Annotated in this window: 57 protein-coding genes (1 of these 57 running past the window's edge); 28 read left to right on the top strand and 29 right to left on the bottom strand. The window is 39.3% G+C overall.

All coding sequences use genetic code 11. The features are described from left to right. The first annotated feature begins 280 nt into the window (after positions 1 to 280). The 3 genes from CH377_RS15385 (at position 281) to CH377_RS15395 (ending at position 2,942) form a co-directional block, all read left to right on the top strand. Positions 281 to 877: an SCO family protein gene (locus CH377_RS15385; RefSeq protein WP_100724650.1), complete on the top strand. Its 597-nt coding sequence runs from the start codon at positions 281 to 283 to the stop codon at positions 875 to 877. 112 nt (positions 878 to 989) lie between these two features. Next, positions 990 to 2,537, top strand: coding sequence for a methyl-accepting chemotaxis protein (locus CH377_RS15390; RefSeq protein WP_100724651.1), 1,548 nt, complete (start codon positions 990 to 992; stop codon positions 2,535 to 2,537). 123 nt (positions 2,538 to 2,660) lie between these two features. Then, positions 2,661 to 2,942, top strand: coding sequence for a hypothetical protein (locus CH377_RS15395; RefSeq protein ID WP_100724652.1), 282 nt, complete (start codon positions 2,661 to 2,663; stop codon positions 2,940 to 2,942). A gap of 89 nt (positions 2,943 to 3,031) precedes the next feature. Here CH377_RS15395 and CH377_RS15400 read toward each other — a convergent pair whose 3' ends face one another. The 3 genes from CH377_RS15400 to CH377_RS15410 form a co-directional block, all read right to left on the bottom strand. Continuing rightward, a complete protein-coding gene (locus CH377_RS15400) occupies positions 3,032 to 3,694 on the bottom strand; it encodes a hypothetical protein (RefSeq protein WP_165780497.1) in 663 nt (220 codons plus the stop codon). A gap of 269 nt (positions 3,695 to 3,963) precedes the next feature. After that, the gene (locus tag CH377_RS15405; protein ID WP_100724749.1) at positions 3,964 to 4,812 is read right to left on the bottom strand and encodes a pectate lyase; all 849 of its coding nucleotides are present in this window, start codon (positions 4,810 to 4,812) and stop codon (positions 3,964 to 3,966) included. 57 nt (positions 4,813 to 4,869) lie between these two features. After that, positions 4,870 to 5,358 carry a DoxX family protein gene (locus CH377_RS15410; RefSeq protein WP_100724654.1) on the bottom strand — a complete coding sequence of 163 codons (489 nt, stop codon included), beginning with the start codon at positions 5,356 to 5,358 and terminating at the stop codon, positions 4,870 to 4,872. A gap of 324 nt (positions 5,359 to 5,682) precedes the next feature. On the opposite strand from CH377_RS15410, the gene CH377_RS15415 reads away from it, so the two are divergent. From CH377_RS15415 to CH377_RS15425, 3 genes are all read left to right on the top strand, one after another. After that, positions 5,683 to 6,843: a glycosyltransferase family 2 protein gene (locus tag CH377_RS15415; RefSeq protein ID WP_100724655.1), complete on the top strand. Its 1,161-nt coding sequence runs from the start codon at positions 5,683 to 5,685 to the stop codon at positions 6,841 to 6,843. Positions 6,844 to 6,982: 139 nt separating this feature from the next. Then, the gene (locus CH377_RS15420; protein WP_100724656.1) at positions 6,983 to 7,525 is read left to right on the top strand and encodes a DJ-1 family glyoxalase III; all 543 of its coding nucleotides are present in this window, start codon (positions 6,983 to 6,985) and stop codon (positions 7,523 to 7,525) included. Between the two features lies 1 nt (position 7,526). Continuing rightward, complete coding sequence (locus tag CH377_RS15425; RefSeq protein WP_100724657.1) at positions 7,527 to 8,255, top strand: SIR2 family NAD-dependent protein deacylase; 729 nt, start codon at positions 7,527 to 7,529, stop codon at positions 8,253 to 8,255. Here CH377_RS15425 and CH377_RS15430 read toward each other — a convergent pair. The 3 genes from CH377_RS15430 to CH377_RS15440 are packed head-to-tail and all read right to left on the bottom strand — an operon-like array spanning position 8,243 to position 11,346. Then, complete coding sequence (locus tag CH377_RS15430; RefSeq protein WP_100724750.1) at positions 8,243 to 9,337, bottom strand: DUF1574 domain-containing protein; 1,095 nt, start codon at positions 9,335 to 9,337, stop codon at positions 8,243 to 8,245. The genes CH377_RS15425 and CH377_RS15430 overlap by 13 nt on opposite strands. Positions 9,338 to 9,350: 13 nt before the next feature. Beyond that, entirely contained in the window at positions 9,351 to 10,850 is a 1,500-nt protein-coding gene (locus tag CH377_RS15435; protein ID WP_100724658.1) for an MBOAT family O-acyltransferase, read from the bottom strand. A gap of 4 nt (positions 10,851 to 10,854) precedes the next feature. Next, positions 10,855 to 11,346 (bottom strand): NYN domain-containing protein, encoded by a 492-nt coding sequence (locus CH377_RS15440; protein WP_207797647.1) that lies wholly within the window; start codon positions 11,344 to 11,346, stop codon positions 10,855 to 10,857. Between the two features lie 74 nt (positions 11,347 to 11,420). On the opposite strand from CH377_RS15440, the gene CH377_RS15445 reads away from it, so the two are divergent. Beyond that, a complete protein-coding gene (locus tag CH377_RS15445; RefSeq protein ID WP_100724660.1) occupies positions 11,421 to 12,269 on the top strand; it encodes a hypothetical protein in 849 nt (282 codons plus the stop codon). A 3-nt stretch (positions 12,270 to 12,272) separates the two neighbouring features. On the opposite strand, the gene CH377_RS15450 is transcribed toward CH377_RS15445, so the two are convergent. After that, a complete protein-coding gene (locus tag CH377_RS15450) occupies positions 12,273 to 12,734 on the bottom strand; it encodes a PaaI family thioesterase (RefSeq protein WP_100707290.1) in 462 nt (153 codons plus the stop codon). Positions 12,735 to 12,831: 97 nt separating this feature from the next. Here CH377_RS15450 and CH377_RS15455 point away from each other — a divergent pair, with 97 nt between their 5' ends. Both CH377_RS15455 and CH377_RS15460 read left to right on the top strand, forming a co-directional pair. Beyond that, complete coding sequence (locus CH377_RS15455; RefSeq protein ID WP_100724661.1) at positions 12,832 to 13,839, top strand: patatin-like phospholipase family protein; 1,008 nt, start codon at positions 12,832 to 12,834, stop codon at positions 13,837 to 13,839. A 104-nt stretch (positions 13,840 to 13,943) separates the two neighbouring features. After that, positions 13,944 to 14,522 (top strand): TetR/AcrR family transcriptional regulator, encoded by a 579-nt coding sequence (locus CH377_RS15460; protein WP_020771550.1) that lies wholly within the window; start codon positions 13,944 to 13,946, stop codon positions 14,520 to 14,522. A gap of 225 nt (positions 14,523 to 14,747) precedes the next feature. Here CH377_RS15460 and CH377_RS15465 read toward each other — a convergent pair whose 3' ends face one another. The 3 genes from CH377_RS15465 to CH377_RS15475 form a co-directional block, all read right to left on the bottom strand. Then, positions 14,748 to 16,661, bottom strand: coding sequence for an AMP-dependent synthetase/ligase (locus tag CH377_RS15465; RefSeq protein WP_100724662.1), 1,914 nt, complete (start codon positions 16,659 to 16,661; stop codon positions 14,748 to 14,750). 80 nt (positions 16,662 to 16,741) lie between these two features. Next, complete coding sequence (locus CH377_RS15470) at positions 16,742 to 17,854, bottom strand: AraC family transcriptional regulator (protein ID WP_100724663.1); 1,113 nt, start codon at positions 17,852 to 17,854, stop codon at positions 16,742 to 16,744. A 41-nt stretch (positions 17,855 to 17,895) separates the two neighbouring features. Continuing rightward, positions 17,896 to 19,530: a glycerol-3-phosphate dehydrogenase/oxidase gene (locus tag CH377_RS15475; protein ID WP_100724664.1), complete on the bottom strand. Its 1,635-nt coding sequence runs from the start codon at positions 19,528 to 19,530 to the stop codon at positions 17,896 to 17,898. A gap of 157 nt (positions 19,531 to 19,687) precedes the next feature. Between CH377_RS15475 and CH377_RS15480 the strand changes: the two genes are divergently transcribed. Both CH377_RS15480 and CH377_RS15485 read left to right on the top strand, forming a co-directional pair. Beyond that, positions 19,688 to 21,697, top strand: coding sequence for a SpoIIE family protein phosphatase (locus CH377_RS15480; protein WP_100724665.1), 2,010 nt, complete (start codon positions 19,688 to 19,690; stop codon positions 21,695 to 21,697). A gap of 133 nt (positions 21,698 to 21,830) precedes the next feature. Continuing rightward, a complete protein-coding gene (locus tag CH377_RS15485; RefSeq protein WP_100724666.1) occupies positions 21,831 to 23,525 on the top strand; it encodes an FAD-binding oxidoreductase in 1,695 nt (564 codons plus the stop codon). Between the two features lie 70 nt (positions 23,526 to 23,595). Here CH377_RS15485 and CH377_RS15490 read toward each other — a convergent pair whose 3' ends face one another. From CH377_RS15490 to CH377_RS15500, 3 genes are read right to left on the bottom strand one after another with little or no spacing between them, the layout of a single operon-like run. Beyond that, positions 23,596 to 24,360: an enoyl-CoA hydratase/isomerase family protein gene (locus tag CH377_RS15490; protein ID WP_100724667.1), complete on the bottom strand. Its 765-nt coding sequence runs from the start codon at positions 24,358 to 24,360 to the stop codon at positions 23,596 to 23,598. Between the two features lie 17 nt (positions 24,361 to 24,377). After that, positions 24,378 to 25,187 carry a hypothetical protein gene (locus CH377_RS15495; protein ID WP_100724668.1) on the bottom strand — a complete coding sequence of 270 codons (810 nt, stop codon included), beginning with the start codon at positions 25,185 to 25,187 and terminating at the stop codon, positions 24,378 to 24,380. Between the two features lie 16 nt (positions 25,188 to 25,203). After that, positions 25,204 to 27,219 carry a tetratricopeptide repeat protein gene (locus tag CH377_RS15500; protein WP_100724669.1) on the bottom strand — a complete coding sequence of 672 codons (2,016 nt, stop codon included), beginning with the start codon at positions 27,217 to 27,219 and terminating at the stop codon, positions 25,204 to 25,206. A 115-nt stretch (positions 27,220 to 27,334) separates the two neighbouring features. Here CH377_RS15500 and CH377_RS15505 point away from each other — a divergent pair, with 115 nt between their 5' ends. Continuing rightward, positions 27,335 to 28,783 (top strand): hypothetical protein, encoded by a 1,449-nt coding sequence (locus CH377_RS15505; RefSeq protein WP_100724670.1) that lies wholly within the window; start codon positions 27,335 to 27,337, stop codon positions 28,781 to 28,783. Continuing rightward, positions 28,770 to 29,882: a cysteine desulfurase family protein gene (locus CH377_RS15510; protein ID WP_100724671.1), complete on the top strand. Its 1,113-nt coding sequence runs from the start codon at positions 28,770 to 28,772 to the stop codon at positions 29,880 to 29,882. The genes CH377_RS15505 and CH377_RS15510 overlap by 14 nt, the downstream gene beginning before the upstream one ends. Here CH377_RS15510 and CH377_RS15515 read toward each other — a convergent pair. Beyond that, positions 29,875 to 31,017, bottom strand: coding sequence for a deoxyguanosinetriphosphate triphosphohydrolase (locus CH377_RS15515; protein WP_100724672.1), 1,143 nt, complete (start codon positions 31,015 to 31,017; stop codon positions 29,875 to 29,877). The two genes, CH377_RS15510 and CH377_RS15515, sit on opposite strands and share 8 nt — an antisense overlap. Before the next feature lie 120 nt (positions 31,018 to 31,137). Here CH377_RS15515 and CH377_RS15520 point away from each other — a divergent pair, with 120 nt between their 5' ends. Genes CH377_RS15520 through CH377_RS15530 form a run of 3 tightly spaced genes read left to right on the top strand, consistent with a single transcriptional unit; the run spans position 31,138 to position 32,882 of the window. Further along, positions 31,138 to 31,767 (top strand): DedA family protein, encoded by a 630-nt coding sequence (locus CH377_RS15520; protein ID WP_100724673.1) that lies wholly within the window; start codon positions 31,138 to 31,140, stop codon positions 31,765 to 31,767. A 47-nt stretch (positions 31,768 to 31,814) separates the two neighbouring features. Then, entirely contained in the window at positions 31,815 to 32,366 is a 552-nt protein-coding gene (locus tag CH377_RS15525; protein WP_100724674.1) for an HNH endonuclease, read from the top strand. Continuing rightward, entirely contained in the window at positions 32,367 to 32,882 is a 516-nt protein-coding gene (locus CH377_RS15530) for an LIC11661 family lipoprotein (RefSeq protein ID WP_100724675.1), read from the top strand. Here the strand turns inward: CH377_RS15530 and CH377_RS15535 are convergent. Genes CH377_RS15535 through fliS form a run of 3 tightly spaced genes read right to left on the bottom strand, consistent with a single transcriptional unit; the run spans position 32,879 to position 34,233 of the window. Next, the gene (locus CH377_RS15535; protein WP_100724676.1) at positions 32,879 to 33,361 is read right to left on the bottom strand and encodes a molecular chaperone DnaJ; all 483 of its coding nucleotides are present in this window, start codon (positions 33,359 to 33,361) and stop codon (positions 32,879 to 32,881) included. The genes CH377_RS15530 and CH377_RS15535 overlap by 4 nt on opposite strands. Beyond that, entirely contained in the window at positions 33,340 to 33,741 is a 402-nt protein-coding gene (locus CH377_RS15540; protein ID WP_207797645.1) for a hypothetical protein, read from the bottom strand. The genes CH377_RS15535 and CH377_RS15540 overlap by 22 nt, the downstream gene beginning before the upstream one ends. Before the next feature lie 39 nt (positions 33,742 to 33,780). Further along, complete coding sequence (fliS, locus tag CH377_RS15545) at positions 33,781 to 34,233, bottom strand: flagellar export chaperone FliS (RefSeq protein ID WP_100724678.1); 453 nt, start codon at positions 34,231 to 34,233, stop codon at positions 33,781 to 33,783. 86 nt (positions 34,234 to 34,319) lie between these two features. Here fliS and purN point away from each other — a divergent pair, with 86 nt between their 5' ends. The 5 genes from purN to fsa all read left to right on the top strand — a co-directional run bounded on the left by purN (position 34,320) and on the right by fsa (position 38,580). Continuing rightward, positions 34,320 to 34,946 (top strand): phosphoribosylglycinamide formyltransferase, encoded by a 627-nt coding sequence (gene purN, locus CH377_RS15550; protein ID WP_100724679.1) that lies wholly within the window; start codon positions 34,320 to 34,322, stop codon positions 34,944 to 34,946. Position 34,947: 1 nt separating this feature from the next. Then, positions 34,948 to 36,489 (top strand): bifunctional phosphoribosylaminoimidazolecarboxamide formyltransferase/IMP cyclohydrolase, encoded by a 1,542-nt coding sequence (gene purH, locus CH377_RS15555; RefSeq protein ID WP_100724680.1) that lies wholly within the window; start codon positions 34,948 to 34,950, stop codon positions 36,487 to 36,489. A gap of 1 nt (position 36,490) precedes the next feature. After that, positions 36,491 to 37,123: a hypothetical protein gene (locus CH377_RS15560; protein WP_100724681.1), complete on the top strand. Its 633-nt coding sequence runs from the start codon at positions 36,491 to 36,493 to the stop codon at positions 37,121 to 37,123. A 32-nt stretch (positions 37,124 to 37,155) separates the two neighbouring features. Beyond that, positions 37,156 to 37,866 carry a hypothetical protein gene (locus CH377_RS15565; protein ID WP_100724682.1) on the top strand — a complete coding sequence of 237 codons (711 nt, stop codon included), beginning with the start codon at positions 37,156 to 37,158 and terminating at the stop codon, positions 37,864 to 37,866. A gap of 69 nt (positions 37,867 to 37,935) precedes the next feature. Continuing rightward, positions 37,936 to 38,580 carry a fructose-6-phosphate aldolase gene (gene fsa, locus CH377_RS15570; RefSeq protein WP_100724683.1) on the top strand — a complete coding sequence of 215 codons (645 nt, stop codon included), beginning with the start codon at positions 37,936 to 37,938 and terminating at the stop codon, positions 38,578 to 38,580. A gap of 163 nt (positions 38,581 to 38,743) precedes the next feature. Here fsa and CH377_RS15575 read toward each other — a convergent pair whose 3' ends face one another. From CH377_RS15575 to CH377_RS15585, 3 genes are read right to left on the bottom strand one after another with little or no spacing between them, the layout of a single operon-like run. Further along, complete coding sequence (locus CH377_RS15575) at positions 38,744 to 39,781, bottom strand: DUF1574 domain-containing protein (protein ID WP_100724751.1); 1,038 nt, start codon at positions 39,779 to 39,781, stop codon at positions 38,744 to 38,746. 7 nt (positions 39,782 to 39,788) lie between these two features. Continuing rightward, on the bottom strand, positions 39,789 to 41,198 hold the full coding sequence (locus tag CH377_RS15580; protein WP_100724684.1) for an MBOAT family O-acyltransferase: 1,410 nt from the start codon (positions 41,196 to 41,198) through the stop codon (positions 39,789 to 39,791). Further along, the gene (locus CH377_RS15585) at positions 41,195 to 41,950 is read right to left on the bottom strand and encodes a pseudouridine synthase (RefSeq protein WP_100724685.1); all 756 of its coding nucleotides are present in this window, start codon (positions 41,948 to 41,950) and stop codon (positions 41,195 to 41,197) included. The genes CH377_RS15580 and CH377_RS15585 overlap by 4 nt, the downstream gene beginning before the upstream one ends. A 103-nt stretch (positions 41,951 to 42,053) precedes the next feature. Between CH377_RS15585 and lipA the strand changes: the two genes are divergently transcribed. Together lipA and CH377_RS15595 are read left to right on the top strand one after the other, a co-directional pair. Further along, on the top strand, positions 42,054 to 42,959 hold the full coding sequence (lipA, locus tag CH377_RS15590) for a lipoyl synthase (RefSeq protein ID WP_100724686.1): 906 nt from the start codon (positions 42,054 to 42,056) through the stop codon (positions 42,957 to 42,959). Between the two features lie 44 nt (positions 42,960 to 43,003). Further along, a complete protein-coding gene (locus CH377_RS15595; RefSeq protein WP_425268730.1) occupies positions 43,004 to 43,282 on the top strand; it encodes a hypothetical protein in 279 nt (92 codons plus the stop codon). A 62-nt stretch (positions 43,283 to 43,344) separates the two neighbouring features. Here the strand turns inward: CH377_RS15595 and CH377_RS15600 are convergent, their stop codons facing one another. Together CH377_RS15600 and CH377_RS15605 are read right to left on the bottom strand one after the other, a co-directional pair. Next, the gene (locus CH377_RS15600; RefSeq protein ID WP_100724688.1) at positions 43,345 to 44,526 is read right to left on the bottom strand and encodes a lipoprotein LipL45; all 1,182 of its coding nucleotides are present in this window, start codon (positions 44,524 to 44,526) and stop codon (positions 43,345 to 43,347) included. A 100-nt stretch (positions 44,527 to 44,626) separates the two neighbouring features. After that, positions 44,627 to 45,826, bottom strand: a complete 1,200-nt coding sequence (locus tag CH377_RS15605; protein ID WP_100724689.1) for a PQQ-dependent sugar dehydrogenase — start codon at positions 45,824 to 45,826, stop codon at positions 44,627 to 44,629. A 98-nt stretch (positions 45,827 to 45,924) separates the two neighbouring features. Between CH377_RS15605 and CH377_RS15610 the strand changes: the two genes are divergently transcribed. Further along, positions 45,925 to 47,256 (top strand): radical SAM protein, encoded by a 1,332-nt coding sequence (locus CH377_RS15610; protein WP_100724690.1) that lies wholly within the window; start codon positions 45,925 to 45,927, stop codon positions 47,254 to 47,256. Here CH377_RS15610 and CH377_RS15615 read toward each other — a convergent pair. Genes CH377_RS15615 through CH377_RS15625 form a run of 3 tightly spaced genes read right to left on the bottom strand, consistent with a single transcriptional unit; the run spans position 47,253 to position 49,304 of the window. Further along, the gene (locus tag CH377_RS15615) at positions 47,253 to 47,936 is read right to left on the bottom strand and encodes a TIGR00266 family protein (protein WP_100724691.1); all 684 of its coding nucleotides are present in this window, start codon (positions 47,934 to 47,936) and stop codon (positions 47,253 to 47,255) included. The genes CH377_RS15610 and CH377_RS15615 overlap by 4 nt on opposite strands. Positions 47,937 to 47,940: 4 nt before the next feature. Further along, entirely contained in the window at positions 47,941 to 48,615 is a 675-nt protein-coding gene (locus CH377_RS15620) for a TIGR00266 family protein (protein WP_100724692.1), read from the bottom strand. A 23-nt stretch (positions 48,616 to 48,638) separates the two neighbouring features. After that, on the bottom strand, positions 48,639 to 49,304 hold the full coding sequence (locus tag CH377_RS15625) for a TIGR00266 family protein (RefSeq protein WP_100724752.1): 666 nt from the start codon (positions 49,302 to 49,304) through the stop codon (positions 48,639 to 48,641). Between the two features lie 101 nt (positions 49,305 to 49,405). Here CH377_RS15625 and CH377_RS15630 point away from each other — a divergent pair, with 101 nt between their 5' ends. From CH377_RS15630 to ptsP, 3 genes are all read left to right on the top strand, one after another. Next, complete coding sequence (locus tag CH377_RS15630) at positions 49,406 to 50,065, top strand: SDR family oxidoreductase (protein ID WP_100724693.1); 660 nt, start codon at positions 49,406 to 49,408, stop codon at positions 50,063 to 50,065. Positions 50,066 to 50,326: 261 nt separating this feature from the next. Next, positions 50,327 to 51,232 (top strand): UDP-3-O-acyl-N-acetylglucosamine deacetylase, encoded by a 906-nt coding sequence (lpxC, locus tag CH377_RS15635; protein WP_100724694.1) that lies wholly within the window; start codon positions 50,327 to 50,329, stop codon positions 51,230 to 51,232. Positions 51,233 to 51,335: 103 nt separating this feature from the next. Then, positions 51,336 to 53,078 carry a phosphoenolpyruvate--protein phosphotransferase gene (gene ptsP, locus CH377_RS15640; RefSeq protein WP_100724695.1) on the top strand — a complete coding sequence of 581 codons (1,743 nt, stop codon included), beginning with the start codon at positions 51,336 to 51,338 and terminating at the stop codon, positions 53,076 to 53,078. On the opposite strand, the gene CH377_RS15645 is transcribed toward ptsP, so the two are convergent. The 3 genes from CH377_RS15645 to CH377_RS15655 form a co-directional block, all read right to left on the bottom strand. Next, positions 53,059 to 53,739, bottom strand: coding sequence for an LIC11631 family protein (locus tag CH377_RS15645; RefSeq protein ID WP_100724696.1), 681 nt, complete (start codon positions 53,737 to 53,739; stop codon positions 53,059 to 53,061). The genes ptsP and CH377_RS15645 overlap by 20 nt on opposite strands. Positions 53,740 to 53,852: 113 nt before the next feature. Further along, complete coding sequence (locus CH377_RS15650; protein WP_100724697.1) at positions 53,853 to 55,895, bottom strand: AMP-dependent synthetase/ligase; 2,043 nt, start codon at positions 55,893 to 55,895, stop codon at positions 53,853 to 53,855. 166 nt (positions 55,896 to 56,061) lie between these two features. Continuing rightward, complete coding sequence (locus CH377_RS15655) at positions 56,062 to 56,568, bottom strand: TlpA family protein disulfide reductase (protein ID WP_100724698.1); 507 nt, start codon at positions 56,566 to 56,568, stop codon at positions 56,062 to 56,064. A 102-nt stretch (positions 56,569 to 56,670) separates the two neighbouring features. Between CH377_RS15655 and CH377_RS15660 the strand changes: the two genes are divergently transcribed. After that, positions 56,671 to 57,090: a hypothetical protein gene (locus CH377_RS15660; protein WP_100724699.1), complete on the top strand. Its 420-nt coding sequence runs from the start codon at positions 56,671 to 56,673 to the stop codon at positions 57,088 to 57,090. On the opposite strand, the gene CH377_RS15665 is transcribed toward CH377_RS15660, so the two are convergent. Then, a protein-coding gene (locus CH377_RS15665) for a glycosyltransferase family 4 protein (protein ID WP_100724700.1) crosses the window boundary here: on the bottom strand, positions 57,067 to 57,671 show its 3' portion. The gene runs 532 nt beyond the window's last position; the window shows 605 of its 1,137 coding nt (coding positions 533–1,137); its start codon lies off the right edge, out of view; its stop codon occupies positions 57,067 to 57,069. The genes CH377_RS15660 and CH377_RS15665 overlap by 24 nt on opposite strands.

The raw sequence follows: 57,671 nt of genomic DNA on the forward strand, positions 1-57,671 counted from the left end.
TCTCTTCTTCAAATTTCCTGACATTCTAATCAAAGCTAATGATCTAAGATACAACTCTTAGTAAGAATTCTGATATTCGGAATTTTGTCGTGCTGTTGGAATTCCAACAAACCGGCCCGAAGTCTAAATAAGTTTTTCCCAAGAAATAACTTAAACTTAACATATTCATAAATAAATTTCCTTTAATTAACAAGGCCATATTTCAGGAAATTTTTTGAATAAAAAGAAAGTCATACGTCTTTGGTTATATTAGAGGATTTTTAAATACCTCTTTGACAAAATGCAAACGGAAATCTGGAAACTTGCACTAGGCGGATTAACGGTAATATTTCCGTTATTCTATTTTTTACCTAGTTCTTCATCTGGAATGATGGAAGCGGATAGAAGTCTTCCTGAGTTTCTGATCAGTGAAGAAGGAAATAAAAAGGAAGATATCCGTAATACTCTAAGCGGGAAAGAGAATCTGGTCTATTTTGGATACCTAAACTGCAAGACAGTATGTCATGGCAGTTTGAAAAAATTGAAAAATCTAATCTCAAAGCAGAAAGATCTAAGATTGGTATTCGTTAGCTTAGATCCGGAAAAAGATACGGAAGAAAGTTTTGAAAAATATTTTTCGGATCTAAAAATTGAAACTAAGTTTATTCGACTGGAGTCGAGAGGAAGGGCGTTCGAACTTGCCAGGCTTTTCGGGATCATGGCGTTTTCCTCCGATAAAAGTGGAGATATAGATCATCCAGATTCGGTTCTTTGGGTCAATTCTGAAGGAAGGATCAAAGGATTAATTTTCGAATTTGATAAACATTGGGATCAAAATCCAAAAGAACTTATAAAATTCATAAGCGATAAAAAAGAACGAAAGCCGCTAAATATTTAAGCGATTCATAATATACGAAAATCAAAAAACAAGATCGCTCGAAAGATCCGATCCAAAAGAAATAGAGTCCGAAAATCGGACCTAAAAATAAAAACCCTTTCGGGGAAAATATATGAATCCGCCTCAGCATAAACAAAGTATCGAAGAAATAGCCAGACTAAAATTTAAAGAAGAAACCAAGAAAGTAGACCTTTTTTTCTACATTCTTCTTATAGCCCACATTCCTTTCTCACTCTTATTATCTTTAGAATACGGGACCTGGAAATTTGTCTTAAATTCTTCCATAACCGTGCTGATACTTGCAAGCATTGGCTTTTTCTTCTTAAGAGGTCAATATATTCTAAGAATTTTAAATGCAGTACTCATCATGGCTTGGTCCGGAATACTGATCCAATCCCAATTCGGAAGAATAGAGATGCATTTTCATGTATTCGTTGCATTGGCATTTCTTCTCTACTACCGGGATTGGAAAACGCTCCTTCCTGGAGCATTATATATCGCGATTCACCACGGATTGTTGTCCTTCTGCCAAAGTATCGGATACAAAATTTCCGAAACACCGATCATCATCTTTAACTATGGAAACGGATGGGACATCGTCCTATTACATGCAATTTTTGTAATTTTCGAAACCGGGATATTAATATACTTCTCCACAACATTTAAAAAAGAATTCTTCAATCAGGCAATCAACCTAGCAGAACTGGAAGAAGTCCGAAAATACAATGTTTCTATCCAAGGAGAAGTCAGGGAAAAATCTGAATCCGTAAATGGTATTCTAGAAGGTTTAGTCGAGAGCTCCACAACCGTAGCAGACAGAACATCCGACCAAGCAAATAGTTTAGAAGAAATTAATGTAAGTATGAATCAAATCGCTAACGCGATCTCAGACGTATCCGATTCCACAAAAAAACAATTAGAAGCAACAGGAACTTTAGAAAATTCTTTTCAAAATTTAGAGGTCAGCTTTCAGGATATGGAAGCAGGACTTGTTTCCACCAAATTATTATTCGAAACTGCATGGAAACATGCGAGAGAATCGGAAGATAGCTTAATCGCAATCGAAAAATCTATCAAAAGAATCGAATCCAGTTCCTCCAGCACTACTGCAAAATTAGGAACGATCACTGATATTGCGGATAAAGTAAACCTTCTAGCATTAAATGCATCCATTGAAGCAGCAAGAGCCGGAGACCACGGAAGAGGATTCGCAGTGGTCGCAGACGAGATCTCAAAATTAGCGGACCAAACTGCGGTCACCATAAAGGAAATTTTCAAACTGATCCGAGACGGAAAAGAAGAAATGACTAAGAATACGGATATCGTTCAATCCGGCACAAAAACTATTTCTTTAATCTTGGGAGATGTGGATTCTATCAAAGAAAGCCTGGATTCATTCTTTTCTCTTTTGGAAAAACAAACTGATATCAGAGTCACTGTGGCAGGAGCACTCTTCAATGCGGGAAAAATTTCTGAAGATGTTCATGAGGCTACGGAAGCAGAAAAGGCAAGCTTAGAAGAGATCCGAAACTTTTTAGATCGGATCCAAAATTCAAACGCAGTAATTGCGGCACAAGCAGTAGAAGCAGCAGAGCAAGCCAGAAAATGTGAAGAATTGAGCGATTCTTTGCAAAAACAGGTCCAAGAATTCAAAGCCTAAATTCTAAAACCAAGGCTTGAAATTTCTTTCCCAAGTTACAAAGAATTTTCTAGTATAGGAAATTTTTCGTTTGAAATATTTTCTTTCCAAAAGAAAAGTTCCTATTTGTTTCCGGACCTTACTATGAAAAAGTTTCTATTTATATCTGCTTCCGCATTTGCCGTTGCGGTCTTTTTAGCAATTCCAGGTACTATCAGTTCCCAAAGCGGGGATATCGAAGCGGCTATCCAAGCTGCTTGCAACCGTTTGGTTGAAGGTGGGCTTTATAAAAGTTGTAAACCGGCCCCAGGATTTTCACTCGGACAAGGTTATTATAGCCAATCTGCTCAAATCAAATGCCAGTGTGAGAACAAATCTGATAACGGAAAAACAATCGTAACCATTTCTCTTTGGCAAGGGTATTAATCCTTTCTCAGATCCTGGCTTTTCTCAACTATATTAGTATAGAACTCGGAAAAGGCAGGATTATGTCCCAAGTATTCAAGAAAGAAACCTTATTTAATACATTTTTTTAGCTCTTTTCTCTTTGCGATAATATTCGAAATTACGTCTTTGATCACATCCTTATAATAATATTGTCCTTCTTTTTGATCTTCTCCGGCCCAAAAGAAGAAAACTAAAGGTAGCCAAAGCCAAGATCTGACCTCGTGCAGATAAGTTTTCCTAAATAACAATTTCTGGTCCTCAAAAGCAGAAACGTCGAAACTTTCAAGCGCGGTTAATCTACTAGGCAAGATCCCCAAGGTCATTGTGGAAAGAAGTCTTCCCGCATAACCCAGAGCTGAATAATTAATCTTATTATTGATTTGAATAAATACTCCTTTTTGGACTTCCGTGCCTTGTTTATCATTAGATGAAAGGATCCCAGACTCGTTAAAAACCTCTTTTGCCATTACATCCAAAACCGGGTGAGATTGGCCGTTATATTTATCTTCTGTAACCTTGATATTCGTTCGTTTGCCATCAGCAGATTGTTCTGTATTAATATCAGGAGGAAGTCCATTGATCAAAGTTTTAAAGGCGACAACGCTCAGACAGGAAGAAGGTTCCACGTTATTCCGAGAAAGAACCGGATCAAGAGTATGATAGTATAGACAATTGAAACTTATACACGTTAGTAATCCAATGATCGAAATAGAATTTGTAAAAGTTTTCATAATCAGCCATTATAGATAGGCCTAAATTGATTCAGTCAAGAAGAGTAAATAAATTATATCTATATTTACTTTCAGAAAGCAGGGATACTGGATTCATCAAAACCTTTGCATTTAGGAATTACTAAGGGCCAAAATCTAATGAGACATAATACCTATTATCGGAAGTTGGGAATATAACTGCCAAAGGGGGAATTCTCCCAAAATAACCTAATCTGTCGAAGTGACTACAAAATCCAGAACCTTCTCGGCTAAAACCTTCTTCTTAGCCTTCAAAAATCGCTTAGATCATCGTGTAAGATCAAATCGTCCATATATACATTCGCGTAATCTGTCCGAATCCCAGAAGTTCCCCAACTAAAAGTTCCATCCGTGATAGATAGTTGCAGAACGTTATCCACATAAAAATCGATATGATTTCCAATCGCAACCAAGGTCAGTTTATACCATTGTTTTGTATTGAAAGGTTTTGGATTTCCTGCCTGATCCTTAAGAGTTCCGGTCGCCAAGGTCGTATAAGTCCCGCAGAGTTTTTTCTTAAAATAAACTGTTCCATCGCTTCTAAGAGACGCCACATACAGGTCATTCTCAGTTCTATATCTTGTAAATAGATGGATTCCCTGCCAACTATCCGAGGAAACCTGCCATGAATCTATATAGAACCGAGCCTCCAATGCCTGATCAGTCCACTTCACTCGTAAGCCATCATTCAAACCTTGGATCAGCATTCTAAAATTATAATCTTCGGTTTTCGCTCTTTTATAGACCCCATTGGAAAGATGTTTAGATGTCAAAGTCCCTGAAGTAACTTCGAGATGGGATTGCAGAGGTTTATTAGAACTAGTCTCTATCACGATTCCGTCCGCATAGGTTTCAAAACCTTCGAAAGAAACTCCTGCAGGTGTTTGCCATGGATAAACTTCACTTGATCCACTGGGATAATAACCTGTTCCAGGAAAAAATTCATAAGTTCCACTAGGATTACAAGAACTTGCCTCTAATTGATTTATAGTTTGGGCAGAAGTATTTAAAACTTGTTCCAAAACACTTCTAACTCCAAAATCAAAAACACCTAAATATAAAAAACTTGCAAAGCCTAACATTCTTAAGGTGGAAGCCATCTTGTCACCCATCTAATTATTTTCGACCCGAGATCAAATCCCTTTGGGTATCAAAAGTCAAGCTGTTAACGTTCTCTTCTTCAAAATCATATCTAAGGAAAAGCGGCCTGGCCCAGATAAATATAGAAATAAACATCCAAGTAACTGTGAATACTCAGATCGAATTTCATGTAATACCGCCCAGATTCCAAAAATCGGCGGAGCCTGAGGTGGTAATAATGGAGAAGATCCGAATAATAGAGGCAATTTCGTTAAATACATTGCAACAAGCATTTGTATAATAAATACGAAACTCAATGGCTTTGTCAAAATTCCGAGTATTAGCATGGTCCCGCCCAGAATTTCTAAACCTCCGATAAAAGATGCAGTCATTTCAGCATGCAAAAATCCTAACTTAGTAAATCTACCAACGCCTTGATTAATATATAGGAATTTAATAATTCCTTCCCAGACAAAAACTCCCCCCACAAGAATCCGAATGATACTATTATATCTACCACCCTCTTCTATTCGAAAGAAATGATTCACTAAATTACTCAAATACATAGTTTTTCCTTTGGTTTTAGCAATGGTCTAAGTCTAACCATAGTTGCTTTATAAACTGTTTTACAGTTAGAAGATCAAAAGATAAGAAAAGTAGAAAGAATACGATAACCTCTGAACGAACGATAAACTTAGAGGGTTAAACTCCTCGATCATTCACTACAAGTCGTAGTGAATTTTCTAGACCGTATTACAAAATACGAATAGACCGCTTTCTATTTTTAAAACCTAACAATACTTCGGTCTGGAAAATTATTTTCACTAGTAAGTAATCAATTAATTACTTAAAATATTGAATTCCAAACTTCCAGATAGAAATTTGGTCCTATGCGACCATCCGTTTCCGTTATACTTCCTACATACAACGAAAGCAAAAACCTACCTATTGCGGCAGATAGGATTACTAGATCATTATCCGATTATCGTCATGAGATCATCGTGGTAGATGATGATAGTCCAGATCATACCTGGGAAATTGCGGAACATCTTCAGGAAAAGATCCCACAACTCAAAGTTATCCGCAGATTAAGCGGCAAGGGTTTATCTTCAGCGGTTTTAACAGGTATGGGTGCTGCAGAAGGAGAAGTTTTCGTGGTGATGGATTCAGACCTACAACACGATGAAAAAATCCTTCCGGAGATGATCCGTTCATTCTATGAAAGAGATGTAGATCTTTGCCTCGGCACCAGATATGCCAAAGGTGGATCTACAGGAAAATGGTCATTAGCAAGAATCGGTATTAGTAGATTTGCTAATTTTTTAGCGAAAGGTCTTTTGGGCCTTCCTGTTTCAGATCCAATGAGCGGATATTTCGGTATAAAACGTTCCGTATATTCAGAAACTAAAAACTCAATCAACCCAAGAGGGTTTAAGATCCTTTTGGAATTTTTGGGAAGAAGTAAAGAAAATCTTAAAATAGAAGAAATCCCTTATACTTTCCAAACTAGAATGTATGGGGAAACAAAACTAAATAATTCTGTGATCAAAAGTTTCTTTTTGGCAATCTTGGATATTCGTTTCGGCAAATGGATCTCTCCTACCTTCCTACTCTATTCATTAGTGGGAGCAAGTGGAGTACTTGTTAATTTAGTCGGATTTTTAATCGCTGAATTAAGTAAATTTCCGGACATTCAAACCGGGATCTCCTTTTTGGATCCTTTTTCGCTTTCGGTATTTTTTGGGATAGAACTTTCAATTCTATCTAACTTCTTCTTAAATAACTACTTTACGTTTTATGAAAGAAGGTATTCCGGAAAAAATTTGACCTTTGGATTTCTATTATTCCATTTAGTGAGTATGGTGGGAATTTTAGTACAAATGTCGGTATTCCATTTTATCTATTATTCTATTTTCAAACAATGGAACGGAGCCTCTGAACTTACCTTAAAATTCAGTGCGGATATTTTTTCCATTTTGACAGCGATGGCTTCGAACTATTTGCTGAATTCGAATCTTACATGGTCAATAAAGCCGGAACTAAAGAGCTAAAAACCGGGCGGATCCATTTTCTTTCCTAAGTTTTAATTGATTTCTTTTCCGAAAATTCCTAAATTCTAAAAGCCTGCTATCATGCAGGCGACAATTAGAAGGTCTAAAGCCTTCCGAACGTTTATTTTCGGAGAAAAATATGCCCAAGGTGCTGGTTCCTTTTGCGGACGGAATGGAAGAAATGGAAGCAGTCATTATAGTGGATGTGCTTCGAAGAGCCGGGATAGAAGTAGTTTCTGCAGGAATTTCTACAAATTCAGTTACAGCTTCCAGAGGCGTCAAATTAGTCTCAGATTCTCTTTTGTCAGAAATCGATCCCTCTTCTTTCGATATGATCGTTTTACCTGGCGGAAACCAGGGTACCAAAAATCTAAATATTAGTCCCTTAGTTTCAAAAATATTAGAAAAATTTAAAAAAGAAGATCGATGGATTGGCGCCATCTGCGCGGCACCGAATGTTCTTCTATCTCATAATATTCTTCAAAATCAAAAATTCACCGCGTTTCCCGGAAGTGTTCCGACCGATGAAAAATACACAGGAAACCGATTGGAACTTTCAGACAAAATTTTAACTAGTATAGGTCCAGGCTCCGCATTCGAATTTTCTTTAAAAATTGTAGAACTTCTTTCCGGAATTGAAAAAAGAAAAGAAGTAGAAAAAAATCTCTTTCTTCCTTCTTAAAATGCAACTATCCACAGTATTAATTGAGAAATTCAAAAATTCCAAAAATATCTTAGCTCTTACCGGTGCTGGAATTTCTGCGGAAAGTGGAGTTCCTACATTCAGAGGAAAGGAAGGCCTTTGGAAAGAATACAGAGCAGAAGAACTTGCAACTCCTCAAGCATTTCAACGAGATCCTAAACTAGTTTGGGAATGGTATCTCTGGAGAATAGAACTGATCTCTAACAAGTCTCCAAATCCTGCACATTTTGCGTTGGCGGAATTAGAAAAGAAAAGAACCGATTTTCATTTAATCACTCAAAATGTGGATGGCCTCCACAAAAAATCAGGTTCTGAAAAGATTATAGAGATACATGGAAATATTTTTAAGAATAGATGCACTCATTGTAGTAGGACTTATGATTCGGATCCTTCTAAACTTAAAAATTCTACTGAATGTCCAAACTGTAAAAGTTTGGTAAGACCAGATGTTTTATGGTTCGGAGAATCTTACAACACTGATCTTTTAAATCAGGCAGTCTCGCTAGCGGAAAAATCTGAGATCGTTTTTGTGATCGGCTCTTCCGGAGCTGTGGGAATTCCAGTGGAACTTGCCAGGATTGCAAAAGAGAACGGAGCATTCGTTATAGAGATCAATATTGACCCAAGCGGTTATAGCAGATACTCAGATCTTTTCTTACAAGGAAAAGCGGGAGAAATTCTCCCGGAACTCATTCCTTATTTTGTCTGAGTTTTAGGATAAGTTTCTTCCAACTTTTTAAAGATATAATCTCCGAACACAGGGAAACAATTCGGGGACATGTGACCTGGGTCAGCAAATTCTTCACAATTACAATTAGGATCTTCGTTCATATTCCAGAAAGCTGTTCCAGTTTCTTGGTTAAACTTTTCCACAATAGGTTTCCAAACTTCCATTGGAGTTTTAAGTCCTTCCGAAGTTTCTACCTTTCTATTCATGTATAGATTAAAATAAGGACGCGCAACTTTCACCCAAATAGTAGCATAAGGAACATTATATTCTTTCAATATACGAATGGAATCTTTTTGCATTTCAAACATATTCGTATGAAATGTATAAGGTTTTAAGTAAGAAGAAAAATCTGTCTCGGAAGCTTGGACAAGTTGTTCATCCGTATGTTTTTGGTTAACTAATTCCCTCGGAGTACTTCCCTTTTCCTCTTTTAAAGCGGTAAGTATTTCTTGGACCGCAGCCTTATATACCTTTGCCAACGCGGAAGAATTCTGCATTCTTTCCGAAATTCTCCATAACTTAGGTCTGTCTCTATACGTATGAAACAAATGTTTAGAGATAAAAACGGACAATTCTTCCCTGGAATATTTAGTCCAATGTCTTAATATGAATTCGGAGGAAAGTCCGTGAATTAAAACCTCGTCCAAAGCAAGAACAGGAGTTTTATTATATATTTCTAATGATTGGTCTAAAAGTACAAAATCCGGCCTTGTGCCGTCCGATTTAAATCTTTCTATCCAATATAAGAAATAATCAGGAGAACCGCCTGGAACTGAAAAATTATAAAGCATCCAGTCCGGATGCCTTTTTTCTAATTCTCTAGTAGGAAGTAAAAGTGCTCTTGAATTCCCGAAAAAAACTAATATTTTTTTTCGAGAGGCTGGGTCCTTCTTCAGATATTCTTTCAAATCCGAGTATAGATCTTCTTTGCTGATAAAATTAAGATGAGATAATGTATTTGAATAATAATATTGAAAAAACTCTAAGGTGAACAGACGATCCAATCCCAAAGAGATCAAAAGAACAAATAAAGGAAGAAGTAAAAATGTATTTTTTTTCATATTCATTTTTGATCTAGAACTGACAATAGATGCAGGCTCCGGAATCCTCCGATAATAAGGCAATTGCGAATACTGTAACTACTCCGCAAGCAACAACCAGCCAATCTTTCCCTCTTCCCCACTGTAATAACAGATCCTTTCTGGATTGTATCCAATGGAATACTATAAATCCTAAGTAAGAATATCCGATTTTTTCAATATTCTTCATGGATTCTAAAATAAAAGGAGAGGGCCCGGTTACTAAAGAGATTGAATTTTCTATCCAGCCAAAACCCAAAGATTGTAACGATGTAGAAAGATAATTTTGTGTATTAGTCGCTATTCCAACAACATGTTGGAGCATTTTCGTTGCCGAGTTTGCTCTAAACAAGATCGCACTGAAGGAGAATAAACAAAATACGAATTGTATCCGTAAAAAGTTCAGAATTTTACTTTTTGAATCTTCATCATTCCAACCGAACTTACCGACTAAAAATCTTTCGAATGCGAGTATAACTCCCCAATAGAATCCCCAGGCGATAAACGTATAATCCGCTCCATGCCAAACACCACCGACAGTCATCGTGATGATTAAATTTAAATAAGTACGCCATTCTCCCTTTTTACTTCCACCCAAAGGGAAATAAATATAATCTCTAAGCCAGAAAGAAAGACTCATATGCCATCTCTGCCATAACTCTCTGCCTGAAGGAGAAAACAAAGGTGCATTGAAGTTTTCAGGAAGTTCAAATCCGAAATATAGCCCAACTGCTCTTGCCATATCGGTAAGCCCTGAAAAATCGCAATATACTTGGATCGCATACCCAAATGCGGCTAATACAAGCGAAAGATTATCATACTGACCTGGACTTCCAAAAACAGGAGCAATCACTCCTGCCACAGGATCCGCGATCAGTATTTTTTTGATCAAACCTGAGATCATTAGATAAGAAGCACGGATAATCTTATCTTTATTCGGACTCAAATGTCCTATATTTACAAAATAATCCTTTGTTCTTAGAATTGGTCCCACGATCAATACGGGGAAGAATATTACAAAACCAAGATATTGTTTCAGGCTTATGAGCTCCCCATCCGGCTTTCTATAAGCATCTACTGCCGCGGCGATCATCTGAAAACTATAAAAACTGACCGCTAAAGGAAGAGAGATCTGTAGTATTCTAGGAACCTCGTCAAAGAAAGGGTATTTAGTAAGATCAAAAAGTATTCTATTTATAAAATAGAAATACTTGAAAAAACCTAAATTGATCGCGTTCAATAGAACGGCAAAGATCATCCAAGCCTTAGGCTTTGCGGAAGTTCTAATCTTAAAATAAGCGAAATAATTGAATAAAACTATGATTAAGAAATGAAAAAAGAAGTAAATCCCGCTTAAAATAGTGGAAGAAGCTACTATATAGAAGATCCCACTTGAAATGTGTAAAAAATCGGATCTTCTTTTTTCGGGAAGAAGCCAATAGATAGAATAAACGATTGAGAAAAAAACGAAAAATAAGATCGAATTGTAGAGCACTCTTTTACTTTCCCTTCTTGAATAGTTCCTTCCAGTAGAGAATCTCTCCCGGAGAGAGTTTTGCGCCCGAGTCCTTTTCTTCCCGAGTTGGTTTTTCCGCTAAGGCGCTTTCTATTTTTTTTACGAACTCTTCGGATAGTATAGGTTTTGTTCCTAGCCTTTTTGCAAAAGCCAAAATTTCCTGATCGGAAGTTACAACAAACAGATCCGCAGGCCTGGGAGCGAATTTGATATATTCCTTGATCAGATCGTCCGCCTTTCTGTCTTGGCTGAAATAAACGCGTATTTTTCCGTACGAATCTTCTTTGGTTTCGTTCCCTTTTTCTTTTTTACCATCGAAGAAAACATGGACCTTAGAACTTTTCAGCTTTGAAGAATAAGATTCCAAAATTCTCAAGAGGCCTACTCTGGCATCCCTCAAACGATTGGAATACATATACTCTTCCAATTCAGGAATTTTGTAAATCAGGTTGAAACCGTCTACGACTAAATGCATCCCTTTAAAACTAGTGACCAGAATGTATGTTTTGGAAAAACTTGTAAACACCGAACCGAATCGGACAATGACACATGGCGGAAGCAAATTCCCAACCGTTAAAATCCTCTAAAATCCGGAACTTCATACGAACTGTAAAATATTGGAGAAGTGTTTTACCAGGTAGTGCAAGAGATTATTTTCTTTTAAGCCTAGCAGCAATCGACGTATTCTTTCTATTATTCGTAAACTCATACAAAGAATTCATTCATAAGGACATTCCAGCCTACGTTCTTGCATTCGATCTATTCGTTATTTTTTTGTGGGGAATCGAAGTTTGGATCAAAGTCCGACAAAAAAAAGACATCAAAAAATATCTTAGGACAAATTGGTACGAACTAATAGGTATAGTTCCTCTTTATTTCCTTAGGCCGTTCTTACTTTTAAGAGGGGTCAAACTTGCAATTGCATTTTATAGATTCGGAACTTCCGGCCAGAATGTAAGCGAGGTTTTAACTCGTGAGATCACATTCAGATTCAGGGATGTGATCGTAGATACAATTGCGGATGCAGTATTTCTACATTCTTTGGAAAGAGTAGAAGAAGTAATGCTCCGACTAGATTATAGCCAACTTGCAAAAGAGGCTATCTCCAAACATAATGACCAGCTCAACTCCAAGGTAAATGAATCCTTACAATCTAAGTTTTTATTAGAAGAATTATCCAAGATACCTTTCATGTCACAGATCTCCCATAAATTAGGAGAAGATATAGGAAGAATGATCGCTGAAGTTTTGGAAACTGAAGTGATCGGCGATATCATGAAAGATATCACCGCAAACATTCTGAAAGAGATGGCGGAACATGTGAAAAAACTTCCTCTAGAAAGGATCACTGAACCGAAAGAGGATATTCCTTCTCACCCCTCGATCCCGGAAACTTAAGTATCAAGCCGCTCCGCCAGGAAGTCTTAAGATCAGTACTTGGGTAGTTGACTTGGCGAGAAGTTTACCTTCTTCATCGAAAGCTTCTCCTTCTAAGTAGATATGCTGGTTACCTCGAGCAACTACTTTTGCCTGCACAGTGATCCTTTGGTTTTCCTTTACCATTCGAATATAACTAACGCTTAATTCTAAAGTAGTGGTAGGTTTTCCCGCAGCCAAATAACATAATGGACCGAATGTATTATCGAAAGCTGCGGCTAAAAATCCTCCTTGGAAAACTCCCATAGGATTGGAAAACCTAGGCTCTACATAAAAACTGCAGACCATCTCCTTTTTCCTTACGTAAGAAACGAATTCGCCGGACAATTCTTTAAAAGCAGGAGGAGGAACCTTTAAGCCTGGTGCGGCCTTGGAAAACTTCTCCCATTCTTTCTGCATATCTTCTAAATCTTTTTGATTCGCCAAGGTGGATCTCCTAGTCTATATTCCGATCTTGTAAAGAAATTGGATTCGGGCAAATTAAAATTGCCATGATTTGGAGACACAACCAATATGTAGGAAAATGAACCCGCTCTTTTCTATAGAAACTAAATTGAAAAAAGGTATCCGGACCGCATGGCAAGAATTAGGGATTAAAAAGGAAATCGCTCTTGCAATCGCTGGTGGAGGTATCAAAGCATTTTACGGGTTAGGTTTTGCATATACACTAAGGACCTGGGGTCTAAAAATTAAAGAAGTTTCCGGGGTAAGCGCTGGAGCCGCAATGGCGATCAGTACCCTATCCGAAACAGAAGAGGATAGTTCGAATTATTTCCAAGAACTGACCAAACGAAATCCTAAAAATTTTTATTGGAATCGACTTCTAAGGATCAGCGCCCCCTTCCCTCACCATGGTATCGCGAGAAGAACTGTAGAGTATTGTCTCCGATTTTCCAAACTTATCTCCAAGGCTGCAAAGATCAGGATCCATACCGTGGAGATCCCGAATGAAAGTCTGGACAAGAACAAAAAGGGACAGCCTATCCAAAGGATACTCTTCGCTAAGGCGGCTTCCATTATTCGGGCATATTTTAAAGACGAAACTTTAAGAAGAAAGGGAGAGCAACCTTATGAAGTATTACAAAAAATGAAAGATTGGGGATGGAGAGAAAAAGTTTTTACGGAGAAGGACCTAACCGATCCGGAAACAATCACTCAGATTGTAATGAACTCTTGCTCCGCATTCCCAGTTTTACCTCTTCAGAGTTTTAATGGAAATTATTATCTGGATGGGGGCTTAACTAATAATCTTCTACTTGAAAACTTCTCCTCCGACCTGCCTAAGATAGGAGTTTTCTACGAGCCTACTACCTTGGTGGGAAAATCTGCCTCGGTCTTATCTGATACATTACTTGTTTCCCCGGAAGGACCATTTATAGAGCAAGGGTTTGACTATACGAATCCGAACCTTGTGAAGCATGCATTTGAGACAGGACGTAAGGATGCAGAAGAACAAAAGGAAAGGATCTTAAGTCATCTGGACCCAAACTGGAAAAAACACTTGCATTCTTTTTTCGAACAAATAAAATAATTAACTTGCTCCTCAAATAAGAGAGGGTTGATCCCCTTCCTTCTCCAAGGAGCCTTAGAATTAGCGAAAACGGTAAATAGAAAAAAATCTTCAGGACCCAAGAAATGCCCAAAATCGTAAACCACGAAAAATATAAAGCCGAGATTCTCTCCAAGTGTGTGGATATTTTGGCAAGGCGAGGGTATTCGGCAGTTTCCATGAGAGAAATCGCCACCGAATTGGATGTTTCCACCGGAACTCTTTACCATTACTTCTCAACTAAGGAAGATATATTTAAAGAACTCGTAAAGTTCGTACTCAATAAGGACATTGAGGAATTACAAGTCTACTCCAAGGGAGAAGATAATCAAACCATCGAAAAAAGAGTAGAAGCGCTCTTCACAATGGTAAAGGACAGAGAGACTTATTTCCAAAATCTTCTCTATATCATATGCGATGTTTCTAGATTAAAAAATCATGAAGAAGAAAAACAACTCATCGCAGAAGCGATGAAAGAATATGTAACCATCATCACAAAACATTTAGGAATCACTAACCCAAATCTAAACAGACTTTTGATCAGTATCATTTTAGGGACAGTGGGACAAAGGATTGTAGACCAAGAATCTATTAAACTAGATGAGGTTGCTGAAGTGGTAAAAGACTTTATGGGAGTAGTTCTCGCGAACACTTTCACATTCTGAAGTTTTAGAGTCTGCGGGCGCTGCGGGAATCTCTTTTATATTCGAAAATGGCCGGTTTGTTGGAATTCCAACAAGAGCTGTTGTTTAAAAAATAATTGTAAAAATTAGTATTTTGTGATATAGAGACGGGGCTCTCCCACAAGCCACTCCCCTCCACCCAAAGCCAGGGTGGGGGCAGCACTTTAACCACGTTGGAGTTCCAACATTCAAACTTCAGAATATTCTTTATCTCAGAACTTCTTCTTTTTTGCCTGAATAAATATCAGAGATCAATCCGGAATATTTATCTGTCACTACGTGTCGTTTTACTGAAAGTTTTGCAGTAAGTTCATCACCTGTCTCGAAAGGTTTAGGCAATAATCTAAAGTCCACTACCCTTTCGAATGATTTGAATCCGTTCGTCGCAGAGATTGCATTTTTGATCACTGCTTGGATTTTGACTGCACATTTTGCTTCCTCTTCCGCAGAACTGAAGCCAACTCCAGGTTTGTAAGCCGGGAAAAATTCCGGATTCGGAACGATCAATGCGGAAAGATATTTCTGGTCTTGACCAATCACCATACATTGGAGTATGAATTCGGACTGACTTAAAATATTTTCTATCGGAACCGGCTCCACATTCTCGCCGCCCAATAGAACGATTGTTTCTTTTGTTCTACCTACAATTTTCAAACAATCATTATAAGTCATCATTCCAAGGTCTCCGGTATTGAACCATCCTCCGTTCATCACTTTGCGAGTATTTTCCTCGTCGTGATAATATCCGGACATCACCTGATCCCCTTTTACATGGATCTCTCCCTTAACTGAATATCCCTTAGGCCCACCTTCTTCAGTAGTCCAAAGAATTTTAGAAGTATTTGGATCCACAACTCTGAGAGAAGTTCCCTTATACAAAGGACCTACTGTTCCCATTACTGCCTCATCCAAAATACGAACAGAGATAACAGGAGAAGTTTCAGTTAGACCATATCCTTCCAAAACCTGAATTCCGATCGCATTAAAAAATTTATCCACATGGATAGGAAGTGCACCTCCACCGGAAACAGTTCCCTTTAATTTTCCACCAGTGGCCTGGCGGATCTTTTTCAAAACGATAAGATCCAAGAGTGTAGCCGGAAGAATATTCAAAATATATTGTAGAACTTTGAAAACTCCGACAAATGAAGAAACAATTGCGCTTCTTCCAGTTAGATCCAATTCTCTAAAACCAAGCCAACGTTTTGCAGACTGAATATTTGAAGAGAAGAATAGTGCCGCCTGAAACAGACTTTGTTTTACACCGGAAGACTTAGCCACTGTGGCGTAAATTCCCTGGTATACACTTTCCCAGAGTCTAGGCGCAGAAGCCATAAAAGTAGGTTTTACTTTTTTAAGATCTTCCTTCAATGTTCTAACAGAAGAATAATATGTACCCGCTCCGAAATGGATACATACCATCTCAAACATTCTTTCAAAACTATGCCATACAGGAAGAATGGAAAGTATCCTCTCTCCAGCTTCCAGCTTAATAGGAATACGATTGATCTGGGACATTATATTTTTATGAGTTAAAGGAACTCCTTTAGGGCGCCCCGTGGTTCCAGCAGTATAGATCAGCGTAAATAGATCTTCCTCTTGGATCTGGGATATCCTCTTCTCCATTTCACGGTTGCCTTTATCTCTTAATTCTTTTCCTCTTTGTACCAGATCCCAAAATCTGAGTTCTTTTCCAGTGCCTTTAGAATTCTTATCTATTAGAATAATTGTATGTACGTTCTGAATAGCACTTTGGTTTTGGTAGAGTTTTTTTAGGACTGAATCGTTTTCTGCAAATACGATAGTAGCACCACTATGAGGAAGAATATGATTCAGATCTGAATCGGTAACATCCGTCCCTCTCGGAACATCCGCCCCACCCGCCATTACGATCGCGTAATCGGTGATAATCCATTCCAAACGGTTATCTGCAAGAACGGCAGCATGTCCCTTATATGGAAATTCCAATTCTATAAGTGCAGTTCCAAGCTGTAATCCTAACTCGTACAATTCTGAATAGCCTACAGAATCGAATTCTCCCGAGGAATTTTTAGTTAGAAATGCGGGCTGATTCCCATATTTATTTTTGGACGATTGATATAAATCGGCAAGAGTTTTCATGCCACCTCCTAAGATGGAGGAAAGTATAGAGCCGCCTTGAAAGTTTGTCGTCCTGGCGTATAACTCAGGACGTGCGAATTTTAAAATTTTAACGAGGCCTTGTATAAGACTGCGGTTTTTCTGAATTCACTAGGTGTAGAATCTGCAAATTTCTTAAATGCTTCGTTAAATGCGGATTTAGAATTGAATCCGACTGATTCGGAGATTGCCAAAATGGAACGATCAGGATCTTCTAAGAGCAAAACTTTTGCTTCTTCCACCCTCCATGAATTGATATAATCCGAAAATTTCATGGATAGACGCTGGTTTAAAAATTCGGAAAGTTGATGGTTAGTGAGCCCCAGCTCTTCTGCGAGTTGAGAAAGTGTAAGGTCCTCGTCTGCATAAACCTTCTCTCTTCTCATCAATGCTTCTAAACGATCTTTGATCTTAGATTCATCCATTCCTTTCAGTCTGGATTTTTTATAACGAACTTCTCTTAAACTTTTTCCAACAAAACCCAACCAATTTGGTTCCCGCTGAGAAAGTAAAAAGCCTATAATTAACAAAACAGGAAGACTGAATATACTCTCTTTTACGAATTCAATTCTTCTTAAAATAGAACCTGTAAGCCCCCAGAAGATCACAAAACAAACCAGGCATATAAAGATTAAAAACATTCTTCTTGCTCTTTCTTCATTCTCATCTTGTTCTGAACGAAATAAGTAACTTCTATATATCCAGAGCAAAGGAAGAAAATAGGAAAGGATCGAAATTTTAGGAGTGATCTGCAAGAACACTAGTATAGCGGAATAGATTCTTCCTTCTGTGATCTCTCGTAATGTGCGAAGTCTAAATTCTTCTCCGCCTAACCAAAAAGGTAAGAGTAAAATTACTGAAAATAGAATTGGTAGAAAATGAAGAAATATCTCTTTTTTAGAAAGTTCCAGTCCGAGTAAAGTAATTTGAAAGTGGATATATAGAAGAGGAGCAATTCCCAACGCAAAAGGAATATGAATAGCATACAGGATCGGATAAATTTTAACTAGTCCGGAAAGGAATGTTGCAGCTCCCACAAGCCAAAAAGAAGAACAAAACATGATTAGGGACGCTCTGGTCCTTTCTCCCAAAGAAGCAGGAGAAAGTAAGATTCCCAATGACCAGATCCAGCCGAAGGCGATCCCAAAAACTAAATAAGCAGTTTCTAAATCCATGTGGCTTACTTAGAGATACCAGATTGAAACTAGATGAAAAGTCAAAAATGATAACGAGAGAGTATCTCCGAACTTTCCACCTTTTTACGAGCAGGATTCCAACCCAGGGTTTTTCCCAATTCTTCTACGATCCTATGAAGTGATTCTGAAGAAGGTGCACCTGGCACTCCTACTCCGGACCTACGGAAGAAAAAGTCTGTTCCCTTTTCAATTTTCTCCTCGGAAGCGATATAACGGATCTCTGCAGTATTGAACTCTTCCCCATTATTCAAGGTAATTGATTCGTCATTTGATTTTTGATATTTGAGAACTTCGTAGGCTAAACTTCCGTATCGAGCAGCTAAGGTTTCCAGATATTCCCCGGAAAGTTTAGGATATTTTTTAGTAAGCCCTTTTACTAAAGAAGAATGGTCCGAAAATTCACCGGAAGCAAGAGGGATCTGGTCCGTTTCGCAAGGTAAAAATTTTCCAGGCAGATACTCGCAAAGTTTGTCTGTGATCTTTTCCGCTAAATGCCTGCTCGTCGTATATTTTCCGCCGAGGGCAGTATAGAATCCGGGAAGCCCTTTTTCATTATGATCTAAAATTTCAGTTTTACGAGAAGCATTGTAAGTGTCTGATTTTTCACCAGGATCTTCTACCAAAGGCCTCATTCCGCCATAATAGAAATCCACATCCGATTCGGTTAGATCTGAGTAACCAAATGCAATATTAATTTCTTCTAATAGACCTTGAATATCCGATTTTGTGACCTTAAATTTATCCGGAGAATCCGAGAAGACAGTATCCGTTGTTCCTATGATTGTTTTACCTCTCCAAGGAAGAACGAACATATGGGTCTTATCTCTTTTCTTTAAAACTACTGCCTTGGAAACAGTTAATGCCCTCGTTACAATATGGATTCCTTTGGATCGGACGAGCACCTTGTCCATTCCTACTCCAGCCAAAGATTCTACAAAATCCGCCCAAGGACCAGCAGCATTCACCACTGTTTTTGCAAATACAGGATAAGTTTTACCACTTCTTTTATCTTTTAAGATTGCTTGGTAAACTTCTCCTTGCTGAGAAATCGCAACTAGTTCCGTATAATTGAGAGCAGTTCCACCTTTTTTTTCCGCGGAGAAGATGAACTCGCATGTATGCCTTTCCGGATTCGTGTTCTGATAATCATAGTATAAAAATCCACCTTTAAGTCCGTTCCGGGGAAGACTGGGAGCTTCCATCACCACTTCTTCCGGTGATAAAAATCTATATTTAGGGATCCAAGAATCCGAACTGATATTTTTGTTTCTGTCGTACGAAAAATAATCGTACATTCCAAGGCCGATATTGGTGATCCACTTTTCGGGATTAGAATATATTGGAATAATAAAACCTAATGTTTTGAGAGCATGAGGACTAATCTTTGCAAGTATCCTTCTTTCTCTTAATGATTCTCGCACGAGCCCAAACTCTGCATTCTTTAAATATCTTAAACCTCCATGAATTAACTTAGAGGTGGCTTGAGTTGTCCCAGAAGCAAAATCATTCTTCTCAACGAGAATTACCTTTAACCCGCGTAAGGTGGCATCCCACAAAGTAGTAGCACCCGTAATCCCTCCTCCTATCACTAAGGTATCGAAAACTTGGGAAGAAATCGGAAAAGAAGGAGTTTTAGCGTCTTTCGTTTTGGCCATAGATTCACAGCTTGGATTTGAGAACTCGGTCGGTCAACACATTAGAAATTACACAAATTCTTTACTCCAAATCAGTAGATGATAATTTTTGTTTAGACCCGGTTCTTATTTCCCACTTATTTTAGGGACTTGAACCGAACGGAGTTCGATTCAGTAGATGTCATATACTTCCTCACGGGCAGGTAGTTTTCAAAACAAATGGAATTCTATTCTAGGTTTTTTTAAGAAGGACCCGGAACGAGAAGTGTATGAAAAAGAATACACCTTTGATCTGAAAAGACAGAACCGCGCCATCCAGTATCCAGGTGCAGTACTTGCAATATTTGTATGGTTGGGTTTCGCTTTCGGAACGGATCAAAAATTACATCCTGAATTTCCTGAACTTTTTTATTTCCGGATCGGATTCTCTATAGTTGGCGTTCTTTGTTTAATTTTCCTCCTATTGGATACATTATTCAAGATCCCTACTCGCAAATATAGTTTGGAAATGGCGTATGTATTCATTGCATACCTTCTACTTTGCACTTCGTTTTTCACAGGTAGAATTGCAGATGATCCAAATTACGTATCAGGACTACAGATCGCTCTTATCACGATCGTATTTGTTCCTCTTCCTAAAAATTCATATTTTGTATTTTTAATATTATCCCTAATTACTTTCGTTAGTTCCGTTCTTATTTATTCTCCGAATTTGAGCACTCCTCAAGCTGCATATTCCATGCAGAATCTGGGAATTGCATTCCTTCTCACCCTGGTCTTCTCCATAATCCTGGAAAGATATCGTTTTGTAAGCTTTGTAGGCAGATTTAAGATCCAAGAAAGTAACAGGGAAATTTCAGAAAAAATGCAGCAGATCCAAGCTTTAAAGGAAAAGCAGGATGGAGATTATTTTTTAACTGCACTTCTTCTTTCGCCTCTAATCAAATTGGATAATTCCGAAAATTCGGCAGTAAAAGTTGAATTCCTATTAGACCAGTACAAAAAATTCTCCTTCAAAGAAAAGGATTATGAACTGGGTGGAGACTTCTTAAGTGCATATATAGTTAAAATACAAGATAGGGATTATACTGCATTCATCAACGGAGACGCGATGGGAAAATCCATCCAGGGTGCGGGCGGCGCATTGGTCTTAGGCTCGGTATTTAATTCTATCATCAGCAGAACTAGACTTTCTCCAGAGATACAATCTAAGTCTCCGGAACGCTGGCTGAAAGAAGCATTTATAGACCTACAAAATGTATTCGAAACATTCGACGGTTTTATGCTAATCTCCGCGGTTTTAGGAATCGTAGAACATTCTACAGGAGCAATGTACTATATAAATGCGGAACATCCTTGGCCTGTCTTATACAGGGATGGAAAGGCAATGTTCTTAGGAGCAGAATCGAATATTCGTAAATTAGGTATTTCAGAAATGTTCGGCTCTAAGATCCAAGTTCAAACCTTCCGAATGCTTCCTGGTGATACGATCTTCTGCGGATCTGACGGTAGAGACGATCTGGTATTAGAAGAGGATTTTTCAGGCAAAAGGATAATGAATGAGGATGAGACAATTTTCTTAGCCTCCGTGGAAGAAAGTGGCGGAGAATTAAAAACGATCCGTAGATCCCTCATCAGCAGAGGAAAACTTTCAGACGATTTAAGTATATTATCTATTTCTTATAATCCTTCTAGAAATCCTTATATGGAAGATAAAAAATCCATCGCGGAAGCAGAATCCATCTTTCAAAAAGGAAACATAAAGGATGCAATACGTGTCTTGGAAGAAGGTTTGAAAAAATCAGGTACAGTGGGAGAACGTTATTTCCCTCAGGTTGCCAAACTTCTATCCAGATGGTACGACAAAATATCAGAATTCAAAAAAGCGGCAGAATGGGCGGAGAAGTCCCTATCCTGGGATCCTTCTGAAACAGAGCTTTTATTTTATTCTTCTATACTCTGGAAGAAATCTTATACTCAGAAAAAAGACACCGAATATCTAAAATCCGCAGCAGAACTCGGAGAGAAATTAAGAGTACGTTCTCCAAATCATTTAAAAAATCTGATCAACCTGTCGGATATTTATAGATTGCTTGGTAATTCCTTCCGGGCAAAAAAATTATTGGATGAGGCATCTATACTATCGCCGGATGATCCAAAAATCGCCGAGTTAAGAAAACGTCTATAGGACTTAATGTGAGCCAAAGATGTAGGAACTCCTACATCTGATATTTGATCTGCATCGAAAATCCTTTTTACCTTGCCCTCTGGAAAGATTCGTATTTATTGGAAACGTTTTTAATTAATCGGAGAAAGACCCAATGTTCTACCACGAGCTCAATTCCAAAATCGACTATTCCAGATCCAATCTTAGATGGAATGCCTGGGGGGCAAACGATCAGGACTTCGGTAGAAAGGCACAGATGCCTGAAATACTCAAACTTCTCCAAAGAGAATTTAAATTAGATTCTATCAGAGATACTCCTGCAGTTTCTTTAGAGGGGATCAAACTACCTAATGGAAAACTAAGTCCAAACGACATCAAAAACCTAAGCGCGATCGTAGGTAAAAATAATTTCAAAAACGATCGATATGAGAGAATTTTCCATTCTGCCGGCAGAAGTTATTATGATGTACTAAGACTTCATTTTAATACCCTAAAATCATTCGTGGACGGAGTGGTTTATCCTAAAAAAGATTCTGAGATTATTAAAATTTTAGAATATTGTTCTAAAAATAAGATCACCGTCATTCCATTCGGTGGAGGATCTTCCGTAGTGGGCGGTGTAGAAGTTTTGAAGGGAAAAGGACAAAAAGCGGTTCTTTCCTTAGACATGACTGAAATGAAAGAATTGGTTTCTTTTGATCCGATCAGTATGACTGCAACTTTCCAAGCTGGGATCTACGGACCTAAATTAGAATATGGACTCAACTTAAAAGGATACACATTAGGGCACTTCCCTCAATCATTCGAATATTCCACCTTGGGCGGATGGGTCGCAGCAAGAAGTGCAGGACAACAATCCAATCGATACGGAAAGATAGAAGAAATACTAAGTTCAGTAAAATTGATTAGCCCGAACGGAACAGTAGAAACTTTAAGAGCGCCTGCGGCTTCTATCGGGCCAGACTGGAACCAGATCATTGCTGGTAGTGAAGGTCTTTTAGGAATTATTTCGGAAATTACGATCAAGATCCATAAAATCCCTGAAACTAGAAAATATTTCGGACTCGTATTTCCGGATCTACTTTCTTCCATCAACTTTATTAGGAAAGCAAACCAAGAAGAGATTAAAACTTCTATGATGAGACTTTCCGATGCAAACGAAACTAGACTATATGAATATCTCGGTGAGCTCGGAAAAAAGAATACACCAATCCGCAAATTCAAAAAGTTTCTCCAGAATTCTTATCTGAAATCGGTAGGTATCGGCGAGAATAAATGTGTGGTTCTAGTAGGATTGGATGGATCCAGACAAGAAGTGGATCATTCATTCGAGAATCTCAAAAAACTTTGGAAAAAAGGCGGAGCAATCTTCGCAGGGGAAAAGTTAGGACAGAATTGGATCCACAGCAGATATAATATGCCTTTCCTACGAAACCATGTAATGCAATACGGAATGGGAGTGGATACAATGGAAACTTCCAGCACTTATGATAAATTAGAAGATCTACATAGAGCTGGAATTGAGTCCCTACAAAATTCCATCCCCGGCTCGATAGCTATGTGCCATTTATCTCATAGTTATCATGAGGGGGCTTGTTTGTATTATACGATCCTGTTCCCAATGGATCCCAAAAAACCAGAAGAACAATGGTTTAAAATGAAAAGGTCCGTTTCGGATACATTCACTTCTTTTAAAGCTCCGATCAGTCACCATCATGGAGTCGGTTTCGATCATAAAAAATGGTATGAATCCAACTTAGGTAAACCTGGAGTAGAAGCCTTGAATGGACTTAAGAAGGTCTTAGACCAAAAAGAAATTTTGAATCCAGGAAAATTATTCCATTCTTAATAAATACGCTACCAAGGCGTGGTAGCCCAACCAACGTAAGCCTGGGACGAAGATCCCAGGCTTTTTTATATCAGGTAAAAACTGGGCGTCTTCTTTCCTGAATAGATTTCATTCCTTCCTGACCATTAGAACTAGCGATTGCTTGTGCAAGAAGATCCACATCTCTTTTTTCTAAAGTGTCAGCAAGTAAACGTTGAGAATCTCTAAGAGCAATTTTTACTCCAACAACCGATTCCATTGCCATGTCTTGGAATTGAGAACACCATTTTCTAGCTTTTGGAATTACTTCTTCCGGAGTCGCAGATTCTTCTACGAGTCCCACTTGAACAGCCTCGTCAGCTTTTAGTCCTCTTCCACTATACAAAAGATCTCTTGCAGTTTTCATTCCGACTAGATCTTTCAGAACTGTTCCTGCAGTGGATGGAAAATTAATACCGATCAAAGACTCTGGAAAACCTAATCTTCCTTTTTTCTCCACAAGAATTCTATAATCAGAGAATATTGCAATGACCGCTCCCACTCCCATAGAGTGTCCGTTCATTGCACAAACAACAGGTTTAGGAGAGAATAAAACTCTTCCGCAGGCACCGAGTGCTTCTCTAAGCACTTCCTTAATTTCTTCCAGGTTTTTACCTACGAAGATCTCAGGATCGAATCCATTGGAAAAAAACTTATCGTTTCTTCCGGAAAGAAGAATAGACTTAACGGATCTATCGTTTTCTGCTTGTTCAAGCACTTCTCTAAATTTGCGGAAAAACTCCCTTCCTAAAGAATTGGTCTCGTTTGTTTTGATATAAAGTTCTAAAATATGACCGTTTTTTTCTACGTCTAACATATTCAATATCCTTAATATTAGAATCCGAACACTACTTGGTTCAATTTATCAGTGCGGGATACTTTTTTCATTTTAATCTCGATACGATTCTGGTCAGCTCCATCTGTTCTGGATACGATACGTGTAATCGTAGTTTTAGGTGGAAATTCCACTTCTCCCTGAACACTTGTGACTGCCTTTACGTTTTTGCCGCTGGAATCCCATTCCACGGAACGGATCCCGTTTTCTGCGGTGTAGTAAGTCCATTCTTCTCCCGGTTTTCTGACGAGAACAATTCCATCGTTCGGCTGAACGAGCGTCCATTGTGGTTTAAATAATTCCGCATTCCTATTCGAAAGAAGATAATAGATCACTGGGAAAGGAACTACAGTTTGTTTTCCTGTGCTAGGATCAGACAAAACGATATCGTCCATAGTTTGTTCATGGATCTTATCCACCGAAACAGTTTTGATCCGAATTGTTTGGCCGTCGCTAAACACTTTAGAAACACTGATCCCGAAAAGTTTGTCGGTTAGCTCGATCTGCATTTTGCCGGTCGGCTTATCATAAAAGATCTTACCGGATAAAGAGAATACATCCTTCTTAGGGAAAAAATTCTGGATACGTATATCAAATTCTCCAGAATAAGAAGTATTCGATTCTTCTAATTTACGAAGGCCATCCAAGTATTTGGAACCTTCCTTGGATTTAGCGCTCCAAAATTTGATCTTTCCTTTTTGTCGGAAATTAATCTCTTCAATATCAGTGGTTACACAAGATTGAAATAATAGAATAAAACAGAATAAGTATCCGAACCTAAAAAATCGAATGAAATGGTTTGTTCTCAAAACAAGTCCTCCCGGTCTAAGATTTATTTGAGACCGGATTCGTTCTTAACCTCTCCAATTTTTCTCGAATTCGAACTTTGTCTTCCTTCTTTTGAAAAAGAGTTTCCGATTTTTCCCAGAATCTTCTGGCATCTGCAAATTCTCTTCTTTCATGATGAACATCACCTAAATGTTCACAAATTGTAGGATCGTATTCGTTTCTATCCTGTAAAATTTGGAAGGCAAGATTCAAATGTAATAGGGCCTCATCCACTCTACCCTTTTTATAATAGATCCAACCCAAACTATCTTGGTAAGCCTCATTATCAGGAGCAAGTTCCACCGCCTTTCGGATAAGATCGAGCGCCTCATCCAAACGAATTCCTTTCTCCGAATAATGATAACCTAAATAATTATAAGCAATTGGATTTTCAGGATCTAGCTCCATAGACTTACGAAGATCCTCTTCCATTTCAGGAAGCCTTCCTAATTTTTCTAAAGTAGAAGCCCTGTAAAAATGATACACAGAAGATTTTGGTTCCAATCGAATTGCTTGTTCGAATGCACCTCTACTTTGTTCTAACTTTTCAGATTGGAATAGAACAATTCCCAAAAGATAATAAGCATAATGATTATTCGGATCATTTTTAAGGATATTTTGGATAATCTCTTCTGATTCTTGGACCTTTCCTGGAGGATTTCCTCTAAGCAGGAATGCCAAATGTAATTCATATTTTTTAGAATCTTCTGTAGAAGAAGTATATTGGATTGCTTTACGAACAGAAATGATGGATCTAAATACAGAACCAGATTGTTCATATACTCCAGCTAAAAAGTCATATTGTTCCGCAAGAATTCTTGGATCTAACTTTTCTTGTTCCGTAATCTTAATAGATTCCAGAAGTAATGTTTCTGCGAGTGTAGTCAATTGGGATTGGAGCGCAATTGATGCTACTTCAATTAATTCTCGGATATATTCCTTTTTATCAATATTTGGATCTCTTTTTTGGATCTCTAAAACGCCTAAACGAATAGATAACCTTTTAGGAAATCTTTCTTTTAAAGGAAAAAGTATCCTTCTTGCGTCTGAATATTTGGAATTCAGTACGGAATAAAGTCCAAATAGGACCCCATCCTTATTCAGTTTTCCTTTTTTCTTTAGATCCTCAAAATAACCTGCTGCCATAGATCTACTTTCTATAAAGTACATCTCTCCGAGCATCAATTCCACTGAGGAATTTCCTTGGATCTCTTGTAGTATTCTTTGTAATTGTTTTTTAGCTTGGGAAAACTTTCCTAGCTGGTCTAAAATTTTTGCGAGAAGAAAGCGGATTTCCCAGTTTTCAGGCCTCATCTCCAGATAACCCGAAATATAAAAAAGTGCCTTTGTATTTTGGCCTAAAGCAAAATACGTTTTTCCCAAAGATAAATACACAAATTCAGGATATTTAGGATTGGAATCTTTTTGTTTGATCAGATCTCGAAGAGAACTTAAATATAAAACTGATTTTGCATCATTCTTCAGAGCAAGCTCAGCAGAACTTAATAAATAATAAAAATCAGGATCTTCCGAAAACTTACTCAGATGAGATTCTAAATAAGTCGCCGCCTTTTCATATTCCCCGCTGTTTAAAAGAATGGTTCCTTTTAAAATATAGGATTCTCTAAAATTAGGATCAGACTTTTCGGCCAAATCCAGTTCAGAAACCGCATCCTTCCATTGACCCAAGTAATAATGTGCAAGTGCCTTATTCCAACGGAATACTGCTGAAACAGGAACCCCTACAGATTCAGAACATCGAATATAATCTTGGAAATTTCGGACTGCTTCTATAATTTCTTCTGTTCTTTCTCTTCCTTCAGAGTTTCTAGCCTTATTCAAACTCTCTAACCCGAGAGAATAATAATAGGCCGGCCAAACAGACTTGGCCCTTCCGGAAGAATCAACATCCCTACATACAAAAACGGAGTCAGTATTTTGGGGAGAAGCAAATAAACTGCCTGCATCCAGCATGGATACCAGAAGGATCGGAATAATGCTTGCGTGTTTCATAATCCCCGGACTTGTATAGGGTTTGGAATCGAAAAAAGCGAAATCTTCACTCTCTCTACTCTCAAGCGAGGGACTCTATTCGTCTAACGAATTTTCCGGAACTTAAGGAAAGAAATTGTTCAGCATTCTAAAAGAAAAGAAAAAGTTATTCTTAACACTTTTGTTGATTTGGACCCTGGCAGCGATCTATATCTATCCCAGGAGATTCCAGATTTTAGGTTCTTTCGCACTCTGGTTGGAACCTCCCGTCTTAAATCCTTCCCTTTCCGCAAAATTGCAGTCCAAGGGGGACGATCTATTATCCGAAAAAGTAGAATACAGACAGATTGAACATTATCTTAGAACCGACCAATTATCGAAAGCCTGTGTCCGCGCTTACAGAATAGGAAAAGAAGGTACTGGAGATATTTTCAGGGTACCAAGTTGGATGGAAGCGAAACACCAAGGTTGGACCATAGAAAGGCTTGCAAATCCAAGCGAGACCAAATTTTCCACGGGAGAAAAACCTGTGGATCCTTTCGAATACTGGAAAGAATTCTACCAGGTCCCCCTAGAAGCCCTAGATTATTATAAAAGAGCCTTAAACTATAACCCTTTCGACGGATATAATTCTCCTCCAATTCAAGCAACTCTTGGAAAAGACAAACCTGAGATCGCAGGTAAAAGTCTTTTAGAGAAGATCAGAATTTCTTCCTTCGCTTCTTGCCGCCCGGAAGAGGCAATAATCGCACATTTCCAAGCAATCCAAAGGATAGAAGAACTAGTATTCGAAAAATTGAAAGAGGCAAAACCTCCATCCATTCCTTGGTGGAAGCGTATCTTGAATTTTTTCAGTTTCAGCTGTAATAAGGAAGAGGAAGAGAATATTGCGGAAGATCTTCCAAAAGAGATCCGAATCTGGAAAAAGATCACAGAGTCTCAATCGGATCCGATCGTATTCTCAGAAGACTATCCGGATACTACTACATTAACCGCAAATAAGTACAAAACACTTCTCTTAAAAACATTAGAGTTACTTAGACTTAGAACGGATGAGTCCCATCCTTCCCTTTCTCCTGAGGAATCGGTTTCCTTATTCACGAGAGTTCTGTATTTTTCCTGTTCTAAAAGAGCAATTCCCGCAGAAGCAAAATATTGGGGAGCAAGTGCAATCGCCGCAATCCCTTGCGAAACAACAGACACGGAAGGTGCGAAAGTATTTTATTCTAACTTAAACCGAAATGCTCAACTATTCTATAAATTAGGAGAAAGGGATTCTAATTATAGAAAAAAAGCAAAGGATATGTTCGAAGCGGTTTATCGGTCCTCTGCAACAGATTTAGGAACCAAATTCCAAGCAAAACTAATGAGAGTCAGATGCCTATTGCACGAATCTGATTTTGACCAAGCACTCAAAGAATTGGATGCCTTGGATACCGAAGTCTATACGGTTGATCCAAATTATCGTAATGATAAGTCCGGCTATGAAGATCTGATCGAAGATAAAAAGAAACTATTGCAGTATACACTTCGTCGAAAAGGAAGATACGAAGAAGCAGACGATATTTTCGATGAAAAGAATTAAATACTTCGATTATAATGCCACCCATCCTCCTATTCCAGGTTTATTAACTAAGATCTTAGAAGAATACGAGGAGGATTTTTTTAATCCTTCAGGGCCTACTAGATTTTCTTTAGCAAGGCAAGGCAAGATAGAAGAAGCCAGAAAAGTATTAGCTAAACTCACAGGAAAAGATCCCAAAGGATTCGTATTTACTTCTTCCGGAACGGAAGCAGATTATTCCCTCATATACTTTGCAAAACAATTCGTTAAAACTATAGCCTACTTATCTCCTTTTGAACATGCCGCTATGTATTCTTCCTTTAGAAGTTTAGGAATTCCTTATAAAGTTTTGAGCGCCGATAAATCGGGACTTGTTTCAATTTCAGAATTGGAATCCAATTTGAAGAATGAGCCGGGCCCTGTATTTGTTCTGCACGCAGGCAATGAAACAGGCGTGATCCAACCGATCGAAGAATTAGCAAAAATTTCCGCAAAATATGGAATGCCTTTTTATTCCGACCTTATCCAATCATTCTCCAAAATTCCGGTTCCTTTTTCAGTTCTAAACGGATTCACATTTTCCGGTCATAAAATCGGCGCTGGACTTGGCTCTTCCGTTTTATGGTTCGATCCGAAATATCTACCAGAAGGTGGAGTTTTCCAAGGAGGAAACCAGGAGAATGGGCATAGGGCAGGTACAGAAAATTCTCCTTCTATTTTAGCTTTGGCAGAAGCCGCACAAATCCAATTTGCCGAAATGGAGAACAAAAACAAAAGATTAGAATATTATAGAAATAAGATAGAAACAAAACTCAAAAGTTTAGGTGCAGAGATCGTTGCAGAAAATTCCCCAAGGTTATTTTCTACTACATTTGCACTTCTTCCTTTGGATGATCTGGACTTTTTTATGATGGGAATGGAAGAGAAAGGATTTGCAGTTTCTACCGGATCTTCCTGCAAATCCAGATCAAGAGAAGCAGCGCCTTCCTTATTGGCAATGAGCTATTCTAATGAAGAAGCTTTGAGAGCGATCCGTATCTCTACCGGTCTGTATACAACGGAAGAAGAAGTAGACTCTCTTTTGGTTGCTCTAGAAAAAACAATCCTTTCCATTAAATAGTAGATGCCATTTCTTCCGCGTATCTGTCAGTCATTCCTGCCACGTAATCGCATACACATCTTTCTAAACCTTCTTTTTCTATCCTTCTCTTATAGGTTTCAGGAATAGAATCAGGCTGCTTCCTAAAATGAAAGAATAATCTTTCTATCATGTCCCTTCCTCTATCACTTGTGACTACAACGGAAGGATGTCTATACAGCGTTTTGTAAAGAAAAGATTTTAATTCTCTTACCTTCTCTCCGTAAGAAGGCTCGTAAGTTGCGATCCTTTTTCCTTCTTGATAGGCAAGGTTCAGATCGGAGCGATTCGAAATTTTCCAGTCAGAAATTCTAGATTCGATCGTTCTGATCATACTGGAGACCATACTATTCGTTAGCTCCCGAATGATTGTTCGAACAAAAACTTTTCCATCCAGCTTAGGGAACTTACCTTTTACCATTTCAGAAGTTTCTGCCCAAAGAGAAAGTGAATCCAGATCTTCCGCTTTTAGATAACCCATTTCCAAACCATCATCTATATCATGGCTTGTGTATGCGATCTCATCGGCTACATCTGCACATTGCGCTTCTAAACTTGGGCCTTCGATTTTTCTTTCTTTTCCTAACATAGAGCCGTCATATTCTGCTCCATGTTTCATCATCCCTTTTAAGGTTTCTTTGGAAAGATTGAGTCCAGGGAATTCCGGATAACGTGTCTCTAAAATTGTAACAATTCGAACTGATTGTTTATTATGTTCAAATCCGCCGAATTCTCCCATTAAGTCGGAAAGCATATCCTGGCCGGCGTGTCCGAAAGGTGTATGCCCTAAATCATGAGCAAGCGCGATTGTTTCCGCAAGTAAAGAGTTGAGTCCTAATGCAGAAGCAATCGTTCTAGAAATCCCCGCAACTTCTAGAGTATGGGTGAGTCGATTGCGATAATTCTCCCCAACTGAATAAACGAATACTTGGGTCTTATATTGTAATCTTTTGAATGCGCTTGAATGGACTACCCGATCCCTATCTCTCTGAAAAGGGATACGGTACGGGTGTTCTTCTTCCCTATATTCTCTTCCCCCAGTTTCGTCCTGCAAAACTGAATAACCTGCTAATAGGGAATTTTCGGCCTGGATAATTTGGTTTCTGTCTTTTTGCACCTAATACCAATTTGGAACCTAAAAAGACCAAAAGCAAGTCAAACAAATCTAGTTTTTCGATTCCAATTTGTTCAGGAAAAGTTTCACTGGTGCAATTCTACTCGGTAGATATAAGCATTCATGGATCTAGTTAATATTCCGGATTTAGTCAATTTTTTTTCCCGCTTTGGGAATGAGTTCGCTTACTTAGCAGTTTTCTCTACTCTCATTCTTTGCGGTTTCGGTCTTCCGATTCCGGAAGATATCTCCCTGGTTTCGGGCGGAGTTTTGGCAGGTTTAGGATACGCTAACGAACATGTAATGTTCGGCGTTGGTATGGCAGGAGTTCTTGTAGGAGACGGTTCCGTATTTTTACTCGGAAGAGTTTTCGGCGAGAAGGTACTACAAATTCCTTTTATCGCAAAATTTTTAACCCCGGAAAGGTTTTCCAAAGTACAGGAAAAGTTTTCCCAATACGGAAATTGGGTAGTCTTCATGGCGAGGTTCATGCCTGGACTTAGGATGCCGATCTATCTAACGGCTGGAACCTCGGATCGTATCTCCTTCTTTAGATTTTTATTATTGGATATGTTTGCAGCCGCAATTTCGGTCCCGATCTGGGTTTATCTAGGCCATTATGGAGCAAAAAATTTAGACCAGCTCGGCATCTTGGTGCACCAAGGACAAATTACAGTCTTTGTATTATTAGGAATTCTTGTATCAGGCCTCGTTCTTTATTTTGCGATCAAAAAGAAACGTTCCGGGAAATAATACTTTTACTCGACATAATTTTATGAATCTATACAGTTTGGTTAGATATGGATGTTCTAACCCAACCTGTGTTGGTGCTGAACGCAACCTATGTCCCGGTTGCGATCCGAACGGTCAAAGACGCCGTTGTCCTTCTAATTCTTAGAAAAGCAGAACTCATTAGAGACGAAAAAGGTCTATTTATCAGGTCTGAAAAACTTAAATTCACAACTCCTAGGATCATTCTACTCACGGACTACTACAAGGTCCCTAAACGTAAGCATAAACTCTCTAGAGAAAATATATTCTTGAGAGACGATCACGAATGTGTGTATTGCAAACGTAAACTACCCTCCTCCAAACTTACCTTGGATCATGTGATCCCTAAAAGTCGCTGGGAAGAGATCCCTCGGGAAAAAAAACCAAGGGACTATCATACCTGGGAAAATCTGGTTACTGCCTGCAAGGACTGCAATGGCAAAAAAGGAAACAAACTTCTGCAAGAACTCAAGTGGGAGGTACCTGAAAATCGGTCGACAAACAAGAGACGTTTTCCACAATTTTCAGTATCCACCCAATTGGTCGAAAAATTCGGCTGGGCGGACTATATACGCAGCTAAATGAATCTTTTTTTATCCAGAAGAATGCACACATTCTTCTCTATCTTACTACTCATCTTTTCCTTATTCTCTTGTTATAATTATTCAACAAATAGGATCGTAACCACTCCACCTACCTTGGTAGGGATTACCTTAATCGGAACCGGAGTCTATGAGCTCAGACTAAGAGCTGGTAATCCGGAAGCATTTTTTAGCGGTTATACTTTATATACCGGAAGTACTTCGGATGCATCCAGAAACCCTGCTGATTTTTCTTCCGGAAAAGCATGCGAACTTCCTTTGAATATGCTTCCAAACCAACCAAAAGAATATTCTATAGAAGTAAATCCAACCGCAGGCCCACTTGCAGTTCCAGGCGCGGGAGAAAATACAAATAGAGTATGTAAGATCGTAGCTACTTTAAATTCAGGGGATTATGTAACTCTTAGATCTTCAGTGATCTCTTTGGATTTGAATAGCGGAACAAAAGATATTTATGTATTTTCCATGCCTTCGAATACATTACAAGTTCCTTAATCTTTAAACCAGACGTTTATCTTTTTAAGAGTAGTTTCTGTATCTTCTTTCCAGATACTTTTGGGAAACTTTTCCAAAAACTCTTCCAGCTCATTCTTAGCAGTTTGTAATTCATCTCTTAAACGTAGAAGTGCAGGATTGTCTTCTTTCTTTAAATATACCGGATTTCCGTCGGTGAACTGAAAATATTTTTCGATCGCTTGTGCTGCTTTCTGTTTAGCTAGTTTATAAAACTGAAATCCTTCCGGATCTTCTTTAGAATTTTCTAAAATTACAAACGAGTCATTTTGTAAGGAGGAAAGTAAAACATCCCTCAGTTGGACTAATTCCTTAAATAGAATATCCGTTTCGTATTCTCCGGAATCCGGATGGTATTTACGAGAGAGTTCCCGGAATCTGCTCCGGACTAGATTTGCGTCGAATTTTTTTGGGAGTCCGTAAAAGTCCAGGGCACGGCTTAGCAGGTCCCCGTCTTCCAACCTAATTTCCTATGAGCTAGGAATTTTTTGAGTTGGATCTTGGATTGAACCAAGTTTAACTCTTTGCGATATTCCTGCAAAATGATCTCCATCTTTTCCCCTACTTGGGAATTCAAATCCCTGGACTCCTCCAATTTTTGGAAGATCATATCGGAGAGTCGAATAATTTCTAAGGTTTGAGGAGAAGATTCTTCTAATTGTTCGATTTTGCGATCTAGTCGTTTCATCTTTTCAACTAGGTCCGAATTTTGTATTTCTAGTTTGGAAGCGTTTTCTCCGTCTCCAAAACCAAGAATTTCTAATTGGCGTTTTTGGAGTTCGATCAGTTTATCCAAAAAGGAAATTTTTTCTTCATAATAGGATGAAAGTTTTTCTTCCATAGAATTTAGACTTTTAGAACCCCTTCCCGCCACTGAATTTTAACCTTGGAGGGAAAGCCCAGTTCCTCTAGAACCGGCGGATGGCATAGGGACCACGGAAGAAGTTTTTTCCTTCTTCTCTATTTCTTCCCAAGCAAGTTTTAAGTCTTCCAGATATTTGATGATTTCAGAAAGGATCTCACTGTCCTTCTTCATATTGGCTTCGAGTAAACGCTTTTTAATATAAACGTAAATGCCAAGCAGGTTGTTTGCAACCTCTCCCCCGTTTTCCATATTGAGGGCAAGCATCAGCTCAGTCACTATTTCTTGGGCTTTTAGGATATTATTATTCACCACGTCGTACTTGCGGGGTGTATTATTCTCGATGGCAACGTTCAGGAAGCGAATTGCTCCTTCATATAACATCACGATAAGCCGGCCCTGACTCACAGTAGAAATTTCATTGGATTTATACTGTTCGACGGACGCCGTCGATTTTCTAGCAAGTGACATGTGTCTCTCCTGAAATACTTTTCGACAAAATTCCGGACCGCCTTAACGTGGACTGGTAATTCTTAGCGTATCGGATGCGAAAATTCTTGGCAAGCCTGATTCCCAAACCCAGAAAAAAGCTTGTCTTTTTGGCCTCCGGGCGGGGGAGCAACCTGGAAGCTGTCCTTTCAGGGATCCAAAAGGGCAAAATCCCCGCAAATCCCGCTTTTTTAGTCACTGACAACCCGGAAGCCCCTTCTATCCAGATCGCTGTCGGCCATAATGTCCCGGCAAAGGTTTTAGACTGGAAATCTTATTCCAAAAAAGAAGAATACCATCTGGATCTTCTCCATACCTTGGAAGAGATCTCTCCGGATCTGATCGTGGCTTGCGGTTACATGAGAATTCTAAAACCGGAAATCATCCGAGCCTTTCGGAATAGGATCATCAATATACATCCTTCTCTTCTTCCTTCCTTTACAGGTTTGCATGCTCAAAAACAGGCATTCGATTATGGAGTGAAGTTCGCGGGCTGCACCGCTCATTTTGTGGACGAGGGTGTGGATTCAGGTCCTATCATTTTGCAAGGAGTTGTTAAAATCGAGGAAGGAATGACCGAAAGAGAATTGACTCTTGCCATTCTCAAAGAGGAACATAAAATCCTGCCCCTCGCGGTTAAACATTTCTGCGAAGATCGGCTCTCCATTAAAGACAGGAAGGTCTCAATCCTCTAGCATGATCAAAATCACTCGTGCCCTTATCTCAGTTAGCGACAAAACAGGACTTATCGGATTCGCTAAGTACCTGGAATCTAAAGGAGTGGAAATCATTTCCACCGGCGGAACCCTCAAAACACTCACCGAAAATGGAATCAAAGCGATCGCAATAGACGATTATACAGGGTTTCCAGAAATTTTGGACGGAAGAGTTAAAACTCTTCACCCTAAGGTCCATGGAGGACTCTTGGGTGTGACCTCCAAACCGGAACACAGACAGAAGATGGAAGAATTAAAAATTCCAAAGATCGATCTGGTAGTTGTGAACTTATATCCATTCGTACAGACTGTTTCCAAACCTGGGGTTCATCTAGACGAAGCAATCGAAAATATCGATATTGGCGGACCTTCTATGATCCGTTCCGCTAGTAAGAACTACAGACATACAGTAGTTGTTACAGATCCGAACGATTATAAAACTGTAGAAGAATCTATGAAGGTAAATGATGGTTCCGTAGATGCGGATACTTCTTTCCTTCTAATGAGAAAAGCATTTTCTCATACCGCAATGTATGATACTGCAATTTCTTCTTGGTTCAATAAGCTCGCTGGGGAGAAGTTCCCGGACATCCTAAATCTTTCCTTCACCAAAAAACAAAAGCTTAGATACGGAGAAAACCCACACCAAGGGGCCGCATTCTACGAGCCTTTGTTTACAAAGAGCGAATTTTCTCCACTCCAAGGAAAAGAATTATCTTTTAATAATATGTTGGATTTTGATGCGGCATTCCATATCTCCGCTCTTCTTCCTGACAATACCGTTTGTATCATCAAACATTTGAATCCATGCGGGATCGCTTACGCAGATGATACATTAGAAGCTTTCCGTCTGGCAAAAAGAACGGATCCTATTTCTGCATTCGGCGGGATCATCGGGATCAAGGGAACAGTCACCGGAGAATTGGCAGTTCTAATCGGTGAAACATTTGTAGAAGGTGTGATCGCTCAGAAATTCGAACCTGCCGCTTTGGAATATTTTTCTAAAAAGCCGAATGTTCGTTTGATCGAGATCGCAAATTTCCAAGAAGCATTAGATGAAATGGATCTCCGACCTATTCATCATGGAATTCTTCTGCAAGATAGAGACTATGCAACTATCACAGAAAAAGATCTGAAGATCGTTTCTAAAAAACAACCTACTGAAGAAGATATCAGAGGTTTGATGTTTGCTTGGTCTACGGTAAAATTTATCAAGTCAAACGCGATCGTTTATACGGAAGAGAACGCAACCCTTGGGATAGGTGCCGGACAAATGTCCAGAGTGGATTCAGTCCAATTAGGAGCGACTAAGGCTCTAAACGTAGGACTTTCTGTTGTAGGTTCTTATGTAGCGAGTGATGCATTTTTCCCATTCAGAGATGGAATAGACGCCATCGCAAAAGTAGGAGCAAAAGCGATCATCCAACCCGGAGGATCTATCCGAGACGAGGAAGTGATCAAGGCCGCAGATGAGCATGGACTGATCATGGTGTTCACCGGCATGAGGCATTTTAGGCATTAACATGGAATTCTTTCTCTACCTGATCTATTTAGTTATCACGTTAGTGGTTGTTTCCTTAGGAGACTATTATTTCGGACTTATCTACCTGAGCGGGAAAGATACTTTCGAAAAACAGGAACTTACTGATTGGGCGAGAATTATTCCTTCTAAGATTGTTTCTATCTTTGAATCTGCGGGAAGTCTTCAATATGGACTTCTCGCATTCGGACTTTCCGCATTCTTCGCATATGTCTGGACTCTTACCGGAGGACTTATCGGTTCTCCTCATTATACGGATTCTTTTGGAAATTATTTCTTCCTATCCTTTTTAATGCCGGTGTTAGTCCTCGCATTCTACTCTTTTATCTCTTCTGAAGTTTTAAGAGCTGCCAGGATCTCTAGAAATAGCGGGTCCTTTCTGGCAAGACTTCTGAACCAGGAGATTCCACTACTTTCCGGAATATTTATCTCAGTGATCGCCTCGAATCTGGCGGTTTACGGTCTCTACCATGAGGTTTCCTTTTTATTCGTTCTTCCGAATGTACTGATCTTATTGGTCCTTCTTATCTTAAGATGGAACGGAAAGGTAAAATTCGGGGGAATTCGTGTAGATAGAGAGGAAGAAGATGTAGAGGATTTGGGGGAAGATTCCTAATTCTTGTTCAGTTTTCTGCCGATAGTTAAAGAATGAAAGGGCAATCCATCTACCTGTTCTTATTCTCCTTACTCCTTCCTTGGAGTTCCGTATTTTCTCAATTTCCGGGAGATAATTCCAGAAATAACGGCTCCAAGCCAACTTTAGACGGATTTGCAGAAGTCTCCTGGGAAGCATCTTATGCCCAAGTTAGAGACAAGTTTTTATCCTTAGCAGCCAATCCTCAAAGTGACGAAAAAATAGAAGTAGTTCATGAAGATAAGGAGAAGTCCCTGCTTGTAAGAAGAAACGGGATCTTCTACCTTTACCGTTTTTATTCCACTCCTAAATTGGTGCTCGATTCACGTCCTAAAGACAAGAACCAACCTCGCCCGGAAAAAGAAACTTCTCCTGACGAAGACGAACATTTGGAACCTGGTAAATTATTCTCAGTTGGAGTTTCTTTCCGGTATCTTCCGGGCAAAGAGGTTCAGTCCAAGCTGGAAAATAAATACGGAAAGCCCAAAAAAGAGACCTTGGATGATAAAAAAATCGGGGGGGCTGTTATCTGGGAATTGACCGACGAAAGACAGGCACCTCCCGCAGGCGGCTTCATTGTTCAATGGAAGGAAGCTTATAAAAAGCAACCTTTTACCAGAAGAGTGGATTATTTCAGCTCCAAGGTAAAGGCCCAGATCGAAAAAGAATACAAAGAATTCTTCTCTGCGGAAGAAATCAAAACTTTAAGAGATCTGATCCCGTAAGAAATCCTTGACCGAAGGCCCCTAAGGCCGCCACTATCCAGAGAGATTCAAAATCTTTCGGAGCAAACCGTGGAATTATATTTAGATACAGCCAATGTGGACGAGATCAAAGAGATCGCGTCCTACGGTCTTTTGGACGGAGTTACTACAAACCCATCTTTGATCGCTAAGTCTGGTCGTAACTTTAAAGAAGTTATCAAAGAGATCTGTGCAATCGTGCCTGGTCCAGTGAGCGCAGAAGTAATTGCGACCAAACATGAGGACATGTTGAAGGAAGCGGACGAACTAGTAAAGATCGCTCCGAATGTGGTCATCAAGGTTCCTTTAATCCCGGAAGGATTAAAAACTGTAGTGAAACTGACAGAGAAAGGAATTCCTACAAACGTAACTCTTTGTTTTTCCGCTCCTCAAGCACTTCTGGCAGCAAAAGCGGGAGCTACTTATATTTCTCCATTTATCGGACGTGTAGATGATACTTCTTGGGATGGAATGGAACTTATCTCTGAGATCAGAGAGATCTATGATAATTACGGTTACGAAACTAAAATTTTAGCTGCTTCCATCAGAGGACCAATCCACTTGAAAGAGTCCGCTCTTCGTGGAGCTGATTGCGCTACTATGCCGCTCTCTGCTTATCTGCAGTTATTCAAACATCCATTAACTGATATCGGATTGGAAAAATTCTTAGAAGACGCTAAGAAACTAAAGTGGTGATCCACCATTAATATTTTTTTTACGCATAGACGCTAAGGCGCAGAGAGTGTTAAGGAATTTAAAGGATACCTTTCATTTAGGTATCCTTTTCTATTTCAAACTTATCCATTCACAAGCAGAGATCAAAATCTGCTTTTCTTAGCTACTCTGCGCGGAAATTGTTCTAAGGAAGTTTCTTCTTCCCTGTAAAATCATTCATTAAAATTTCAGACTGTTCTAAGATACAAAGTACACTTTGGTGAGAGCCGTCGTAATATAGATCACAAGAACTTAAAGTATTCATATCCGCTGCGGAAGCTCCGTATGTTTCGGCAAGTTTTTGTATTCTTGGCCACCAGGATTTTTCTAATCCTAGTTCGTAATACCCTGCCCTATATCCCGGATATACCTTAGGCCAGATTAGGTAGGTTTTAACCCCTTCTTCTTTCGCCAATTTCAAGAATTCTTCTACGAAATAAAATTCGTTTTCCCCCAAGGTAAATCCGGAAAGATAAATACTCTTTAATCTAAGTGCGTCCTTTGCCAATTTTTTAGGATTATTACTGACGCTCGCATACCCAAGTTGTTCCCCGTTTCCTAATTCCAAAATTAAATTTTCATGATTTTGGTCAGCTCTATACTGCTTTAATTTTCCGCCGGTCAGTCTGGACCAAAAAAGTTTGAACCCAGGTCGGATCTTTCTGATAGAAAAAAACTTTTCTTTAAGGATCTCTAATTTATCAGAATCGGAAAAGTGATCCCAATACGTTTGTCTGAATTCCTCGTCCGCTCCTATTCTCAAGAACGGTTCGTATAGAAGTCCTCTCGAATCATCTACGAAACCTTCAGGACTAACAACATAAAAGACAACCTTGGGTTTAATCCCGGATTGGATAATCTTACGGAACCAATAGAAACCGTAAGCAGGTACCGCTTGCGGGCCGGAAAAATTATAAACGGTCCAATCTTTTTGTATATTCTCAGGAAGCGTTTTTATACTATAAGGATAAGCTCTAGAATCTCCGAATGCCAACGCGAGATTTTTCTCTTTTAATGAAGGATCACCCTTTAACTTTTCGAAAAGATGATTTCGATGAGTATAATAGACCGGATTTCCCTCTTGGTAAAAGGATGTTTTGAAAAAATCCAAAAGAAAAATTTTATCCGCAAGAAACAGGAAAACGATAAAAATTAATGGGATATAGATAAATTTCTTTTTCATGATCTTATTAAAACTGCCCATAAAAGAAATCCGCATTACCAGTGGGTAAAGCGAGTAGAACTAGGATCCAAACGATTGGAAGAAGTATCGTTTTCCATCGTAAATCCACTTTGAACCTTTCAGGCCATTCCTCCACACAATGGAAAAATAAAGCCACAAAGAGTGCAAAGATACAAGGTTCCATATTCGGGAAATTTACTCCAGGGGCCCAAACGATAATTCTTTGCACAGCAGCGACTGCGGAGCTGAAATCCGGAGTGAAAAATAGGATCCAAGATACTATATATATATGCAGAACGAAAAGATAAGTAATCGTTCTTTTTACATACGGTATTTCAGGTATCAATTTTATATTCCAATCCTTAAAGGCTCTTTCGGCTGAAAGATAAAGTCCTGTCAAAGCTCCCCAAGTTAGATAATTCAAATTAGCCCCGTGCCAAAGGCCTCCTAATCCGAACGCAACCAGATAATTGAAACAGGTACGCAATGTCCCGCTTCTGGAACCGCCAAGTGGGATGTACAAATAATCTCGAATCCAAAAGGAGAAGGTCAAATGCCATCTTCTCCAAAAGTCCCCAAAACCGTTAAAGAAAAACGGAGCCTTGAAGTTTTGAGGCAAAGTAAAACCTAAAAGTTTCCCCATACCTCTTGCTAGATCAGTAAGTCCGGAAAAATCCAAATAAAGATAGATCGCGAAAAAATAGATCGTACTTAGTAGTGCTTGCCCGGAAAAAGAAGATGTTTCTGCAAAAACCTGAAAAATGGATCCGGACATTAAAGCGGTAACCACAGATTTTTTAAAAAGACCGACTACTACCAACCATAACCCATCTACCATATCCTCTTTTTCCATTTTAGGAGAATCGAATTGAGTAGAAACGTCTGAATATCTTAGGATAGGTCCCGCAATCATTACCGGAAAAAGAAAAATATAAGAAGCGATCTTTAAAAAACCCAGATCCTCTTGTATCAATCCCTTCTTCTTATCCACAAGTAGAGAAATTAACTGGAAAGTATAATAGCTGATAGTAAGCGGAAGTACTACTTCAAAGCCGGCCCATTCCAGTGATTTGGATAAAATACCATCAAGGCTGATCTTATTTTGGAATTCAGGAATTCCTAAAAATATTCCCAGAAGATCCGCGAAAAAATAGAAATATTTAAAAAAAGCTAAATTAAGAACATTGAATCCGATAGAAACCGGTAAGAACCATTTTTTATTCAGAAAAAACCGGATAAAAAACCAATTGATCGAAACTACCGCGATCAAATGAAACAGGAATTTCCAGGAAGCGAATGCGTAGAAAAATCCTGAACTTAGGATTAGAAAAAATTTCTTCCAATGATCAGGAAGATTCCAATACACCAGAAATACTAGGCAGAAAAAAAATAAAAATTCTAAACTGGTAAAATTCATGGTCTCCAAACTTTAGGATCTAGTAAGACAAACTTACCTTCCCCGATTTTCAATTTTTCCAAAGAAAGTTTTCCGATACGGATCCTTTGTAGATCGATCACTCTTCCACCAAGGATTGAGAACATCCTACGGATCTGACGTTTTCTTCCTTGTTTTAAGATCACTCTAAACTTAGAAGATCCTTCTCCTTTTACTAAGGATGTAACCTTCTCCGCTTTTAAAAATTCTCCCTCGTCCACAAATCCCTTAGTAAATCTATCCTTTACCTCTTTAGAATCCAATTCTTCTTCTAAGAGTACTTCGTATTCTTTTTCGGAACCTTCGGATGGATGAGTGATCTGTTGGACTAAATTCCCTTGGTCGGATAAAAGAAGAAGTCCCCTGGAATCCAGGTCTAATCTTCCTGCTATAAAAAGTTTTCCATACTTTTTAGGGAGTAATTCAAAAACCGTATTAGAATGAAAACGATCGCTATGGGAGCAAAGAAAACCTTTAGGTTTGTTTAATGCCAGAAACACAGATTCTGTAGGAGGATCTAATTTTTTATTTCCAACTTGAACAATGTCGGAACCCACACGGATCTTTGTGCTTAGATTCTTTTCTACGGCACCGTTAACTTTCACTTTGCCGGAAAGGATCAATTCTTCTACCTTTCTGCGCGAACCTAGCCCGCAGTCTGCCAGGAATCTGTTGATCCGGATCTCTTTGGAGGAATTTTCCCCCGATTTTTCTTTTGCGATTTTTTCGCCCAAACTTGCCCCCGGCCTTGGCCGATCCCTCCAGATTCGGACACCCACCTATTTCCGGCTACCCAAAACACTTGACTCTTTGGAGACTCGGACAGAGGCTTTAAGGGTGAATCCTCTTAAAAAGAAGCCCAGATCCAATGCTTACCAACCCGCTCCCGAAAAACCGGATTGGTTAAAGGTAAGGCTTCCTTTTCGTGAAAAAGAAAACCCGGTAGATTTCGTTCGTAGTTCTGTCGAGGGCGGAAAACTAAATACAGTTTGCGAAAGTGCTTCTTGTCCCAACCTGAATCATTGTTGGTCCAGAAAGACCGCCACTTATATGCTTGCGGGAGATATTTGCACTAGACGTTGTTCTTATTGTGATGTCGCCTTCGGAAAACCTCTCGCATTAGATCCGGAAGAACCTTTAAGAGTAGCAGAATCCGCAAAAGTTTTAGGCCTAAGCCATGTGGTAATCACGTCCGTAAACAGAGATGATCTATCGGATGGAGGAGCGGCTCATTATAAAAAAACGGTAGAGTTGATCCGAGAAAGATTACCTGAATGCAAAATTGAAATTTTAGTTCCGGATTTCAAAATGAGAGAAGAAAACTTAGAGATTGTTTATTCTTCCAAACCGGATATATTCAACCATAACCTAGAAACTGTGGAGAGATTATTTCCGACAGTGGCTCCCGCCAAAAAATACGAAAGATCTTTGGATGTTCTCGAACATGCATCAAAGAGAGGGCTTTTAACTAAAAGTGGACTCATACTAGGACTTGGCGAAACATTAGAAGAAGTCCACCAAACTCTCAAAGATCTAAGATCTGTTGGAGTTCAAATGATTACTTTAGGACAGTATTTGCAGCCGACTCCAACACACCTCCCTGTGAGTGAGTATATTCGCCCTGAAGTATTTAAAGATCTGAAAGAATTCGGAAAAGCCTTAGGGTTCAGGACAGTATTCTCAGGGCCTTTGGTCAGAAGTTCTTATCACGCGGACGAGCAAGTGCCGTGGTTCGAAAATTAAAAAGGGCAAAAGATAAATTTCCGGAGATTCCGGATGCTGGAGAGATGAAAAAGATCATCTTCCATTCTATTCTATCTTATCTTTCCAAACAAGAGGGTCATGTTTCTAAAATGGAGATCAAAGATCTTCTATTCGATGCGATTAGTTTGATCCCAGGTTTCAGAGTAGAATGGGGAGAGATCCAAAAATTCGGCAAAAGTAAATTATTAGTAAATTATAAAGATAAGGTTTTAATTTTGGATCTAGAAGAAATTTCGAATGCGATCCTAAAACTATGGGCCTACTACTTAGATACCCATCCACATCATAAACCCCATAAATAGAAAAACCCGAGCCACCTTTCGGTAACCCGGGATTTTTCCACCTTTAAGCTTGTGCCTGTGGATTAGTTTTCGGATTTAGTTTGGAAGTCGTAGATAACTTCTTTTACATCATCCTGATTGATCTTCTTAATACCGTCTTCGGTATGGACGATCATTGTGCTACCTTGCTGGTCTACGATCGCTCCGATGATGGTAGTTTTGCCATCAGCCAATACGATTTTTTCCAGTTTTTCGTAGTAGTTTACAAGATCCTTATTGGTTTTCAGGTTTTTAGGAGCGGAAACAAGAACGTTCTTGAATCTTTTCAGCTCATCAGCTTGACGCTTAGCTAATTCTTCTTCGATTTTCTTTCTCTCAGCTTCGTTAGCAGCGTTTGTAGCTTCGTCTACTTTGCCGGACTTAGGATCGACATTCAGTTTTACTAATTTATCGGTAGTGTCTTTGTCCAGAGTAACGATAGTTCTGATCTCTTCTTCTTCGGTTTTGGATACTCCAGCGCCACTTAATTTAGTAACTGCTTTAGGAATATCTTTCTCCAAAGTAGCGTCTAGTTTAGTAAGTTCTTTCTCACCGAATTTTTTATCAGGAGCTTTTACTATAGAAGACTCATCCTTTTCTAAGATAACTTCAGCTTTGTCTAAAGAAGCTTTGATCTTTTGTAATTCTGCATTCGCAGAAATTTCTTCAGCAGTTGCACCTTCCAGAGCGCGAACTCTTGGAGATACTGCAACAGATCCTTCTAAGACTTTAACGACAGATCTGTCGTTTTTAGTACGATCTACAACGAAAGAAGTTCCTCTAACTCCCGCGATTGCGGTCGGAGTTACTACAGAGAACTGATCGTCTTTGCTTGCTTTATTTACTTTAGCGAAAACTTTTCCAGAAACTAAGGACAATCTAGTGTCAGTGTTTCCTTGGGTATTCAAAGCTAGAGCGGAGAATTCCAAGCTTGATTTTTCAGCTAAACGAACGGCTGATCCATCGGAGAATTGGATATCGACTTTCGCTTTTGCCTTGGTTTCAACCTTGTCCCCTTCTTTCAGGACAGTTCCAAGACTAGCTTTGTCTTCAGTTAAGTCAGCGTGTTGGATTTTTGCTTCTCCAACGCTAAATACTACGATTGCCGATGGTTGGCTCTGTTTTGCGTTCGCGGAATCCGCGTTCTCCGCAGGCTTTTTACAAGCTCCGGATGTCAACAGACCGACCATTAGGACGGCTGATGCAACGGAAATGATCTTATTCATACCCCTATCCTTCTTTGATCGAGATTAATCAGAAACCGCGGTGGAGGCAGTCCGATCTATATTGGGTTAACATCTATGGATTTGGGATTTTCAATTTATTTCAATTTTTTTTTCCAATTTGGAAGATATTTCCTGAACTAAAATCACCAAAATACAGCTCACCTGTGGAATCCTGGCCAAATGTGCTAATTAAGAAATGAGTATCCCCTAATACAGTTAGTTTCCTTTTTCCTCCTGCTTCGGTGGAAAAACCTAGGAGCTTTCCGGAGGTAAAGTCCGCGAAAATATACCATCCATAGTATTTGGAAAGATTTTTCCCTCTGTATACATATCCACCGGTGATGGATCGACCCAAATCGTGATCATACTCCAGAATTGGATCGGTTAACCCCGGTTTTTCGCAGTCCGTCTTGGGTAAAAAACAATGGAAACCTTCCTTTATATTCCAGCCGTAATTTTTACCTTTTAGAACCAGATCTACTTCTTCCCAATCATCTTGTCCAACATCTGCGAGATACAGATCTCCTGTTTTGGTATCGAATGAGAATTTCCAGGGATTCCTGAATCCATATGCCCAGATCTCAGGTAGGAATCCGGGTGAGTTTTTGTAAGGATTATCTTCCGGAACTCTATAAGGAGGGGCATTTGTATCCAAGTTAGGCGTTATTCGGATCAGAGTTCCTAGATAAGTAGAAGTGTTTTGACCGTGTTTGTATGGATCTCCTCCGGCTCCCCCATCCCCAAAACCGATATATAATTTTCCATCAGGACCAAAACTGAGTTGTCCCGCATTATGATTGGAATAGGGCTGATCCACCCTAAGTAAGATCCTTTTACGATCCTGCCAACGAATGATATTCGAATCATCCCAACGAAATTCTAAAATGAATGTTTGGTCCTTTCCAGCTTCTTTAGAAACTGCATTGATATAAAAGAGTTTATTTTCGGAAAACCTAGGGTGAAATGCAAGTCCGAGTAAGCCTTCTTCCGATCTTGTTTCCACACTTCCTGTAAAATCAGCGATCACCTTGGACTGATTATTAGCAAAATTCCAAAGAAGGATTTTTCCCTTTTTCTCCAAAACTACCATCTCACCAGGTAAGCTTGGATGAAATTGTATATCAGTGATTTCTTTAAATCCGGAAGCCACTTGGGTCCAACCAAAAACGTATTCCGTGCCGCTTTCTTTTTTCGGTTTTTGTTTTTTGGTTTTGGCAAGAAGATGGGTGTCTTCTCCCGTAAAAAGGAAGAGTCCCAAAAATAGAGAGAAGGTTAAGATCCTGTTGCGAAATCGGCTCATTCTGGCAGAAAAAAATACAGTTTGAAATCACTCAGTCAAGGATGAAAAAGCCAAAAACTAGATGCCAAAACTTACCCACAAACCAGTCTGGAGTTAAGATGAGCACGAGCACCCTTCGCCCCGAATCTTCCATAGCCTTATTGGAGGAAATGGAAAGAAAATATAAACAGATCCCATTCGAAGCGATTTTGAAGCAGGACATTCTGAGGCAAGGGATCCATTTTCTTCCTGAATCTTTTCAGATAGAGGGAGATTATAAGACAAAGGACTATTTCATCTTCTCCTTCGACCATATTCCACTTGCGGATATGAAAGAAGGAACTGATTCTAAGGCTCCGGAAGAGATCAAGATCACCGGTGGATATTTTAATTTATTACCGACTATAGTATCTACTCGTAATAACCCGAACTCACCTTACAAAGTTAAACGTATTCCTGCCGGAGAAAAAGACGAAGGCAGACCAGGTCTCTATTTAAACGAAACATTTTTAGGGAAGTTAGAGTATCCGCCTAAACCTGCCTGGTACAGACACAAAACTAAGTCCGGAAAAATTCCGGGAGAGATTGCACCAGTGATCGAATGGGGATATCTGATCTATTTAACAGTTTTCCGCAACTGCCAATATTTCGGTAAGGACGAAGAATGTGCCTACTGCGATATCAATCATAACTATAGACAACAGAAGAATGCAGGAAGACCTTATACTGGTGTTAAAGATATTGAAGATATTTTAGAAGTACTTTCTTGGATAGATGCAGAAGACGAGATCGCAAAAGTGTACACTATTACCGGTGGATCCGTAATCACTTCTCTTAAAAAGAAGAACGAAATAGATTTTTATTTAGAATACGCCCAAGCAATCGAACAAAAGTTTCCTGGAAGATGGATGGGTAAGATCGTTTCCCAAGCCTGGGAGAATGATGACTGCAAAAAATTCAAAGACGCAGGTATCCAGGTTTATCATCCCAACTACGAAGTATGGGAACCGGAACTATTCAGGAAAATTTGTCCTGGAAAAGAAGCTTATATCGGTAGAGATACTTGGATCAGAAGGATCGTAGACTCTGCAGAAATTTTTGGACCTTCTTATGTTATCCCGAACTTTGTGGGAGGAGTAGAACTTTCCCAACCTTGGGGATTTGCAACAGTTGCAGAAGCAATCAAGTCTACTGGAGAAGGTTTAGACTTCTTCATGTCTAAAGGGATCATGCCTAGGTTCACAGCTTGGTGTCCTGAACCTTATACAACTTTAGGAACACAAGCCGGTCCTCCACTGGAATATTTCTGTGAATTACTCACAGTCTGGAAGTCTACATTCGAAAAATATAATCTTCCAGTTCCTCCAGGTTATGGCGAACCGGGCCCTGGAAAGGCGGTATTCTCAGTTTCCGCCTTTATGGATGTGATTGGATATCCAGGAAGGGTTTAATCCCCTCCACTCGTAGAACGTTCCACCCTTCTCCAGGCGTTTGCCCAAGAAGCAAAAGAGTTTTGGTTTCTAGTCTGTAGATAAAGTTTACCCCTACCGGAAAATTTTGCGACGATTCCTTCTCCTGATAAGAAGAGGGATTTTAAGCCACCTACCTTATCCAAATGATATTCTAGGCTCGGCTCAAAACCTACGATATGACCCGTGTCTACGATGTACATTCCGTCCACATCCACAGTATGAATTGCTCCAAAACTAGAAAAGAAAAGGTCTCCTGCTCCGGAAACTTTTAGGAAGAATAAACCTTCTCCCGCGAAAAATCCCTTAAATCCTCCCCATTTACTGTCAATGACGAGTCCCGTACTTCCGGCAACATAGGCCCCTCTACTTAGGATCAATTCTTCATTTTGTAGGGTCCGATGTTCTAGGTCTCCTTGGGTGGCAGAAGTTAAAAATAATTCTCCGGAACCTTCTGCAGTAAACGTATTCTGAAAGAAAGATTCTCCGCTGAATAAGGCTCTTTTCGCAGAGGCGAAGATCCCTCCCTGTGCCTTTGTCTCCATTTTGATCTCTGGAGACATTGCGACCATCGCACCTGATTCGGCACGGATCGATTCTCCAGAATTCATTTGTAATTTAATAAGAGGAAAATCAGGTTTAGCTAATATTTCAAATTTCATATTCTTAGGATTCCTTTTTAGGAGGTAATTTATCTCGGAACCATGCGCCCAAACTAGGCACGTTTCTGGATTGGAGCCAAAGCCTTCCTTTCCCTCTAAACTTTGCCACAAAACCTTCCCCGCCCAAAAAGAAGGATTTCCATCCTCCGAATTTAGTGATCTCGTATTGCAGACCTTCTTCGAATGCGACGATATGTCCTGTGTCTACGATGAACTCACCTTCTACATCAAGTAATTCTATTCCTCCGTAACTGGAGATAAGAACGGGTCCGCTCCCTGTGAGTTTTAGGAAGAATAAAGACTCCCCACTGAAAAAACCTTTGAGCCCTTGGAATTTGGTATCTATGTCTATATTCGGTTGTGATGCGAGAAAGGAACTGGATTGGATAAAAATAGTCCCGTTCAGATCTAGTTTTTCTATATCACCAGGCAATGTAGGAGCGAGTAAAACTTCACCAGGTTGAGAAGCGCTGAATGTGTTCATCCAGAAGGATTCTCCTCCTAAAAAAGCCGCCTTTAAGGATTTGAAAAGTCCTCCTTGCTGCGCCTTACTCGTTTGCATTTGGATATGGGAACTCATACTCATAAGAGCTCCCGCTTCCGCCTTAATGGATTCTCCCGAATTCAGATTCACTTTCGCTACAGAATACGAGGGCTTATATAATAGTTGGATATTCATTATAAATTCCTAATTTAAAAACCTTATAAAGGAAGAAGTTTCGTCAGCCATCCGATAAAACTGGAAGGTACTCTGGATTGGATCCAAAGAGTTCCATGACCAGAAAAATTTGCAACGAGCCCTTCTCCGCCCAATAGAGTGGATTTCCAATTTCCACCTGCCTTTCCTACTTTGAACTGCAAAGAGTTTTCAAAAGCGACGATATGGCCAGTATCCACAGTATAATTTCCTTGGACCTGGATCGGAACGATCGCTCCATAAGAACTTAAGAATAGTTTTCCTGTTCCGGAAATTTCTAGTAAGAACAAACCTTCTCCACCTAATAAGGAACGGATCCCTCCGAATTTAGAGACCACTTGGATCCCGGAATCTGAAGCAAGATAAGATCCGGATTGAACAAAAATACTTTTGCCTCTTAGATCCAAGTCCACGATATCTCCCGGAAGATCCGGTGCGAGGCCGATCTCTCCTCCGGAAGAAGGAGCAGTGTACGTGTTGAAGAAAAAAGATTCTCCACCGAAAAATTTACGAGCGAGTGCGGAGAAAAATCCGCTTCCCATTTTAGTTTCCACTCCCATTCCGGAACTCATGTAGACCATGACGCCTGCTTCGGATTTAATCGATTGACCCGAATCCAAACGGAGTTTCAATAAGGAGAACGAAGGTTTATGCGAAATCTGGTATTGCATACGAAAGGAAAGTTTGGAAAATATTTTCCAATGCGTCAATCGATTCCCGTAATTCCATATGTCTTTCTAATGTATTCTATTCCATAAAGAAGAACTTTCAAATGAAACAAGTTTTGATTACAGGTGCAAATCGAGGAATCGGTCTAGAGCTCGCTAATTTATATTCCGAAAAAGGTTACACTGTTTATGCAGCTTGCAGAAAAAGTTCGGAACCTTTGCGCAGGCTGGGTGTAAAAATTTTTGAAGGTCTGGACCTTACACAAAGCCAAAGTTTCGAAACTCTTTCCGGTTTTTTGACCGGAGTCAAGTTGGACATTCTCATCAATAACGCTGGTATCCTGATCCCAGATAATTTGGAAAGTGTGGACTTTACGGAACTCGAAACCCAGATCCTGGTAAATGCAATCGGACCTATACGACTCAGTCGCCTACTTCTTCCTAAACTAGGCACTCACTCTAAACTGATATTTATCACTAGCAGAATGGGCTCTATCGCGGACAATACTTCTGGTGCTTATTACGGATATAGAATGTCCAAAGCTGCCTTGAATGCAGGTGCAGTTAGTCTCGCCCGTGACCTTGCACCTAAAAAGATCTCTGTAGGCATTTTCCACCCTGGAATGGTAGCTACCGAAATGACAGGAAGACAAGGAATTCCACCTAGAGAAGCAGCCGAGGGACTATCCCATTTAGTGGAAAAACTCTCTCCGGAAAGGTCCGGAAGATTCTTTCATCAAAACGGGGAAGAGTTACCATGGTAATTGGATTCTGTCTCCCTAAAACAACACTGTTGTAAAAAGGAGACAGAAGTACAGAAATTTCTTTCAAATTATGTCTAGTTGTCTCTGTACCGAGCTATAATGCCCGTCTAAAATCATCTTTTTGCACTGCACCTGGCATGGATATTGCTTCTATAGTCCTAAAGGGTTAATTTTAATTGGATTTCGAAAACGTCCAATCTAGAAAGCGCCCGGTGCAAAGCGAATGGATTCCGGGACCGAAAGTTTCCGGGGTAGGAAATGATGAATTTCACAGAACATAGAAAAACTCTTAAAGAAACAGTTAGAATTAAGGGGATCGGATTACATTCCGGCAAAGAAGTAAATCTGATCGGTCACCCTGCTCCTTCTGGAACAGGTATAGTTTTTGAATATAGAAAGGGAGAGGATAAGGCATCCATCCCTGTAGAATTAAGCAACGTGGTAGATACGAGTAACGCTACTACACTTGGAGATGGACTACATAGGGTCCAAACTGTTGAACACCTTATGGCAGCGGTATTCTCCCTCGGAATTACTGACATGATCCTGGAAATCGATTCGGTAGAAGTTCCGATCATGGACGGATCTTCCCTTCCTTTCCTAGAGGCATTCGAAAACACAGGTTATACCGAATTCGAAGAAAGAATAGAACCTATTTACGTAAAGAACCCAATGTGGGTGGTAGATGGGGACAAATACCTGGTGATTCTTCCCAGCGAAACCTGGAAAGTGACTTACACGATAGACTTCCCTCATCCCCTCCTAAAAGGCCAGAATATCACAATCGATCTGGACCGAGACATTCTCAAAAACGAAATTTTACCAGCCAGAACCTTCGGATTCCTAAAAGATGTGGAAGCCCTCCAAGCTAGAGGACTTGCAATGGGAGGATCCTTAGACAACGCAATCGTTCTTACCCAGGACGGATACCTAAATGAATCCCTTCGATATGAGAACGAATGCGTCCGACACAAAATTTTGGACCTGGTAGGAGACCTTTCCATCGCAGGAAGACCTATCATAGGACATTATTTGGCTTCTAAGGCAGGACATGCGCTGGACGTTTCCATGGCCAAATTAGTTATGAGTTCAGTAACCGGAAACGAACTGGGCAAATACAAAAGCCGTCGTATCCCACTTTTCAACAGAAAAGCGGCGATGGTCTAACTCTTTCGATTTTCCCGCCTGGGATTGGGCGGGAAGTCCCAAATTTATAAAAGACTTGTCGATTCACTAAACTACTGTATTTCTACCAGCGGATATTCATTCTATGAATGGCGGCGGGAAAAGAAGTACATATATGGGAATAGTCGCTTTTCCCGGCAGATTTTACGGTCGTTGCGTAAAAGTCGGGACAAAGAGAAGACATCTAGCTCACGGCGCCTATATCCATGAGAGCCAAAAATCGGAAGAGCTCAAAAAACTATCCGATGCACTCGATTCTTCCAAAATTGAATTAAAATCTATCATCGTTAGTCTCAAAACAAGAGAACAAGACAGAGAACTAAAAGAAATTTTAGAAACCCAGGTCACAATCACAGAAGATCCAGGGCTACAAGATTCGTTCAGAAATCGGATCAAAGAATATAATGAAAACGCATTTTTAGCAGTCCAAAATACGATCAACGAACTTACAGATAAATTCACTCGTCTAGACAATCCATTCTTCCGGGAAAGATCGGATCATTTCCAAGACATCTCCAATCGGATCTTAGAAAATCTATTAGATAAAAAAGAAGAAGTCTCTTTTTTAGCAGATCAATCAGAAGATGTGATCTTAGTCGCAAGACAATTGACTCCTTCACAGATGATCTTGATGGATAAGAGTAGAATCCGAGGGATTGCAACTGACCTCGGAGGAAAAACAGGCCATATGGCAATCCTCGCCAGAAACTACGGGATCCCCACCATAGTAGGCCTAAAAGAGTTTTATAGAAATATTAATGATTTTGAATATGTTTTCCTAGATGCAGACACTGGACAGATAGTAAGAAATCCAACAATAGAAGAAGTAAAATATTACGGTGCTTCTTCTCCTTTAAGTTTTGAAACCAAAATTATAAAACCTAAAAAGGCGGTTACAAAAGACGGAGTCAAGATCAGACTAAAATGTAATTTAGAATCGGACACTGATTGTGATCTTGCTAAAAAGGCGGATGTGGACGGAGTCGGGCTTTTTCGCTCGGAATCACTATTTTTAAAATACCAGGATAAAAACGTATCAGGCGAAGAACAATTCTTAGCCTATAAAAGGATCGCCGAAGGAATGGATCCAAATCCTGTTTATATCAGAACCTTTGATATAGGAGCCGATAAATTTTCCACAGGAGAATTCGAAGAGAATCCTTTTTTAGGAAACAGAGGGATTAGGTATAGTCTTCAAAATCCGGATTGGTTCAAAGAACAATTGATCGCAATACTCAGAGCTTCTGCCTATGGCAATCTGAGCATTATGCTCCCGATGGTAACAAACCTAGGAGAAATTAAAAAAACGAAAGAAATATTAGAAGAATGCAAAAGAGAACTTACTGCAAAAAAAGAAAAGTTCAATAAAAAGATAAAATTAGGAGTGATGGTAGAAACTCCTTCTGCTGTATCTTCCATGGATGTTTTGGCAAGAGAGGTGGATTTTTTCTCGGTAGGAACGAACGATCTATTACAATATCTAATGGCAGTGGATCGAAATAATGTGAATGTTTCTTCCTTATACAATCCATTCCATATTTCTTTCTTAAGAGCTTTGGTCCAAATTGTAGAGACTGCTTGGAAATACGAAAGACCATTAAGTATTTGCGGAGAACTCGCCTCAGATACAAATTTTACGATCCTACTCTTGGGGATGGGATTCAGAGAACTTTCGATCTCAATCCCATTCGTCGGACCAATCCGTAAAATTTTAGGATCGGTCAGCTTAAAACAGGCAAACTTTCTTTTGAAAAAAATTTTAGAACTTTCTGAGAACGAAGACTACGAAGCAATCGAGGCGTTTTTGTTCAGTAAACATTTGGAATAATATCCGAATATTCCAGACTCAAAAATAAAAACGGATCCTGGTCTATCTTCTTCTCTTGTAAAAATAATGGACCCAAAGATTCTTTCGGTTTCAGGAAATTTAAATAAGACTGCTTTTCTGTTCTTAGGAAAAAATTCCCGGCTGATTTTTTCTCAGAATGGAACTGGGAGATCTTTTTGATCACTGAAGGAAGATTTCTATCTTCTGAATGTATATTGGAAAATAAGATCAGATAATTTTTATCCTTCCAGATTCCTCTGAACACAAATCCTTCTCGGGAGAAAAATTCTTTAAAAGGGATTTCTTTCGAAACGTCTTCCAATCTTGAATATTGGAAAACATCTTCTGTGCCTAGCACCTTAGGCAAGAATGAATCAATTTTAAGTCCGGGAGCTTCTTCCCAACCCGAACTTAAACAAATCCCTTTTTTAAAACTTGGGTTTAGGTTTTTGATTTCCAGTTCCGACTGGAATTTTCTCCAAGTTAGTTCCGCTCTAGCAAATATAAATCCTAGATTTAAGGCGGAAAATTCCCTTACTCTGGAAAAGTCCCAAACTTCTCTTTCTCTTAACGTAGAAAAATAAAGATTATCCAAAGCATATAGGTCCGAATGACCATAAGGTTCGAAAATACTGGGTTTGGAAAGGGTCGTTTTCGCCATACAGGGTAAATATCGGCGACTTAGAAAATTCTCCTCAGGGTAAAAAAAGCCCCAGATTTAAACCTGAGGCTTCTTCTTTCCTTTTTTGGGGCGTTAAGCCCTTATTAAGAGAATTATTTATCTGTTGAATAGACTTTTTTAATCTTATCCGCGTATTTTTCAGCGATTACGTGGCGTTTCATCTTCAACATATTGTTCAACTCCTCTCCAACCTCAAAAGGTTTGGAAACGATAAAGAATGGAGTCACTTGCTCGAAGGATTTGAACCCGTTCTTAGCATTATTAAGAGCTTTGATCTCTTTTCTGAATAGGTCCACTACTTTGGCATTTTCATTCAAAGTATCTTTATTGGAAATATCCACTCCGTTCTCTTTTGCCCATTCTCCCAATTTTTCGAAGTCAGGAACAATGATTGCACCCAGGTTTTTCTGGTCTTGGCCTATGATCATACACTGACTGATATAAACGGATTCTTGGAGTTTGTTCTCGATAGGAACCGGCTCTACGTTTTCTCCGCCTAATAAGACCACGGTGTCCTTAGCTCTTCCGGTAAGTGTCAGGGTATGTTTAAAGTTAATCATCCCCATATCGCCTGTGTTCATCCATCCGTCTACAAGAGCCTTGGAAGTAGCTTCTTCATTTTTGAAGTAACCTTTCATGACCTGAGGACCGTTTACGAATACAACACCTTTACGACCTAGTTTACCTTTGATCACTTTTCCGTTTGCGTCGATCTCGGTCAGAACTTCGTTATTATCATTTCTGATCTGAAGATGAGTTTTAGGAACGATAGAACCTACAGAACCTATGATCAACTTTTGAAAAGTCCTAACGGAAAGTACAGGAGAAGTTTCAGTCATACCGTAACCTTCCAATACATTGATCCCAATATTATTGAAAAACTCATCTACGTGACGAGGAAGTGCTCCTCCCCCGGAGATAGAAGCTTTCAATCTTCCACCAGTAGCAGTTCTAATCTTAGAAAGAACGATCTTGTCCAAGGTCGCACTATTTAAGAATACTCCAAGTCCTGCCAGAATGTAAAGAGGCAGACTCAAGAAAGAGAACTCAGTAGGGGCAAGTAGATATGCAGCAATGGAAGAAGCTACTGTCAAAGTGAAAGGTCCTGTTAATACTAACTGAACCAACATTAAGATTCCGTAAAATAAGGAAATAATCGGATTTCTTCCGTGATAATCTACTTCTTTGCCTGTGATAAAACGGACCGCAGCGTTTTTCTTATCGGAGAAGAAGTAAGCCAGTTTGAACAACCCTCGACGTACTGCAGGAGTTTGGCTTGGATCGTTGATCCTTGTATAAATACCGTTGTAGATATTTTCCCAAAGACGAGGAGCAGAACCCATAAATGTAGGCTTTACAGTTGCCAAGTCTTGACGAAGATCCCTAACGTTAGTGTAATATGTAGCCGCACCAATGCTGATACAAACATATTCCACAACCCTTTCGAATACGTGCCAAACAGGAAGAATGGAAAGTAATTTCGCCTCAGCATTGATCTTTAACATAGGAGTTACGTTCAATACTTGGTGCATCATATTAGAATGTCTTAATTGAACACCCTTAGGAAGGCCAGTGGTTCCGGAAGTATAGATCAAAGTGAAAAGATCCTCAGGTTTGATGGCAGCGATTCTATCTTCTACCTTGCGAGATCCGGAAGCTCTAAGGCTTTTGCCTTTTTCAATTAGATCATACATTTTCAGAACGCCAGGAGCCTCGGATTCTTTATCCATTATGATAACTGTTTTAACTTTTCCGAGCTGGGATTTGTTTCTGTTGAATTTCTCCAACATTTTATCGTTTTCTATGAATACTACTTCGGACTCGGAGTGACTAACGATATATACGATCTCAGAGTCGGTGATATCAGTTCCTCTTGGAACGTCGGCGGCACCGGTCATAATGATACCGTAATCTGCGATGATCCATTCTACTCGGTTATCAGCGAGTAACGCGACATGATCTCTGGATTGAATACCAAGTTCGATCAAAGCCTCGGCAAGATTCACACCTGCTTCGTATAACTCAGAATAGTTGATCGGCAAATAATTCTTTTGCGCGTCTTTGTATAAGAAAGCAGGTTTATTTTTAAATTTTTCTGCAGACTCACGAAATAATTGGGCGAGATTCTCAGCCATGTATGGAAATTCTCCTGAAATGAAATGGAATGATGGATGTGTCCGGCAGCACCTACCGGGAATCTGATTCCAGATTCAAACTAAATGCTTAAAGATAAATCCTTTTTTTAAAAACCAGTCTGAGTTTGGCTTTTTATTACACGATCGTTATGAATAAAGCTCAATTCTAAGGAGATTCGAGCCAGTTTTTTAGTCTTCCGGTCAATATTGGTAGATCTTTCTCCGAAATTCCGTATTGGGAATGAAGTTTCTTTCCGGATTTACTAAATACGAATAATGCAGGCTGCCCTTCTATCTTAAGAGGAGTTACAAGTTCCCATTTCGGATCTAAAAGGCTTGGGTATAACATTCCGAATTCGGAAGCTGCTTTTCTGATCTCTTCTAAACTTAGATCGTCTTCCGTATTCACTCCTAATACGACAGCAGGAGAATCTTTCAATTTACCTCTCAATTTTTCGACCACAGGTACTGCCTTTTTGCAAGGTTCACACCAGCTCGCCCAGAAGTCCAAAACCACTAACTTACCTTTGTCTTCCGAGAATTTATGGGAATTCCCGTCCCAATCTTGGAGGGTTACCTGATAGAGCAAAGGTTGCTCATCCGATCTGCAATCGTTTAAGAATAAAATGGAAAAAAGAAGAAGTAAAACAGGCCAGTCTTTTCGAAAAACCATACTTCCAGATTACAAATAAGAATCAAAGCTACAAGTCATTTACTTCCAATTCCACCTTGCTTTAAAGAGTGTAGATCAAAAACTTGTATAGAGTTTTCAACCTTGGAAGAAACCAGGATCTATAATTACTATTTCCAATTTTCAGAATTCCAATCATATTTGGAAGGAAGAAAGTTTCAGGGAGAAGGCATCCAGTTTGATTCAGGATCCCCTCAGGGAAGCAATAAACCCCCGATACTCTTCGCATTTTTAGATCCTAAAAAAGGTTTTGTTCTACAATTAAGATCCGGCAAAAATTTAGAAAGGATCTGCAATGACTGGACGGACAGTGCATGGGAAAGAAAAGAAGATCTATTCGTTTGGAATGTAAACCCAACAGAGCAAATTTATTTCCAAGCCTTGGATAGAGATCGGATCCATATCCACTGGAAATCGTCTACGGATATTATTTTTTCAGGAACGATAGAAGTAAGAGTAAAATCTTTCTTCCAAAAGATTTTAGGACCTTTTAGCAGAAACTAGATCCATAAAAATTTTTTTAACAAGTGCTGCAGACTTCTTTCTTTCGAATCTTTTCAGATCTGCCTTTGGGAATTTAAACTTCTTCTTTCGAAAGTCTAAAAGAGCTTTTTTCCATTCTTCCGCTGATTCCGGAGAGATATATATGCAGGATTTTTTTCCTATTTCTCTAAATACTTCTAAGTCGGAAACGATACACGGAACGGAATAAGCGAGCGCCTCTAAAAGTGGGATCCCAAATCCTTCATAAATGGATGGAAATACAAAAAGACTCGCTTGTGAGTATAAATATTTTAGCTCTTCTTCATTTACAAAATCGAACCAGTAAAGTTCTCCGGATACTGAAGATTTTTTGAATTTCTCCAGAAACTCGGGAGATTCCCACCCCTCCTTCCCAGCATGAACCCAAACCAGATCAGATCTTTCCTTTCTGGCTTCTTGGTATGCTTTTAGAAGTGTTCCGAAATTTTTACGAGGTTCTAATGTAGAAACCGTTAGAAAAAATTTTTTAGGAAGTTTAGAGACCCGTTTTGTAGGAGGAGTTTTTATTTTTTTGATCTCTTTAGGATCATAACCTGGATAGA

The organism is Leptospira haakeii (genome assembly GCF_002812045.1).
GTDB classification, from domain to species: Bacteria; Spirochaetota; Leptospiria; order Leptospirales; family Leptospiraceae; genus Leptospira_B; species Leptospira_B haakeii.

Excerpts from the sequence above, each read along its gene's own strand:
- CH377_RS15385 (WP_100724650.1), top strand. The coding sequence starts at position 281 with ATGCAAACGGAAATCTGGAAACTTGCACTAGGCGGATTAACGGTAATA.
- CH377_RS15390 (WP_100724651.1), top strand. The coding sequence starts at position 990 with ATGAATCCGCCTCAGCATAAACAAAGTATCGAAGAAATAGCCAGACTA.
- CH377_RS15395 (WP_100724652.1), top strand. The coding sequence starts at position 2,661 with ATGAAAAAGTTTCTATTTATATCTGCTTCCGCATTTGCCGTTGCGGTC.
- CH377_RS15400 (WP_165780497.1), bottom strand. The coding sequence starts at position 3,694 with ATGAAAACTTTTACAAATTCTATTTCGATCATTGGATTACTAACGTGT.
- CH377_RS15405 (WP_100724749.1), bottom strand. The coding sequence starts at position 4,812 with ATGGCTTCCACCTTAAGAATGTTAGGCTTTGCAAGTTTTTTATATTTA.
- CH377_RS15410 (WP_100724654.1), bottom strand. The coding sequence starts at position 5,358 with ATGTATTTGAGTAATTTAGTGAATCATTTCTTTCGAATAGAAGAGGGT.
- CH377_RS15415 (WP_100724655.1), top strand. The coding sequence starts at position 5,683 with ATGCGACCATCCGTTTCCGTTATACTTCCTACATACAACGAAAGCAAA.
- CH377_RS15420 (WP_100724656.1), top strand. The coding sequence starts at position 6,983 with ATGCCCAAGGTGCTGGTTCCTTTTGCGGACGGAATGGAAGAAATGGAA.
- CH377_RS15425 (WP_100724657.1), top strand. The coding sequence starts at position 7,527 with ATGCAACTATCCACAGTATTAATTGAGAAATTCAAAAATTCCAAAAAT.
- CH377_RS15430 (WP_100724750.1), bottom strand. The coding sequence starts at position 9,337 with ATGAAAAAAAATACATTTTTACTTCTTCCTTTATTTGTTCTTTTGATC.
- CH377_RS15440 (WP_207797647.1), bottom strand. The coding sequence starts at position 11,346 with ATGCATTTAGTCGTAGACGGTTTCAACCTGATTTACAAAATTCCTGAA.
- CH377_RS15445 (WP_100724660.1), top strand. The coding sequence starts at position 11,421 with ATGGCGGAAGCAAATTCCCAACCGTTAAAATCCTCTAAAATCCGGAAC.
- CH377_RS15455 (WP_100724661.1), top strand. The coding sequence starts at position 12,832 with ATGAACCCGCTCTTTTCTATAGAAACTAAATTGAAAAAAGGTATCCGG.
- CH377_RS15460 (WP_020771550.1), top strand. The coding sequence starts at position 13,944 with ATGCCCAAAATCGTAAACCACGAAAAATATAAAGCCGAGATTCTCTCC.
- CH377_RS15465 (WP_100724662.1), bottom strand. The coding sequence starts at position 16,661 with ATGAAAACTCTTGCCGATTTATATCAATCGTCCAAAAATAAATATGGG.
- CH377_RS15470 (WP_100724663.1), bottom strand. The coding sequence starts at position 17,854 with ATGGATTTAGAAACTGCTTATTTAGTTTTTGGGATCGCCTTCGGCTGG.
- CH377_RS15475 (WP_100724664.1), bottom strand. The coding sequence starts at position 19,530 with ATGGCCAAAACGAAAGACGCTAAAACTCCTTCTTTTCCGATTTCTTCC.
- CH377_RS15480 (WP_100724665.1), top strand. The coding sequence starts at position 19,688 with ATGTCATATACTTCCTCACGGGCAGGTAGTTTTCAAAACAAATGGAAT.
- CH377_RS15485 (WP_100724666.1), top strand. The coding sequence starts at position 21,831 with ATGTTCTACCACGAGCTCAATTCCAAAATCGACTATTCCAGATCCAAT.
- CH377_RS15490 (WP_100724667.1), bottom strand. The coding sequence starts at position 24,360 with ATGTTAGACGTAGAAAAAAACGGTCATATTTTAGAACTTTATATCAAA.
- CH377_RS15500 (WP_100724669.1), bottom strand. The coding sequence starts at position 27,219 with ATGAAACACGCAAGCATTATTCCGATCCTTCTGGTATCCATGCTGGAT.
- CH377_RS15510 (WP_100724671.1), top strand. The coding sequence starts at position 28,770 with ATGAAAAGAATTAAATACTTCGATTATAATGCCACCCATCCTCCTATT.
- CH377_RS15520 (WP_100724673.1), top strand. The coding sequence starts at position 31,138 with ATGGATCTAGTTAATATTCCGGATTTAGTCAATTTTTTTTCCCGCTTT.
- CH377_RS15525 (WP_100724674.1), top strand. The coding sequence starts at position 31,815 with ATGGATGTTCTAACCCAACCTGTGTTGGTGCTGAACGCAACCTATGTC.
- CH377_RS15530 (WP_100724675.1), top strand. The coding sequence starts at position 32,367 with ATGAATCTTTTTTTATCCAGAAGAATGCACACATTCTTCTCTATCTTA.
- CH377_RS15540 (WP_207797645.1), bottom strand. The coding sequence starts at position 33,741 with ATGGAAGAAAAACTTTCATCCTATTATGAAGAAAAAATTTCCTTTTTG.
- fliS (WP_100724678.1), bottom strand. The coding sequence starts at position 34,233 with ATGTCACTTGCTAGAAAATCGACGGCGTCCGTCGAACAGTATAAATCC.
- purH (WP_100724680.1), top strand. The coding sequence starts at position 34,948 with ATGATCAAAATCACTCGTGCCCTTATCTCAGTTAGCGACAAAACAGGA.
- CH377_RS15560 (WP_100724681.1), top strand. The coding sequence starts at position 36,491 with ATGGAATTCTTTCTCTACCTGATCTATTTAGTTATCACGTTAGTGGTT.
- CH377_RS15565 (WP_100724682.1), top strand. The coding sequence starts at position 37,156 with ATGAAAGGGCAATCCATCTACCTGTTCTTATTCTCCTTACTCCTTCCT.
- CH377_RS15575 (WP_100724751.1), bottom strand. The coding sequence starts at position 39,781 with ATGAAAAAGAAATTTATCTATATCCCATTAATTTTTATCGTTTTCCTG.
- CH377_RS15580 (WP_100724684.1), bottom strand. The coding sequence starts at position 41,198 with ATGAATTTTACCAGTTTAGAATTTTTATTTTTTTTCTGCCTAGTATTT.
- CH377_RS15595 (WP_425268730.1), top strand. The coding sequence starts at position 43,004 with ATGAAAAAGATCATCTTCCATTCTATTCTATCTTATCTTTCCAAACAA.
- CH377_RS15600 (WP_100724688.1), bottom strand. The coding sequence starts at position 44,526 with ATGAATAAGATCATTTCCGTTGCATCAGCCGTCCTAATGGTCGGTCTG.
- CH377_RS15605 (WP_100724689.1), bottom strand. The coding sequence starts at position 45,826 with ATGAGCCGATTTCGCAACAGGATCTTAACCTTCTCTCTATTTTTGGGA.
- CH377_RS15610 (WP_100724690.1), top strand. The coding sequence starts at position 45,925 with ATGAGCACGAGCACCCTTCGCCCCGAATCTTCCATAGCCTTATTGGAG.
- CH377_RS15615 (WP_100724691.1), bottom strand. The coding sequence starts at position 47,936 with ATGAAATTTGAAATATTAGCTAAACCTGATTTTCCTCTTATTAAATTA.
- CH377_RS15620 (WP_100724692.1), bottom strand. The coding sequence starts at position 48,615 with ATGAATATCCAACTATTATATAAGCCCTCGTATTCTGTAGCGAAAGTG.
- CH377_RS15625 (WP_100724752.1), bottom strand. The coding sequence starts at position 49,304 with ATGCAATACCAGATTTCGCATAAACCTTCGTTCTCCTTATTGAAACTC.
- CH377_RS15630 (WP_100724693.1), top strand. The coding sequence starts at position 49,406 with ATGAAACAAGTTTTGATTACAGGTGCAAATCGAGGAATCGGTCTAGAG.
- lpxC (WP_100724694.1), top strand. The coding sequence starts at position 50,327 with ATGAATTTCACAGAACATAGAAAAACTCTTAAAGAAACAGTTAGAATT.
- ptsP (WP_100724695.1), top strand. The coding sequence starts at position 51,336 with ATGAATGGCGGCGGGAAAAGAAGTACATATATGGGAATAGTCGCTTTT.
- CH377_RS15645 (WP_100724696.1), bottom strand. The coding sequence starts at position 53,739 with ATGGCGAAAACGACCCTTTCCAAACCCAGTATTTTCGAACCTTATGGT.
- CH377_RS15650 (WP_100724697.1), bottom strand. The coding sequence starts at position 55,895 with ATGGCTGAGAATCTCGCCCAATTATTTCGTGAGTCTGCAGAAAAATTT.
- CH377_RS15655 (WP_100724698.1), bottom strand. The coding sequence starts at position 56,568 with ATGGTTTTTCGAAAAGACTGGCCTGTTTTACTTCTTCTTTTTTCCATT.